Origin of the sequence: Hahella sp. HN01 (assembly GCF_018986435.1) — a bacterium.
In the GTDB taxonomy this organism is placed as follows: Bacteria; Pseudomonadota; Gammaproteobacteria; order Pseudomonadales; family Oleiphilaceae; genus Hahella.
Window position 1 is genome coordinate 1 of the sequence record NZ_JAHMIN010000020.1, and the last position, 57,671, is coordinate 57,671.

At 55.2% G+C, this 57,671-nt stretch carries 47 protein-coding genes; 32 read left to right on the forward strand and 15 right to left on the reverse strand.

Features of this window, described 5'->3' with window-relative positions; translation table 11 throughout:
• The coding region (locus KP814_RS32890; protein WP_253938481.1) for a hypothetical protein at window positions 1-1,156 on the forward strand (1,156 nt) is incomplete at its 5' end.
• A 335-nt stretch (window positions 1,157-1,491) separates the two neighbouring features.
• Here KP814_RS32890 and KP814_RS19045 read toward each other — a convergent pair.
• The 6 genes from KP814_RS19045 to KP814_RS19070 form a co-directional block, all read right to left on the reverse strand.
• Window positions 1,492-2,049, reverse strand: a complete 558-nt coding sequence (locus KP814_RS19045; RefSeq protein ID WP_216738250.1) for a cob(I)yrinic acid a,c-diamide adenosyltransferase — start codon at window positions 2,047-2,049, stop codon at window positions 1,492-1,494.
• A gap of 29 nt (window positions 2,050-2,078) precedes the next feature.
• Window positions 2,079-3,017: a 2-dehydropantoate 2-reductase gene (locus KP814_RS19050; protein ID WP_216738251.1), complete on the reverse strand. Its 939-nt coding sequence runs from the start codon at window positions 3,015-3,017 to the stop codon at window positions 2,079-2,081.
• Between the two features lie 48 nt (window positions 3,018-3,065).
• Entirely contained in the window at window positions 3,066-5,921 is a 2,856-nt protein-coding gene (locus KP814_RS19055; RefSeq protein WP_216738340.1) for a valine--tRNA ligase, read from the reverse strand.
• Between the two features lie 253 nt (window positions 5,922-6,174).
• Complete coding sequence (locus KP814_RS19060; RefSeq protein WP_127972603.1) at window positions 6,175-6,642, reverse strand: hypothetical protein; 468 nt, start codon at window positions 6,640-6,642, stop codon at window positions 6,175-6,177.
• A 148-nt stretch (window positions 6,643-6,790) separates the two neighbouring features.
• Entirely contained in the window at window positions 6,791-7,216 is a 426-nt protein-coding gene (locus KP814_RS19065) for a DNA polymerase III subunit chi (protein WP_216738252.1), read from the reverse strand.
• Window positions 7,217-7,310: 94 nt separating this feature from the next.
• Window positions 7,311-8,795, reverse strand: coding sequence for a leucyl aminopeptidase (locus KP814_RS19070; RefSeq protein WP_216738253.1), 1,485 nt, complete (start codon window positions 8,793-8,795; stop codon window positions 7,311-7,313).
• Window positions 8,796-9,130: 335 nt separating this feature from the next.
• On the opposite strand from KP814_RS19070, the gene lptF reads away from it, so the two are divergent.
• From lptF to KP814_RS19085, 3 genes are all read left to right on the forward strand, one after another.
• Window positions 9,131-10,228: an LPS export ABC transporter permease LptF gene (gene lptF / locus KP814_RS19075; RefSeq protein WP_216738254.1), complete on the forward strand. Its 1,098-nt coding sequence runs from the start codon at window positions 9,131-9,133 to the stop codon at window positions 10,226-10,228.
• Window positions 10,215-11,276, forward strand: coding sequence for an LPS export ABC transporter permease LptG (gene lptG / locus KP814_RS19080; RefSeq protein WP_216738255.1), 1,062 nt, complete (start codon window positions 10,215-10,217; stop codon window positions 11,274-11,276). Before lptF ends, lptG begins: the two co-directional genes overlap by 14 nt.
• Window positions 11,277-11,480: 204 nt before the next feature.
• Window positions 11,481-13,370 (forward strand): methyl-accepting chemotaxis protein, encoded by a 1,890-nt coding sequence (locus tag KP814_RS19085; RefSeq protein WP_216738256.1) that lies wholly within the window; start codon window positions 11,481-11,483, stop codon window positions 13,368-13,370.
• An 81-nt stretch (window positions 13,371-13,451) separates the two neighbouring features.
• Here KP814_RS19085 and KP814_RS19090 read toward each other — a convergent pair whose 3' ends face one another.
• The gene (locus KP814_RS19090; RefSeq protein WP_216738257.1) at window positions 13,452-14,927 is read right to left on the reverse strand and encodes an ABC transporter substrate-binding protein; all 1,476 of its coding nucleotides are present in this window, start codon (window positions 14,925-14,927) and stop codon (window positions 13,452-13,454) included.
• Window positions 14,928-15,300: 373 nt separating this feature from the next.
• Between KP814_RS19090 and KP814_RS19095 the strand changes: the two genes are divergently transcribed.
• Both KP814_RS19095 and KP814_RS19100 read left to right on the forward strand, forming a co-directional pair.
• A complete protein-coding gene (locus KP814_RS19095; protein ID WP_216738258.1) occupies window positions 15,301-16,554 on the forward strand; it encodes an ABC transporter substrate-binding protein in 1,254 nt (417 codons plus the stop codon).
• Window positions 16,555-16,796: 242 nt separating this feature from the next.
• On the forward strand, window positions 16,797-17,357 hold the full coding sequence (locus KP814_RS19100; RefSeq protein ID WP_216738259.1) for a DJ-1/PfpI family protein: 561 nt from the start codon (window positions 16,797-16,799) through the stop codon (window positions 17,355-17,357).
• On the opposite strand, the gene KP814_RS19105 is transcribed toward KP814_RS19100, so the two are convergent.
• Window positions 17,344-17,628, reverse strand: coding sequence for a ribbon-helix-helix domain-containing protein (locus tag KP814_RS19105; protein WP_216738260.1), 285 nt, complete (start codon window positions 17,626-17,628; stop codon window positions 17,344-17,346). The two genes, KP814_RS19100 and KP814_RS19105, sit on opposite strands and share 14 nt — an antisense overlap.
• Window positions 17,629-17,814: 186 nt before the next feature.
• On the opposite strand from KP814_RS19105, the gene KP814_RS19110 reads away from it, so the two are divergent.
• Both KP814_RS19110 and KP814_RS19115 read left to right on the forward strand, forming a co-directional pair.
• Window positions 17,815-19,458 carry an NAD(P)/FAD-dependent oxidoreductase gene (locus KP814_RS19110; RefSeq protein WP_216738261.1) on the forward strand — a complete coding sequence of 548 codons (1,644 nt, stop codon included), beginning with the start codon at window positions 17,815-17,817 and terminating at the stop codon, window positions 19,456-19,458.
• 77 nt (window positions 19,459-19,535) lie between these two features.
• Complete coding sequence (locus KP814_RS19115) at window positions 19,536-20,177, forward strand: DUF2238 domain-containing protein (RefSeq protein WP_127972581.1); 642 nt, start codon at window positions 19,536-19,538, stop codon at window positions 20,175-20,177.
• A gap of 11 nt (window positions 20,178-20,188) precedes the next feature.
• On the opposite strand, the gene KP814_RS19120 is transcribed toward KP814_RS19115, so the two are convergent.
• A complete protein-coding gene (locus KP814_RS19120; RefSeq protein WP_216738262.1) occupies window positions 20,189-21,358 on the reverse strand; it encodes a dipeptidase in 1,170 nt (389 codons plus the stop codon).
• Window positions 21,359-21,573: 215 nt separating this feature from the next.
• Here KP814_RS19120 and KP814_RS33160 point away from each other — a divergent pair, with 215 nt between their 5' ends.
• Window positions 21,574-21,708, forward strand: coding sequence for a hypothetical protein (locus KP814_RS33160; protein WP_255509291.1), 135 nt, complete (start codon window positions 21,574-21,576; stop codon window positions 21,706-21,708).
• A gap of 90 nt (window positions 21,709-21,798) precedes the next feature.
• On the opposite strand, the gene KP814_RS19125 is transcribed toward KP814_RS33160, so the two are convergent.
• Entirely contained in the window at window positions 21,799-23,550 is a 1,752-nt protein-coding gene (locus KP814_RS19125; RefSeq protein ID WP_216738263.1) for a methyl-accepting chemotaxis protein, read from the reverse strand.
• Between the two features lie 223 nt (window positions 23,551-23,773).
• Between KP814_RS19125 and KP814_RS19130 the strand changes: the two genes are divergently transcribed.
• Window positions 23,774-24,706 (forward strand): GlxA family transcriptional regulator, encoded by a 933-nt coding sequence (locus tag KP814_RS19130; RefSeq protein ID WP_253938482.1) that lies wholly within the window; start codon window positions 23,774-23,776, stop codon window positions 24,704-24,706.
• A 23-nt stretch (window positions 24,707-24,729) separates the two neighbouring features.
• Here KP814_RS19130 and KP814_RS19135 read toward each other — a convergent pair whose 3' ends face one another.
• Window positions 24,730-25,941: a GNAT family N-acetyltransferase gene (locus KP814_RS19135; RefSeq protein ID WP_216738265.1), complete on the reverse strand. Its 1,212-nt coding sequence runs from the start codon at window positions 25,939-25,941 to the stop codon at window positions 24,730-24,732.
• 293 nt (window positions 25,942-26,234) lie between these two features.
• Here KP814_RS19135 and KP814_RS19140 point away from each other — a divergent pair, with 293 nt between their 5' ends.
• The 10 genes from KP814_RS19140 to pbpC all read left to right on the forward strand — a co-directional run bounded on the left by KP814_RS19140 (window position 26,235) and on the right by pbpC (window position 43,309).
• On the forward strand, window positions 26,235-27,452 hold the full coding sequence (locus tag KP814_RS19140; RefSeq protein ID WP_216738266.1) for an aspartate aminotransferase family protein: 1,218 nt from the start codon (window positions 26,235-26,237) through the stop codon (window positions 27,450-27,452).
• A 62-nt stretch (window positions 27,453-27,514) separates the two neighbouring features.
• Window positions 27,515-28,528 carry an arginine/ornithine succinyltransferase subunit alpha gene (aruF, locus tag KP814_RS19145; protein ID WP_216738267.1) on the forward strand — a complete coding sequence of 338 codons (1,014 nt, stop codon included), beginning with the start codon at window positions 27,515-27,517 and terminating at the stop codon, window positions 28,526-28,528.
• 63 nt (window positions 28,529-28,591) lie between these two features.
• Window positions 28,592-29,635 (forward strand): arginine N-succinyltransferase, encoded by a 1,044-nt coding sequence (astA, locus tag KP814_RS19150; protein WP_216738268.1) that lies wholly within the window; start codon window positions 28,592-28,594, stop codon window positions 29,633-29,635.
• The gene (gene astD, locus KP814_RS19155; RefSeq protein ID WP_216738269.1) at window positions 29,632-31,104 is read left to right on the forward strand and encodes a succinylglutamate-semialdehyde dehydrogenase; all 1,473 of its coding nucleotides are present in this window, start codon (window positions 29,632-29,634) and stop codon (window positions 31,102-31,104) included. Before astA ends, astD begins: the two co-directional genes overlap by 4 nt.
• A gap of 57 nt (window positions 31,105-31,161) precedes the next feature.
• Complete coding sequence (astB, locus tag KP814_RS19160) at window positions 31,162-32,502, forward strand: N-succinylarginine dihydrolase (RefSeq protein ID WP_216738270.1); 1,341 nt, start codon at window positions 31,162-31,164, stop codon at window positions 32,500-32,502.
• Window positions 32,503-32,684: 182 nt separating this feature from the next.
• Window positions 32,685-34,454 (forward strand): serine/threonine-protein kinase, encoded by a 1,770-nt coding sequence (locus tag KP814_RS19165; RefSeq protein WP_216738271.1) that lies wholly within the window; start codon window positions 32,685-32,687, stop codon window positions 34,452-34,454.
• Complete coding sequence (locus KP814_RS19170) at window positions 34,448-35,221, forward strand: PP2C family serine/threonine-protein phosphatase (protein WP_216738272.1); 774 nt, start codon at window positions 34,448-34,450, stop codon at window positions 35,219-35,221. The genes KP814_RS19165 and KP814_RS19170 overlap by 7 nt, the downstream gene beginning before the upstream one ends.
• A gap of 87 nt (window positions 35,222-35,308) precedes the next feature.
• Window positions 35,309-35,656 carry an FHA domain-containing protein gene (locus tag KP814_RS19175; RefSeq protein ID WP_253938483.1) on the forward strand — a complete coding sequence of 116 codons (348 nt, stop codon included), beginning with the start codon at window positions 35,309-35,311 and terminating at the stop codon, window positions 35,654-35,656.
• A gap of 298 nt (window positions 35,657-35,954) precedes the next feature.
• The gene (locus tag KP814_RS19180; RefSeq protein WP_216738274.1) at window positions 35,955-40,913 is read left to right on the forward strand and encodes an alpha-2-macroglobulin; all 4,959 of its coding nucleotides are present in this window, start codon (window positions 35,955-35,957) and stop codon (window positions 40,911-40,913) included.
• Complete coding sequence (gene pbpC / locus KP814_RS19185) at window positions 40,910-43,309, forward strand: penicillin-binding protein 1C (RefSeq protein ID WP_216738275.1); 2,400 nt, start codon at window positions 40,910-40,912, stop codon at window positions 43,307-43,309. The genes KP814_RS19180 and pbpC overlap by 4 nt, the downstream gene beginning before the upstream one ends.
• A 49-nt stretch (window positions 43,310-43,358) precedes the next feature.
• Here pbpC and KP814_RS19190 read toward each other — a convergent pair whose 3' ends face one another.
• Window positions 43,359-44,141 (reverse strand): hypothetical protein, encoded by a 783-nt coding sequence (locus tag KP814_RS19190; protein ID WP_216738276.1) that lies wholly within the window; start codon window positions 44,139-44,141, stop codon window positions 43,359-43,361.
• 353 nt (window positions 44,142-44,494) lie between these two features.
• Between KP814_RS19190 and KP814_RS19195 the strand changes: the two genes are divergently transcribed.
• Together KP814_RS19195 and KP814_RS19200 are read left to right on the forward strand one after the other, a co-directional pair.
• Entirely contained in the window at window positions 44,495-45,178 is a 684-nt protein-coding gene (locus KP814_RS19195; protein WP_216738277.1) for a hypothetical protein, read from the forward strand.
• A 103-nt stretch (window positions 45,179-45,281) separates the two neighbouring features.
• Window positions 45,282-45,869, forward strand: a complete 588-nt coding sequence (locus tag KP814_RS19200) for an HD domain-containing protein (protein WP_216738278.1) — start codon at window positions 45,282-45,284, stop codon at window positions 45,867-45,869.
• A gap of 71 nt (window positions 45,870-45,940) precedes the next feature.
• Here KP814_RS19200 and KP814_RS19205 read toward each other — a convergent pair whose 3' ends face one another.
• On the reverse strand, window positions 45,941-46,243 hold the full coding sequence (locus KP814_RS19205) for a Dabb family protein (protein WP_216738279.1): 303 nt from the start codon (window positions 46,241-46,243) through the stop codon (window positions 45,941-45,943).
• Window positions 46,244-46,400: 157 nt separating this feature from the next.
• Between KP814_RS19205 and KP814_RS19210 the strand changes: the two genes are divergently transcribed.
• The 4 genes from KP814_RS19210 to ybaK are packed head-to-tail and all read left to right on the forward strand — an operon-like array spanning window position 46,401 to window position 51,788.
• Window positions 46,401-47,399, forward strand: coding sequence for an HlyD family secretion protein (locus tag KP814_RS19210; RefSeq protein WP_253938484.1), 999 nt, complete (start codon window positions 46,401-46,403; stop codon window positions 47,397-47,399).
• On the forward strand, window positions 47,366-50,146 hold the full coding sequence (rbbA, locus tag KP814_RS19215; protein WP_216738280.1) for a ribosome-associated ATPase/putative transporter RbbA: 2,781 nt from the start codon (window positions 47,366-47,368) through the stop codon (window positions 50,144-50,146). The genes KP814_RS19210 and rbbA overlap by 34 nt, the downstream gene beginning before the upstream one ends.
• A gap of 1 nt (window position 50,147) precedes the next feature.
• Window positions 50,148-51,278, forward strand: coding sequence for an ABC transporter permease (locus KP814_RS19220; protein WP_216738281.1), 1,131 nt, complete (start codon window positions 50,148-50,150; stop codon window positions 51,276-51,278).
• A 30-nt stretch (window positions 51,279-51,308) separates the two neighbouring features.
• Window positions 51,309-51,788: a Cys-tRNA(Pro) deacylase gene (gene ybaK / locus KP814_RS19225; protein WP_216738282.1), complete on the forward strand. Its 480-nt coding sequence runs from the start codon at window positions 51,309-51,311 to the stop codon at window positions 51,786-51,788.
• Window positions 51,789-51,934: 146 nt separating this feature from the next.
• Here the strand turns inward: ybaK and KP814_RS19230 are convergent, their stop codons facing one another.
• Window positions 51,935-52,678: a hypothetical protein gene (locus KP814_RS19230; protein ID WP_216738283.1), complete on the reverse strand. Its 744-nt coding sequence runs from the start codon at window positions 52,676-52,678 to the stop codon at window positions 51,935-51,937.
• Between the two features lie 80 nt (window positions 52,679-52,758).
• Between KP814_RS19230 and KP814_RS32895 the strand changes: the two genes are divergently transcribed.
• From KP814_RS32895 to KP814_RS19260, 6 genes are all read left to right on the forward strand, one after another.
• A complete protein-coding gene (locus tag KP814_RS32895; protein WP_253938485.1) occupies window positions 52,759-53,424 on the forward strand; it encodes a macro domain-containing protein in 666 nt (221 codons plus the stop codon).
• Window positions 53,425-53,483: 59 nt separating this feature from the next.
• Complete coding sequence (locus KP814_RS19240; RefSeq protein ID WP_216738284.1) at window positions 53,484-54,158, forward strand: hypothetical protein; 675 nt, start codon at window positions 53,484-53,486, stop codon at window positions 54,156-54,158.
• 418 nt (window positions 54,159-54,576) lie between these two features.
• Complete coding sequence (locus KP814_RS33445) at window positions 54,577-54,831, forward strand: zinc-ribbon domain containing protein (RefSeq protein WP_371824070.1); 255 nt, start codon at window positions 54,577-54,579, stop codon at window positions 54,829-54,831.
• Between the two features lie 200 nt (window positions 54,832-55,031).
• A complete protein-coding gene (locus tag KP814_RS19250; RefSeq protein ID WP_127972527.1) occupies window positions 55,032-55,364 on the forward strand; it encodes a GRAM domain-containing protein in 333 nt (110 codons plus the stop codon).
• Window positions 55,361-55,987 (forward strand): hypothetical protein, encoded by a 627-nt coding sequence (locus KP814_RS19255; RefSeq protein WP_216738286.1) that lies wholly within the window; start codon window positions 55,361-55,363, stop codon window positions 55,985-55,987. Before KP814_RS19250 ends, KP814_RS19255 begins: the two co-directional genes overlap by 4 nt.
• Window positions 55,988-55,991: 4 nt before the next feature.
• Window positions 55,992-56,744 carry an alpha/beta fold hydrolase gene (locus KP814_RS19260; RefSeq protein WP_253938486.1) on the forward strand — a complete coding sequence of 251 codons (753 nt, stop codon included), beginning with the start codon at window positions 55,992-55,994 and terminating at the stop codon, window positions 56,742-56,744.
• Window positions 56,745-56,786: 42 nt separating this feature from the next.
• Here KP814_RS19260 and KP814_RS19265 read toward each other — a convergent pair whose 3' ends face one another.
• The gene (locus KP814_RS19265; RefSeq protein WP_216738287.1) at window positions 56,787-57,572 is read right to left on the reverse strand and encodes an SDR family NAD(P)-dependent oxidoreductase; all 786 of its coding nucleotides are present in this window, start codon (window positions 57,570-57,572) and stop codon (window positions 56,787-56,789) included.
• Between the last annotated feature and the right edge of the window lie 99 nt (window positions 57,573-57,671).

Consider the following 57,671-nt stretch of genomic DNA (forward strand, 5'->3'; position numbering starts at 1 on the left):
TCATAACGGCAGCCGCTTCACCACCTACATGGACCGAAACGGCCACTTCGCCCTGAACGCCGGCGCGGCGAATAACTGCCTAAGCTGGAACGGCTCTGTGCTGTCCGTGCGCGGGGATGTGTTGGCCACCAGCGTGGCGGCGAGCGTCAGCCTGAGCGCGCCCACGATCAGCGGAGGAACGATCCAAGGGACGAACATCACGGGAACCACCATTAATGGCGGCGCGATCAACGGAACCAGTATCACCGGCGCTACAGTGACGGGGTCCACCATGCAGACCGCCGGCAACGGTAAGCGGATTGTTCTATCTTCAGCCACCAATGAAGCCCACTTCTACGGCGATCAGGGAGACGGGTCGATTCAGGAGCTGGCGAGCATCGGCATACGACCGGTCGGAGGCGACAAGTATGTGATGCAGGTGGGGAACCTAAACCCGGGCAACCGTCGGGCGGGCATACTGGCGCACTCCAATGATACGGTCGCGATCATGGCGCAATCGAATACGGGGATGCCGCTGTTTGCGGTGCATGAGTCCCAGACCGCACGGACCAGCCCGGCGATATACGCGCTTAACATGTCGCACGATCCGATATCTATGGGCATAAAGGCGAGCAGCGCAGGCGGGGTAGGGGTGAATGCGCAGGGGAACAAGTACGCGGTTTACGCCAACTTTGGAGGTTATGGACCCTTCACCGGCGCGCACGATTGCTTATTGCGTTCTGGCAGCGATCCCAAGCCAGGACAAATCCTGGTCTATGGCGAGGTTATCAACCGTCGGGATTTATCCAACGTGCTGCATGAAGTGAGCCTGTCATCGAAGCCGCGCCAGCGTGGTAAAGCGGGCGTTTATGTTTCCGCGACAGTCATTAACCCGGAACACTTCGACATGACGGACGAGGCGTGTGCAGAGCTGGAAGACACGTATACCGCCGGCATTATGAACGCTTTGGGTGAAGGTCAGATCCTGGTTTGTGGCGAAAGCGGCGACATCGAAATAGGCGATTACATTGTCACCTCAAGCCGACCCGGCATTGGCATGCGCCAGGAGGATGACGTGCTACGAAGCTACACCATCGCGGAGGCCCGCGAGGCGGTTAACTGGAGAGAGGAGGGAAGCGACGAGAGATTGATCTCGTGTAAGTATCTTTGTGGCTAGAATGGTCGTTACGATTTACTTGTATGGCACAGATCTGAGCCCCACTTTCCAGCTTAAGGCTATTCTTGTGAGTGGTTTCAACCTAGGCTGGGTGACAACTGGCTTAATGAGGCCTATCTTTATGAATATAAAGGATATTCTATGCTGCAACAGCCGCTAGGCGGCGGAGGAGCAGTCCGCCGTCGCTAAAACCATCGATGAAAATGTCGGCCATATCAGCGGACTGGGACGTGAGACGGCGGAGAACGCCAAGGAAACCCTGGCGTCCAGTCGTGAATTGTCTGCGCTAACCGGAGCCCTTCACGATCTGCTGGGGGGATTCAAAATATAACGCGTTAGGCTTCCCACTTGGTCTGGGTCCACAATATTTCTTCGCCGCCTTTGCGTCGCGCCAGTGTTCGCGCGGCGACGAAGAGGTAGTCGGAGAGTCGGTTCAGATAGCCCTGCAGGCAAGGATTTAATTGTTCCTGCTGCGCCAGGCTGACCACTGTGCGCTCTGCGCGACGGCAGATGCTGCGCGCCATATGGCAATGGCTGGCGGCGCGGTCGCCTCCCGGCAGGATAAAATTCTTCAGAGGCGGGAGTTCTTCGTTTAGCTGGTCCAGCCACTCTTCCAGTCGAGTAATGTGCTTATCGATAATGATGAGGTGGCCGGGAATGGACAGTTCGCCACCGAGATCAAACAAATCATTCTGAATGCTTTGCAATTGGGCGTGAAGCAGGTCGTCTTGCGTCAGCTCGCAGATGACCACGCCCAGGACGCTGTTGGTTTCGTCGACGGCGCCCATCGCCTCCACCCGCAGCGCATTCTTGGCGATACGTTCGCCGTTGCCCAGTCCGGTTGTTCCTTTGTCCCCTGTGCGGGTGTAAATCTTGGAAAGCCTGTGGCCCATATATCCCCCTTGGGTAAAATTGCTGTGGTCTACGCGCTCTGGTCCGAATGGGCGCTCAGAGCAAGAACGCCTGCGGTCAGCTCTCTATTGATAGGGTGAGGCTGGCCGTGCGCGTCCGCATAATCGCAAATGAATCCGTTGATGGCGCTGATCTCCGTTTGCCTGCCAGCGCGAATATCCTGCAGCATGGATGAAATATTGTTCGCGGTGCCTTGAGCAACTGCGACAATTCGCGATCTGATGCTGGCGGCGGGTTCGCCATATCCTGCTGCAAATAACACCACCGACAACTCCTCACAAAGCGCATCAATACGCTCCTTGAAGTAGCTATGTTCGAGAATGTCCCCGTTGCGGCAGTTCAACAGGGCGGTAAAGGGGTTTACGCCGCAATTCACGCTGAGTTTACGCCAGAGCTGCTCGCCGATATCTGCCGTTGCGTCGCTGCGGAAACCCGCCTGCTGCAGCTGGGAGACCAAATGCTGCGCTTCCTGAAATGTGGCGTTAGCGGTGAGTGGTCCCAGCCAGGTCTGGCCATGGCCGGCGTGAATGATATGTCCTGGCCTTGGTTGWTTTGCGCCTTCTGTTGTGGAGGCGGCGTAAACCGCCATATCGGCGTATTCCTGTGCGATCTGCGTTTGGCTGCCCATGCCGTTTTGCCATAGCAGAATGCGGCATGCGGGAGCGAGTCGGTGTTTGACTGAGTTCAGGGCGGCTGCGGCAGAGTAGCTTTTGGTGGTGATAAAAAGGGTGGAAATCGGTTCCGCCGCGTTTGCGGTTTCCCAGTTTAGTAACCTTGTCTTGCTTTCGCCTGCTTGATCAAGCGTTAACGCAATGTGCTCATCTCTGGGCTGGGAGTGAAGGGAAGGGGGACTGCGTAGAATCAGGCGCACATCGGCGAAAGGGAAGAGCCGGCAGGCCAGCAGGCCTCCCAGCGATCCATTTCCCAGAATATGTATCCGGTGTCGCATACCGGTGTGTCCTTAGTGCGTCAGTCGCAGCCCCTTTAGTCTGTAGAGTTAGATTGACTCGATGCGGGACACTTGCTCACGCAGCTGAGCCAGCGCGGCTTCCGCATCCGCCAGTTTTTCTTTCTCTTTTGCGACAACGGCTTCCGGCGCCTTACTGATAAAGCTTTCGTTGCCCAGTTTGCCTTGCAGGCGCTGCTGTTCTTTCAAAAGCTTGTCAATTTCCTTGCCCAGGCGCGCCAGCTCGGCTTCTTTGTCGATCAAGCCCGCCATTGGCACCAGCACCTGCATGGCTCCCACCAACTGAGTGGCCGCCATAGGCGCTTCTTCGTCCGCCGCCAACCAGCGGATGGACTCCAGCTTGGCCAGTTTCATCAGGAACGACTGATTGGCTTGCAGGCGTGCTCTGTCGCTGTCATCGCCTTGCGCAAGAATGACGTTGATGGCTTTGGCGGGAGAGATATCCATTTCGCCGCGAATGTTACGCACAGCCAGGATGACGCCCTTCAGCCATTCAATAGAGGCGGCGGCTTCCGGGTCGATGCGAGAGGCGTCCGCCACCGGATACGGCTGCTGCATGATGGTGGGCCCGGATTTGCCAGCAAGCTCTTTCACCTTCTGCCAGATCTCTTCCGTGATGTAAGGCATGAACGGATGCGCCATACGCAGAGCGGTTTCCAGCACACGCACCAGGGTACGGCGCGTGCCGCGCTTCAGTTCGGCGGAAGCAGCGTCGTCCCACAGTACCGGCTTGGACAGCTCCAGGTACCAGTCGCAGTATTCGTTCCAGATAAACTCGTAAATGGCCTGAGAGGCCTGGTCAAAGCGGAAGGCTGCAACGGCTTTCTCCACTTGCTGCTCTGTTTCCTGCAGACGGGAGATAATCCAGCGCTCAGCCAGACCCAGCTCGTAGCTTTCGTTATTCTGGCCGCAATCCTGACCTTCGGTATTCATCAGCACGTAGCGCGCTGCGTTCCAGATCTTATTGCAGAAGTTGCGATAACCTTCGATACGGCCCACGTCAAACTTAATGTCGCGACCTGTGGAAGCCAGGGAGCAGAAGGTGAAGCGCAATGCGTCGGTGCCGTAAGAGGCGATGCCTTCCGCGAATTCGCTGCGGGTGGCTTTCTCGATTTTCTGCGCATCCTGAGGCCGCATCAGGCCGCTGGTGCGCTTGGTGACTAGCGGCTCAAGCTCGATGCCGTCAATCAGGTCGATGGGGTCGAGCACGTTGCCCTTGGATTTGGACATCTTGGCGCCTTGGGAGTCCCGCACCAAGCCGTGCACGTAAACAGTCTTGAAGGGAACCTGAGGTTTGCCGTCTTCGTCTTTGATGAAGTGCATGGTCATCATGATCATGCGCGCCACCCAGAAGAAAATGATGTCGAAACCGGTCACCAGCACTGAGGTGGGGTGGTAGGTTTGCAGCTCGCGAGTATTTTCCGGCCAGCCCAGCGTGCCGAACGTCCACAGCGCGGAGGAAAACCAGGTGTCCAGAACGTCTTCGTCCTGATGCAGCGCGACGCTGGCGTCGATGCTGTACTTGCTGCGCACTTCTTCTTCGTTGCGGGCGACGTAAACATTGCCCTGGTCGTTATACCAGGCGGGAATACGGTGGCCCCACCACAACTGACGGGAAATACACCAGTCCTGCAGGTCGCGCATCCAGGCGAAGTACATGTTTTCGTATTGCTTGGGCACGAACTGGATATCGCCATCTTCAACGGCTTTGATAGCGGGCTCCGCCAGAGCTTTCACCGCTACGAACCATTGGTCGGTCAGGTAAGGCTCGATCACGACGCCGGAACGGTCGCCGCGAGGCGCTTTCAATGCGTGATCTTTGATTTCTTCCAGATAGCCCAACGCCTCAAAGTCGGCGACGATTTTCTTGCGCGCTTCGTAGCGGTCCAGACCGGGATAGCCGGCGGGAATCGCCGCTTGCATGTCCAGGTTGGGCGTGCCGTCGCTGTTCACCACTTCGCCTTCGTCGCGGATGCTGGCGTCAATGGTGAAGATGTTGATCATCGGCAACTGGTTGCGCTTGCCTACTTCGTAGTCGTTGAAGTCGTGAGCCGGTGTGATTTTTACGCAGCCGGTGCCGAATTCCATGTCTACGTAGCTGTCGGCGATAATCGGAATTTCACGATTAACCACAGGTAGAACTACGGTCTTACCGACCAAGTCGCGGTAGCGGTCGTCTTCCGGGTTAACGGCTACGGCGGTGTCGCCCAGCATGGTTTCTGGACGCGTCGTCGCGACAACCAGATAATCTTTGCCGTCTGCGGTTTTTACGCCGTTGGCCAGAGGATAGCGAAAGTGCCACAGCTTGCCTTTCTCGTCTTCGGAGATAACTTCCAGGTCGGAAATGGCTGTGTGCAGTTTCGGGTCCCAATTAACCAGACGCTTGCCGCGGTAAATGAGTTTGTCGTCATACAAGCGAACGAATACTTCCTGCACCGCTTTGTAGAAGCCCTCGTCCATGGTGAAGCGCTCGCGGGACCAGTCTACGGATGCGCCCATACGACGCAACTGACGGGTAATAGTGCCGCCGGATTCCGCTTTCCACTCCCAGACTTTATTAAGAAACGCTTCGCGACCCAGGTCGTGGCGGGTTTTGTCTTCTTCCGCCGCCAGTTTGCGTTCGACCACCATTTGAGTGGCGATGCCAGCATGGTCCGTTCCAACCTGCCACAATGTGTCGCGGCCCTGCATGCGATAGTAGCGGGTCAGGGCGTCCATGATCGTGTCTTGGAAAGCATGCCCCATGTGCAGGCTGCCGGTGACGTTGGGCGGTGGGATCATGATGCTGAAGGGCTCGCCCTGCTGGCTGGGTTTGAAGAAGCCTTGTTCTTCCCAAAAGGCGTACCACTGACTTTCAATCTGGCCGGGTTGGTAGGTTTTTTCCATCATGACGTATATGTATTCGTTTCGCTCAGGTGCTTGATTCTAGGATCTAAGAATAATAGCCGAAAGAGGCCGCTAAATGGGCGTCTGCAACGGGTGAACGCACGGGTGCGGAATAGTGGGTGCTAGCGCTGATCAGACGGCCCTGGAAAAGGCCGCATTATACACACCCATGGGATCTTCTGATAGCCGCATGGGCGCATATCGGGCCGCGCCGCATCCCGCAGCGTGGCCGTTATCGGAGGGGATGCTCAGCTTATTTGGATAAGTTGAGGCTGTTCATATGACGGATGACCTCGGCGCGGACCCTTTGCTCGATCTGCGGCATGTACTCCGCCACCACTTTCTGCGTAGTGAGGTGGACGATCCGCTCCAGATCTTTGGTTTCTTTCAAAACCGAGCTGGCTGCGGCGTGCGTGCTTTGTTTCTTGAAAAAGGCCTCAAACTCCTTCTGAAACTCCATGCGCTCCAGCGCCAGCTTTTCCAAGTGCTCATAGGGCAAGAATGGATTATTGCCCCGCAGACTGGTCGGTTTTACGTCAACCTGTCCGTTCGCGGGTGTCATCTCCATACTTTCACACTCCTTGCTAAGTTGCGTTTGGGGTTGATTGTTCTGAATTTCGGTAAGGCCGGGATGGGAAGAAGCCAGCTCCGAGTCATCAATCACTATTTCATCCAACAAGGGAATGAGATCACTTTCACTGTCAGCTACAGGAGAACTCATCGGTTATATTCCTCGTAAATCCCAAGTTTCAATTGTAGTTATTAATCAGGCTCCGATTAATTTAATTATTATTTAGACCTCTTTGGGTCTTTATGGAAACGATGACTTGCTCGTCGCCGAGAAATGACTCCCGTTTCCTACTCAATATTTAAGCAGATTCGATGTTATAAGTCTGCAACTCGAAGCCTAATTGTTTATACAGTTTATACACTTTTCTGGATTTCGCACGGGCGTCAGGATCGCCGGTTACGAGTTCTACCACCCTGTCCGCCTTGTCTGGTGGGGCTTCGGTGAGATTTATAACAACTTCGGTGGAAATTGTTTCCGGCAGGCGGGTGCATAAAAAAACTGGAGTGTCGGAAGAGGGGGATTCAGGTTCAATACTATGTGGAATAAAGCTTTCCGGCCGAAAGTAATATAATAAATCGTCCAAATGTTCTAGTTCTTTTGAGTCTTTGCATAGGATATATATCCGATGTCCTAATCGATATATCTTTTCGCAAAGTCTACAAAGATAAAAATCCCTTTGTGCAATGTCGCCGGAAGAAAGCAGATGGAAGTCGGCTTTTGGCATGTAATGTATATAATTAATCGGAATAATTAAATAACCATGGTATCCGAATCGAATACCATGGTCTGTGACAGGGATCGCTTTATATGTGTCGCAATCAGCCTTTAACTTGACCCAGCAGATACTCGGTCAGCAATGGTACTGGACGGCCGGAAGCGCCTTTGTCTTTACCTGATGTCCAGGCGACGCCGGCGATGTCCAGGTGAGCCCAACGATACTTCTTGGTGAAGCGGGACAGGAAGCAGGCGGCGGTGATGGTGCCAGCGGGGCGGCCGCCAATGTTCTGCATATCTGCGAAGTTGCTGTCCAGCTGAGTCTGGTACTCGTCCCACAGTGGCAGACGCCAGGCTCTATCGCCTGTGCTTTCGCCAGCGGCTAGCAGTGCGTCAGCCAGTTTGTCGTCGTTGGCCAGCAGACCGGTGGCGTGGTTGCCCAGCGCGATAATGCAGGCGCCGGTCAGAGTGGCGATGTCCACCACGGTTTCAGGCTTGAAGCGTTCGCAATAAGTGAGGGCGTCGCACAACACCAGACGGCCTTCAGCGTCCGTGTTGAGAATTTCCACTGTCTGGCCGGACATGGTAGTGACGATATCGCCGGGTTTGGTGGCTTTACCGCTGGGCATGTTTTCCGCCGCCGCGATAACGCCGACGACATTGACCGGGGCTTTCATCTCCGCCAGCGCGAGTAGCGTGCCAAATACGCTGGCGGCGCCGCACATGTCGTATTTCATTTCATCCATGCCTTCGCCGGGCTTCAGGCTGATGCCGCCGCTGTCGAAGGTGATGCCTTTGCCCACCAGGACATGGGGTTTCTGTTTGTCGTCGCCGCCTTTATATTCGATGACGATCAGGCGGGCGGGTTCATCACTTCCCGCGGAGACAGAAAGGAAGGAGCCCATGCCCAGTTCTTTCAGCTCTTTTTCGCCCAGGGCTTCCGCCTTCAGAGATTTGTACTCTTTGGCGAGCGCTTTGGCTTGTTTGGCCAGGTAATCCGGGGTGCAGACATTGCCGGGCAGGTTGCCCAGGTCTTTGGTCAGATTCATGCCTTTGGCGACTGCGCCGGCTTTGGCGATAGCCGCCTCGATGGCGCTTTTGTCACGCTTGTCGCCAGCGACTTTAACCTGGCTGACTTTGGTTGGCGTGGCCTTCTCGCTTTTCATGTTGTCGAAGATGTAGCAGGCGGATTCCAGTGCGATCACCAGTTGCTCCGTCGCCCAGCCGGCTTTCAACGCATTCAGGGTCAAGCTGGACAGCGCGACCACTGCGTTGCCTGCGCCGCTTTTGCTCAAGCTTTGCATGGCGGATTTTGCGGCTTTGCGGAAGCCCGCTTCGCTTAATTCTTTCTCTTTACCCAGGCCGACGAACAAAAGACGTTTGACGCCGCCTTCCTGCGGATAAAACCAGCTGGTGGCCGCTAACTTGGAAGAGATGTCGCCAGAAGAGAGCAATTTGCCCAGAACGCCTTTGCACTGTTGGTCGAGTTCTGTCCAAACTGCTGACTGGGATTTGCCTTCGACAACGCCGACCACAAGGCAGTCGCTTTTTTGTTTTATCGGGTCGGTGGAAAGAGCGGAATAATTCATAGTGGTTGCGAATCCTCTTAACCTAAATACATTTGGCTTTGTTCTCCATGCCGGACCAACGTCCGCTTGATGGAAGGCGCCGGAGGCGTTCCCTGGGGCGCCGCAGAAGTCTCATTCGATGCGGGAGCGTCGCCCGCCGTTGCAAGAGGCAATCTATATGAGACGTATCCTATACGCAATCAAGTCTACGTTAAGGCTATGAAATTTGCATGTGAGTCTGGTATCTTGCGTCACTTTGACGCGCGCTCAAAAACGCTGGGCCGCTTAACCTGTCCTGACGCGCCGTTCCGCGCGCTTCGGTTGATATTGCGGTAGAACGTAAATAGGTAATTTCGTTGTTTATTATCCTTCGTTATCTGTCCAGGCAGTTGCTGGTCAGCATGGTCGCTGTCGCGGGCGTGCTGCTGCTTATTTTTATGAGCGGACGGTTTATCAAGTATCTGGCTGACGCCGCCCAGGGCAAGCTGTCGGCGGATGTGTTGTTCGCCATCATGGGATATCGCCTGCCGGGCTTTCTTGAATTGATTCTGCCCCTGGGTTTATTTATAGGCATTCTGCTCGCCTACGGTCGCATGTACCTGGAAAGTGAAATGACGGTGCTGTTCGCCTGCGGCATGAACCGTTTTCAGCTTATCAAGCTGACGATGGTTTCCGCGCTGCTGGTAATGCTGGTGGTCGGCTCTATGAGTCTTTACGTCAGTCCTTGGGGGCTACGTCAGGTGGATGAAATTTTCTCGGATCAATCCAAAGTCACGGAATTCGAATTGCTGGCGCCGGGGCGCTTCCAAAGCCTGCGTTCCGGTGAACGGGTGACATACACCGAGGGACTGAGCAGCGACAAGCGGGAAATGCAGAACGTATTTATCGCGGAGCGGGACTCAGAAAACGGCAGCATCTCTGTCTTGGCGGCCAAACGGGGCACCCAGCTGGTTGACCCCAATACCGGCAGTCGCTTTGTGGTCCTGCACGAAGGCGCCCGTTATCAAGGGCGGCCGGGAGAAATGGATTACCGCGTTATTGAATATGACGCTTATGGCATCAAGATCGCGGAGCCTGACGCAGAGGCGGAGAAAACCCGGGATGAAGCCAAGCCGACCAGTGAGCTGTGGCGTTCCGAAAATCCTAAGGACAGAGCCTTGCTGCAATGGCGTATCTCCATTCCTTTATTGGTTCCCATCGTTGCGCTGTTGGCGATTCCCCTCAGTCGGGTGAATCCCAGACAGGGGCGCTTCTTCCACTTGCTGCCCGCCATGCTGATTTACATTACGTATCTGGGGCTGCTGATCGCCAGCCGTAAGAGTCTGGAGAAAGGACGCATCAGCGAGTGGATAGGCATGTGGTGGGTGCACGGAACATTTCTGGCGATCGCGCTGATATTGATGTTCGGTCCTGACTGGCGACAGAAGAGGAGAGCGGCCCGTGCGCAGAATTGATCGTTACATCGTCGCAACCGTCGCCTCCGCCATGCTGCTGGTGCTGCTGGTGGTGCTGTCGCTGGACTTGGTGTTCGCGTTCATCGCTGAAATGGATGAACTGAAGAACGACTACCAAACCTTCCAGGCGATGAAATACATCGTCTTCACCGTACCCAGGCGCATCTATGATTACTTGCCCCTGGCTGCGTTTATTGGTTGTCTGGTAGGGCTTGGCGTGTTGGCCAACAACAGCGAGTTGACGGTGATTCGCGCCGCTGGCGTCTCCGTGGTGCGGGTGGTCTGGTCCACCATGAAGCCGGCTTTGGCGGTGGTGGTGGTGGGTATCCTGGTGGGCGAGTTTGTGGCGCCGCAAACGGAGCGTATTGCGCAGACGCAAAAGGCCTTGGAGCAGGGCGCGGCTGAGAACGTGGCTTCTTCCGCCGGTATGTGGCGGCGTGAAGGCAATGTGTTTATGCACTTCAATGCGGTGGAGCCGAAAGGCGTGCTCCATGGCGTGAGCCTTTTTGAATTCAATGATGAACGTCGCATGGTGCGATCGACTTTCGCCAAGCGGGCAATTTATCAGGGCGATCACTGGTTATTGCAGGACATTGAACGCACCGAGATCAAAGATGACGGCAGCAATGTGCAGACGTTCGACTCTCTGCGCTGGAATGTCAGCTTGTCCCCCAGCATTCTGGAAGTGTTGATCATCAAGCCTGAATACTTGTCTATCAAAGGCCTTTATACCTACGCCAACTATCAGGAAGAGCAAGGGCTGGACGCTAACTCTTATCTGATGGCGTTTTGGAAGAAAGTGCTGCAGCCAGTGGCGACCTCTGTCTTAGTGCTGGTGGCGATCTCCTTTATCTTTGGGCCGCTGCGTTCGGTCACCATGGGGTTCCGCGTATTCTGCGGCATTATTATTGGTCTGCTGTTCAAGTACATGCAGGATTTGTTGGGGCCGGCAAGTCTCGTATTCGGCTTCAACCCTGTGATTGCAACGCTGGCCCCGATTTGCATTTGCGCGTTGCTGGGCGTGGTGTTGTTACGTCGAGTACGTTAGCGCTTACTCTCTCTTGCTTGTCATCTCTCCTCAACAGGCGCCGGATATATCCGGCGCAGTGCACTATTTCAAAATCCGTCTAAGCTAAAGAATAAAGCCTGCTCCGATTACGCTTACGTCATTGTTCACAAAGCGCTTTATCGGCTCCGGCCGAGCATGGCTCAGGGGGCTTCTTCCACGGGATTTATTTTGGAGTTCTGACGCATGAATTTAGCTATGCAGTTCCGGCATAAGATTATCATTTTGAGCGGCGGGATCCTGCTGCTCTCAATTGTCGCATTTGCGGCCAACAACTATTACTTTTTGGCCGACCAAACCAAGAAAGACCTGGAAGGAGGCATGCAGGAATTGTCCGGAGCCGTATCCGGCAGCATTGCAAGCTGGCTGAATGGGAAGTTGGATCTGGTGCGCGGCGTGGCCTTGAAGGCGGCGCAAACCACGGATGTGGAGACCATCAGGGCATACGCCCAGGTCGGGGCGGTCTCCGAAGAAGTCGCGGGCATGTATGCAGGTTTGTCGAATGGGACATTTATATACAACGACGCCAACGAATCTTTCCCCTCAGATTACGATCCTCGTAAACGTCCCTGGTACACCACCGCGCAGCAAAAGGGTTCGCCGACTTTTTCAGAGCCTTACCGGGATGTGCTAACGAAAGAACTATTGATCACTGCTGCGGCGCCGTTTTCAGGCTCCAGCTCAGGCGTTGCGGGGGCTGACCTTAATCTGGACGTGGTCACGAAGATGGTCAACTCCGTGGACTTCTTTGGCTTGGGATACGCCTTTTTAGTGACGGATAAAGGGAAAGTTCTGGTGCATCCAGATGTGAAGATGGTCGACAAAAATGTCACCGACTTGTTCCCCAAGGAAACACCCAAGCTGAACGCCAGTGACTTGCAAGAGACTACGAGTGATAAGCAGTCCGTACTGGTTAGCTTCTTCCCCATTTCCGGCATCGCCTCGGTGTCCTGGCGGCTGGGTGTAGTGATAGACAAAGAAAAAGCGTTCGCCTCACTGGCGGATTTCCGTAACTCCGCCATTGTTTATGCGGTTATTGGGGTGCTGGTGGTCTGTGTTCTCATGACATTGTTGCTGAACACATTGATGCGCCCGGTGATTCGGCTGGGCGACGCCATGGAGAATATAGCGGAAGGCGAGGGCGATCTGACGCAGCGTCTGGATGTGTCCGGCAAAGACGAATTTACTCGCCTGGCTACCAACTTCAACGCTTTCGTAGCCAAAGTGCAGAATCTGGTTGGCGATATCAAAAACTCTATTGAGAGCATGTCCGCCGCTGTCCGGGAGATGAAAGGCTTTGCGGCGGAAACCAGTGAAGCAGTGGCCTCACAGCAGCAGGAAACCGAAATGGTGGCGACGGCGGTGAATGAAATGTCCGCCGCTGCGCGGGAAATCGCTCAGAATGCACAGCAGGCGGCGGAGGCGGCGCAAGAGGCGGACGACGAAAGCGCCAATGTTAAGCGCATTGTGGACGACGCTATCAAGTCTATCGAACAACTCTCCACTCAAATCGGCAGCGCGTCGGAAGTCATCAACGCTCTCGAAGGGGATGTGAATTCGATTGTGTCAGTGCTTTCCGTTATTCGCGGCATCGCCGAGCAAACCAACTTGCTGGCGTTGAACGCAGCCATTGAAGCGGCGCGGGCAGGGGAAGCGGGACGTGGATTCGCCGTCGTGGCGGATGAAGTACGGGCGCTGGCCAGCAAAACCCAGGAAAGCACGGAAGAGATTCAGGCCATGATCAGTCGCTTGCAGGATGGTTCCAATAAAGCCGTGGGCAGCATGGAGCAAAGCCGCAACAACGGGCAGGCGGCGGTGGATAAGGCGCAGTCGGCGGGCTCGTCGCTGAATGCGATTGTTTCCGCCATCACCACCATCAGCAGCATGAACACCCAGATCGCCGCCGCTTCCGAGGAACAGACTGCGGTGACCGAAGATATCAGCCGCAGCATCACCTCCATCGCCGACGCGGCAGAGCAGACTGCGCGAGGAACTCAGGAAACCGCCAATACAAGCACGCAGCTGGCGGAGTTGGGCGAGCATCTGCGTCAGCAGGTGGCGCGCTTCAAAGTGTAAGTCGGGAACTTGTTTTCTTCCTCGAATGGGCGGTAGACCCGACTGCCGTCCGTTCGCTTTTTCATCCGCTATGTGCGGCGTTTAATTGGGAACATAGCGCTGCAGAATGTCATGCATCTGACCGCTGAGCTTCAGGTAATCCAACGCTTTCTGAAATGATTCAATGATGTGGTCGTCCACGCCCAGGTTGAAAGCGAAATATTCAGAAGACTCGGTGACCGTCATCACCTCTTGATAGTCGCGGGCGTCCAGTCCTAACTGTTGCAGATACCAATTGGCGGTCTGCGAGCCGTACGCCCAATAATCGACTTCGCCGTTGTTCAGCATTTGCCCGCAGGTGAGCGGGTGCGTGGTGGCGGTCAGGTTTCGCTCTTTGACGCCGGCGCTGACCATCAGTTGATGGCCAACGTCATCCTGAATGACGCAGATGCGCTTATGGCCGAGTTCTTTCAGGTGGATCGGCTCTGATTCTTCGTCCTCAATGTCATGGCGTTTCCCCATCAATACCACTTTGGAGCGGTAGATGGGGCCGACCCATTTAAACTTGTCCTCTCTCTGCGGCGTGCGCGTCATGGTGAACAGCGCGCTGCGGTTCTGACTGGTCGCGGCTTTGTAGGCTTCCGGCCAGTTCATGAAATGCACGTCGCTGCGGCTTTTGTCTGCGCCAATGGTTTCCATGATCGCATCGAAAAGGTCCAGGGCGATGCCTTTGGCCACGCCGTTTTCGCGGTAATTGAAAGGAGCGTAGTCCTCGCTGTAAAAACTGAGCTGCGAGATGCCGTTGATGACGTCAATGTTGTTAAGAATGCGCGAGTAATCGCCATTGCGTTTGAGGCGTTTCAGACCCTGATTGAAGATCGCGACGTAGCTGCGACTGTTAGGGCCATTTTTGGGGAACATTACCGATAAACCGTCCTGAATCAGGGGCTTCTCGTCATAGGTGAACAGGCGCTGATATTCCGGCAGTTCATGTTGCAGCAGATATTCCCCCACTTTGGCGTCCAGGGGAAACAAGTCGATTTCACGTCGCAGCAGTTTGACCAGATTTTGCCGGTCATTCACGGCGGGGATGACCTGCAGGTTCTGGTTGGCGATGGCGTTATCGAACGCTTCGCCGTAACTGTAGCCGACGCTGACTCCAACCCGGTAGGGCGCAAGGTCTTTCAGCTCGTTCCAGGTGAAATCCTGATCTTTCAGGTGAAATAACGCGCTGCTGCTGTAAATGATGCGATCGCTGAACCAGAAATTGCGCCGTCGTTGCGCATTATCGACCCAGCCGACGGCGCCGTCCCAGCCGGGCTTGCGTGCGAACTCGTAGGCCCGGGCCCAGGGCATGAAGTCATATTCGACTTCAATGCCTTCAAGAGCGAAGGCTTCGGTCACCAGTTTGGGCAGCAACCCTTTGTAGGGCAGGCTTTCCGACGCGTAGGGCGGCCACTCTCCGACGGTCAGTCTAATCGCGGCGGTAGAAGTTGAAAATGTGGCGCACATCACAAGTCCGAGAAAAAAGCGCCATCTTGTCGTATTCATCGGCATCCAGGGTTCCGACTTGTCCATGGTTTGTTGCTTGTTTAGCCCGTTAAACATGGCGCTGATAACGGGCGTTATTGCGTCCGTCGTCAGGCCGCGAGTTTAAAAGCCTAATGGAAATTGCGTAAAAATCCGTCAACCGACGTGTGTCGGCGTCCATCCGAGGCGACCCGGCGCGAGTATAGCGCTATCGGGCGATGGAGGTGTGTTTTGATTTGTTTCTGCATTTTCATATTAGACTAAAGGCTAATAAGGTCGTCATTTTTATTACGCTACTTTACCCCGCTCCTGGTTACAACTACTGTAGTCAGCACGCCGGTTTCAGGGAATGTTTGAAGCCGGTAATCACAAAACCTCTATCAACCCGATTTGCTTACAAAAAAAATTGAGGGTTCTCTGTATGCGCTATATCTGGAAGAGCATTGCGCTGCTTTGCCTGTTAGTTAGTGGTGAATTACTCGCTGCTCCATCCGTTAAAATTGGTCTCAACTATCCCCAGACTGGACGATACCAGGAACAAGGTCTGGCCCAACGCAGGGCGGCTTTTATGGCTGTGGATGAGATAAACGCCGCCGGCGGCATTCTTGGTCGGCCGGTGGAACTGGTGATTAAAAATACCGGCTCCAAACCTGATCGCTCTGTACGAAACGTTGAGCAACTGGTGGATGAAGATGGCGTTGTCGCCATATTCGGCGGATCATCCAGCGCGGTGGCGATCTCTGGCGGTAAGGCCGCCAAATCAAGGGACCGCATCTATTTCGGTACGCTCACCTACTCCAATGAAACCACCGGCACAGAAGGGCACACCCACATGTTCCGGGAGAGCTATAACGCCTGGATGGGGGCGAAGGTGCTGTCCAAGTACCTGAAAACCAATTACGCCGGTCAGAAATACTTCTTTATCACCGCCGACTACACCTGGGGGTGGAGCACAGAGCGGTTGATTCGTATCTTCAGCAACACTCAGGATAAAGAGAGTCATCCTGGCGTGCTGACGCCATTCCCCACCGCTTTGCAGAAAGATTTCGTCGACGCTTTGAATCAGGCGCAGGCCAGCGACGCCAAGATACTGGTGCTGGTATTGTTCGGCGACGATATGGTGCGCGCTCTGGAGCTGGCCACGTCTATGGGCATGAAAGACAAGATGAAAATCGTCGTGCCGAACCTGACGCTGGGCATGGCGAAGTCGGCGGGGCCAGCGATTATGGAAGGCGTCGTCGGCGCGGCGCCCTGGACCTGGGAGGTTCCCTACATTTTCAACCATCCCAAGGGGAAAGAGTTCGTCGAGAGATTCTCTGAGCTGTACGGCTTGCGGCCTTCCTCATCCGCCGCCTCCGCCTACAGCATTCTGTGGCAATACAAAGAAGCGGTGGAGCGCGCCGGCACATTCAGAACCGCGTCCGTCATCAAAGAGTTGGAAGGGCATCGCTACACGCTGTTGAAAGACGAACAGTACTGGCGCGAGTTCGACCATCAGAATGTACAGACGGTATACGCCGTGCGTTGCAAGCCTCGTTCGGAAGTTATGTTGGATGAATTTAACGAAGACTACTTCGAGATCATCGACAGCATGCCCGGAGAGGAAGCCGCGCAGACCTACCAAGAGTGGCTGGCGGAGCGTCGTTCCGCGAATAAGTCCGATCATCTCGAATAATTCTGTCAAAAGCGGCGTTCTTGCTTAGAGCGCCGCCTTCTCTCTCTGTCTTTCTCTATTTCCTTTTATTTGTTAACCCGAATGCTTTTTGGCGCCGATGGGTCTCTGTAGTAACCCACTACTACCCCATGCCGGAAAAAGGAGCCTAGACTGGTAGTCTGCTGAATGACTTCCGGCCTGGCGGCCGGGTGTTTTGACAGGCGAGCGATGTCCGCAACCTTAGACGACAAGGAGACAGAGGTATGACTAAAAAAATACTGATCATTACTGGCGACTTTGCTGAAGATTACGAGCTGATGGTGCCGTTCCAGGCGCTGCAGGCGATGGGCTACGAAGTGGCGGCGGTGTGTCCGGACAAGAAGCAGGGCGACAGCGTCGCCACGGCGATTCACGACTTTGAAGGGCATCAGACCTACACGGAGAAACCCGGACATAATTTTACTCTCAACGCCACTTTCGCCGACGTGCGCTCCGAGCAGTTTGATGCACTGTTGCTGCCGGGCGGGCGCGCTCCCGAGTACCTGCGCCTGAAAGAGAGAGTGATCAGTCTGGTGCAGGAATTCACCCAGCAAGGCAAGCCCATTGCGGCGATCTGCCATGGCGCGCAGATTCTGGCGGCGGCCAAGGTTATCGAAGGGAAAAAGATTTCCGCTTATCCGGCATGCGCGCCGGAAGTGCAACTGGCGGGGGCTCACTATGCCGACATCGCGGTGGATCAATCCGTGACGGACGGCCAGTTTGTTACAGCGCCAGCGTGGCCTGCTCATCCGGCATGGCTGGCGCAGTTCGTCAAACTGCTATAAGCCCCGCGCTGTACTTCCTTTCCAGATAGGTCGCGCAAACCACGCGCAATAAAGAGGCGAAGTTACCGACTTCGCCTCTCTTCTCTACGACTTCGTCATACAGCTTCGCCATGAACTGAGTGGTCGACATGCCCTCAGAACCCGCAATTTCCTCCAATAGCGTCCAAAAGCGCTGCTCCAGTCGCACGCTGGTGACAAACCCACGCAGGCGCACTGACTTCGAATGCGCTTCATATAACTGTGGATCGGTGTTGGCGTATATCTCGCACATAGGCGTCTCCGACATTGAAACGGGGTAAAATTACAACAGACCCTAGCAACAGGCGATTGGTTTTGTAAATGCGGCGTAGGCCTAAAAAAGAAATGTTGACAGTTCACACTTCCGGGTGGGAGCAGTATGATGCATTGGACTGGCGACGTCGCATTAAAACAATAATCAGGAAGGAGGCTGGAGAATATGGTCAGAACGGGAAAGCGTTACCGTAAGAATCGAGCGGACGATCACTATGACGTGATCATCATCGGATCGGGCGTTGGCGGATTATGCAACGCCGCGTTGTTGTCCCTGATCGGCAAGAAAGTCTGTGTGCTGGAACAGCACTACACCGCGGGCGGTTATACCCATAGCTACGAACGCAACGGCTATGAATGGGATGTCGGGGTGCACTATATTGGCGAAGTGCATAAGCCCTGGTCGATGATCCGCCGGGTGTTCGATCTGATCAGCGACGGTAAGATAGAGTGGGCGGAGATGGACCCCTGCTACGATCGTATTTTCATTGGCGAAGACAATTACGACTTCATCGCCGGCAAAGAACCTTTCATCAACGAAATGGCGCGACGCTTTCCCGGCGAGGAAGACGCCATTCGTCGCTATGTCGATTTGCTGTACTCGGTAAGTCGACGCATCCCCAAATTTTTCGCCGGACAGGCGTTACCCAAAATCGCTGCTTGGGCTTATCACAAGGCCCGCCGTTTTCTGCTGCCGGATTACTTTTTCAAGACCACCCGTGAAGTACTGGAAGGCCTGACGCAAAATCAGCGTCTGATCTCTGTGTTGACGGCGCAGTGGGGCGATTACGGCCTGCCGCCCACGACGTCGTCTTTTATGATGCACGCCATGGTTGCGAAGCACTACATCACGGGGGGCAATTATCCTGTGGGCGGTTCCTGGCGCATTGCTGAAGAAATTATTCCAGTTATTCGCCGCAGCGGTGGGGAAGTGTTTACCTACGCGCAAGTGGCGGAAGTCCTGGTGCGCTCTAATCGCGCTTACGGCGTGCGTTTGAGCAATGGCGATGAGCTGCAGGCGGACGCCGTGGTCAGCGACGCGGGCGTCATTCCCACGATCAAGCATCTGTTGCCAGAGTCCGCAGCGGCGAAAGGCGACTTGTTGAAAAAGTTGGAGGGACTGGCGCTATCAGCGTCTCACCTGTGTCTCTATGCAGGATTTCGCGGTTCCCCGGAAAGTTTAGGTATGCCGCGGAGCAACTTCTGGATTTATCCCTCTGATGACCATGACGGTAACGTCGCCCGCTTTATGGACGATCCATCCGCGCCTTTTCCTGTCACCTATGTGTCCTTTCCTTCAGCGAAAGACCCCACCTGGAATGCGCGCTATCCGGACCGTTCCACCGTGGAGATCATCGTACCCGTCAACAACCAATGGTTTGATAAATGGGCGGGATCGCAGTGGAACAAGCGTGGTGAAGACTATCTGGAGCTGAAGGAGCAGTTTTCTCATCGGATGCTCGATGAACTGTATAAGCGCCTGCCGCAGTTGGAGTCAGCGCTGGACTTTTACGAGCTATCCACGCCGCTGTCGACGCAGTGGTTCCAGATGAACATGGGGGGAGAAATTTACGGGGTGGATCATACCGTTGAACGCTTCCAGCAGGACTGGCTGCACCCGGTGACCCCCATCAAAAACTTCTATCTGACCGGTGCGGATATAGTCACCGCTGGAGTAGGCGGCGCATTGATGGGAGGCGTCATGACCAGCTTCGCCATGTTGGGCAAAGAAGGCTACAAGCTGGGGCGTCTGCTGAAGCAGGGGCCGCAACCTGCGCAGTCGGCGTCGGAAGTCAGGGAGGCGGGATAATCCCCCTGGGGATCGAATCCCGCCGCAGAATGCGTTATGTTGTTGATCCGCATTTATAACTGCTAAGGATCAATCATATGGGGCATGGCCGGGGCGGCGTTGGAGCCGGCGTAGTTTGGATTCTCATCTTCTTGGGCGTGCTGGTCTGGTCGGGACTATGGCCGAAAGATCGGTTTACCTGGATGCTGGAAGTGGCGCCGGCGGTGATCGCCGCCTTCATTCTGGCGTCCACCTACAAGCGATTTCCGCTGACGCCCCTGTTGTATTGGCTGATCTTGATCCACTCGGTCATTCTTATGGTGGGCGGGCACTATACCTACGCGGAAGTGCCTCTGTTCGACCGCATCGGAGAAATCATGGGGTGGGGGAGAAACAACTACGATAAGGTTGGCCATTTCGCCCAGGGCTTTATTCCTGCGATGGTGGCCCGGGAAATTCTGCTACGTCTGCGGGTTGTGAAAGGGCGTGGATGGATGAACTTCTTTATTGTCTGCATCGCCCTGGCGATCAGCGCCTTCTATGAGCTGATTGAATGGTGGGTGGCGGTGGCCAGTGGAGACTCCTCCGTCGCCTTCCTGGGCACCCAGGGCTACGAGTGGGATACCCAGTCAGACATGTGTTACGCCCTGGTGGGCGCTATCACTGCTTTAGTGACCCTTGGGCGGGTTCACGACCGGCAGTTGTATCGCCTTAAACGGGCGCCGGTGGCGGCGCCCTGAGGTTGGCAAGATCAGGCGGACGGCAGGTTCTTTAGCAGGAAGTCGCGGATATTCTCGCCCATGATTCTGCGAATCTGACGTTCGTTCAGCCCCGCTTTCATCAGTGCTTCAGTTAAGCCATCCAGTCGGGTGACGTCGAAAGGCGTCGCCACGGCGCCATCGAAATCTGACCCCATCGCCACGTGTTCCACGCCAATCAGATTGACCGTGTATTTGATCGCGCGGGCGATGGACGCCGCATCGCGTCCGCAGACCGCCGTCGACCAGAAGCCGATGCCGACGATACCACCGTTAGCGGCAATGGCTTTTAGCTGAGCGTCGGACAAGTTGCGGTTGTTGTTGCAGGTTCCTTTGACGCCCGTGTGCGACACGATAACGGGGCGCTTGGCCATGGCGAGCACGTCGGATATGGTTTTGGCGGAAGCGTGGGCCAGATCAATGATCATGGACTTGCTTTCCATGGCTTTGACCCATTGTTTTCCTAAGGTCGTCAGACCCCCTTTGTTGACCCCATGAGCGGAGCCGGACAGCTCTGTGTCGAAAAAATGGGTTGGGGCGATCATACGGAAACCCGCCGCATACAGGGCATCCAGATTGTTCAGGTCGCCTTCCACCGCTTGCGCGCCCTCTAAGGTGAGCCAGCCGGCGAGGGCGTCCTTGTCGGTTTTTCGCTGCGCAATGAAATCCTGTAGATTCTTGCGGTTCAGAATGAGTGTGAATTTGTTGGCGGGCGAGTCGGCGAGGTCGCGAAGCATCCCCGCCTGACGCTCGGCGCGACTCAAAAGGCTCTGTAATGCGCTGGGCGACCAGGCCTGCGACAGTCCCAGCCAGAATATCATGTCGCTATCGCCTGTATTTTTCTGGATGTTCAGGCCGAAGGGAACTTTGGTCACCACCGAAAACGCCTGCAACGCCATGCCTCCCTCCCGCAGCCGCGGCAGGTCCATGTGACCGCGCTGATAGCCTTTGGACAGGTTGCGCCCCCAAAGCAGTGAATCTGAGTGCAGGTCGGCGATGAACAGAGACTGGTGCAGGCTTTTGACTTTATCCGTCGCCGGCTGCGGCGGTGAACTCGTGAGCTGATTGCTGGCGTTATCCACTAGTGGCGGAACCAGGGCGAAAAACGAAAGAACTGCGATGATCAGGGTGATCAGCAGTCCAGTCAGTATTTTTTTCTTCATGATGTATTGAGACCTTATCCATCGGTAAGCCGGATTGCTCCGAGCGGGCGTCAGTACCTTACCCAAAGCGAAAGGGGATGCCAACAAGACATGGGTTGAACAAAGTGTAGACAGAATTAAAAATGCTGTATATAGTTACAGTACTGTATGTTTAAACACTTCCCGGCGTCGCCGCACATGCAGGAACGCTGGCACTGTTATATGAGGGCTTGATTATGCAGGTTTCGTCTGACGGAGATATCATTCGCATTCAAATGCCGGTTAGCACATACATGATGGCGTTCTACTACAAATGCGTGGATGGCGAGTGGGTGCGCTACAAAAGAGAGAGACTGGGGACGCTGCACTAGTCACTCGTCCCAGTCGACGCATTGACCGCTCTCGCTATGTGCGAACGCCATAAGGACATGGCTTTCTGCAAGCGTCGCCATACTTCTTGTTCAGTACCTGAACTGCACGACTAGCTGTCTAAGCCGGGTCACCATTTGCTTCAGGTTGTCGCTGGACTGGAAGTTTTCCTCCGCAGCGGTATGCAGAGTCTGCGACAGCTCACTGATGTTTACGATGCTGCGATCAATACTTTCCGCCGCTTCGCGCTGTTCATAAGTGGCCTGCGCCACATATTGATTGGCGTCATGCATGGAGGTGACCGCGGAGAGCGTCTTATCAATGGATTCGGCGGCCTGGCTCGCTTGAGAAACCGTGCCTTCCGCGCGCTTGCAGCTTTGCTCCATTCGGGTGACGGCTTTGTTCACCCCGGCGCGGAGCTGTTCGATCATTTTTTGTATCTCATCAGTGGAGTTGCCGGTGCGTTGCGCGAGCGTACGCACTTCATCGGCCACTACGGCGAAGCCGCGCCCCTGATCCCCGGCGCGGGCGGCCTCTATGGCGGCGTTTAACGCCAGCAGGTTGGTCTGTTCAGCGATGCCGCGAATCACGTCGAGGACGGCGCCAATGGACTCGCTTTCCTTGGCGAGCTGGCTGACCGAGTCTGACGTTTCATTGATCGCCTGGGTCAGCTCATTGATGCGTGTGGTGGCGCCGTCCACCGAGGTTTTACCGGATTCGCAGGCTTTGCGGGCTTCCAGGGCGATATTGGCGGCGTTATCCGTATTTTCATTGATGCCTTTGACGGTCGCTGTCATTTCGTTGGACGCCGTCGCCACCTGATCGGTTTCGTGACTCAGTTGCTCGGCGGACTCTTTGGTTTGCGCGCTAATGCGAGCGCTTTGTTCTGAGGAGGCGGAAAGTTCGTCCGTGGTCTTCGCCAAATCACCCACGATGACTGAGAATTTATCCATCATGGCGTTAAACGCCTGGGCGATAGCGCCAATTTCATCCTGACGGCTGTAATCCACTCGTTTGGTGAGATCGTTGGTGTCCTCAATCTCCGTAATTACCCGACGCAGACGGTGAATGGGCTGGGTGATGGAGCGGGATAACAAGAAGCCCACCAGCAGGGAAACCGTTACTGACACCACAAGGATAAACAGCACTTCCTGCTGCAGACTGCGGCCGCTGGCGGCGACAGAATCGTTCGCTTCCAAGACCTGATTGGCGGCGACGGACACTTCCTGCGCCGCTTGCCCAACTCCTTCATTGGCTGCCGCCGCGGCTTTGGCGGCTTCTTCCAGTATGATTTTGAAGGTGGAGCTCATGGCCATGCTGGCGGTGCGGGCTTCGCCGATCATCGCGCTGACGCGCTGGCGGGAGTCATTGTTACGGGTGCGATCGACAGCTTCTGCGATGGATTTGTTGAAGTCATCCAGATACATCAGTACGACATCCGCGACATCCGCCATTTCCTCATCGGTTCCAGCGATTTTATCTAAGGTGTCGCGCAGGTTTTTCTCCGCCTGGTCGCCCTGGCTGATTGAGCGCTCTTCAGCGGTGGTGGCGGAGTCCAGACGCCAATACAGGTACTCGGAATACTGGGCGAAGGCGGTTTGGCTCTCCGCCAGCAGCGCATTGAGGTGTTGTTGCTGACTGACCAGCTGATTCTGCTTGGCGACGGCGGTGTTCTGCTGCTCCACCATACTGCGCTGGCCTTCGATGGTGCTCAGCATGTCATGCACCGCCCCCAGCAAGTAAACCAGTGCGCAAGTAAGAATGATGGCGAACACGGCGCTCATCATTAATGCGCGATGGAAAATGGTAATGCGTCGGGTTACCCGGCTGAAGATATGAGCCATGTCGCTTCCGTATTTGAATTTAGTTCAACTGGCGGCGGGAGTTATACTTCGCGGACGAATAGGATAAGCTCCGCAACCGCTGGACGCGACCTTTCCATCCCGGCATCGCCGAGGCGGTCTTTAGATGGTTTTGTCGCAGCCGCTTAATCTATTATTACTCTTATTTATAGCAGAAATTCTCAGCTCCGCCCGGCGGCGGGCTGTCGGGTGTGAGGAATCGGTTTTGAGCTGCAAACTGGGCGTACTGTTACTGCCGGGATTTTCCATGCTGTCTTACGCCAGCCTGGTGGAGCCGTTGCGGGTATGTAATGAGCTTCTGGATGAGCGCAAGTATCGACTCGTGCGGCTGGGAGCGGAGCCGGTGGTGACGTCGGGAGACGGCGTGGCGGTGTCCGTGGACCGGTCTCTGGCTCATGCCGCCGGCCTGGACGCGCTGGTCGTCTGTGGTTCAGTAGGGCTTTATAAAACGCCGCTTCTGGAAAAAGAATGGCTCTCCACGCACGGCAAAGGCCTGTCCTGGCTGGGAGGGGTGGCTAACGGCGCGGCTTTGCTGCTGGAACTGGGGCTGTTGCGCGGAAAAAAAGCTTCTTTACAGATTCCAGACGCTTTTTCAGCGCAGGCGCAAGCCTGCTTTTTGTCCCAGGATGTGTTTTCCGTTGACGCCAATATCTGGACCTGTCGCGGCGGCACCGCTGCGCTGGACATGGCGCTGTTTATGATTGGGCGTCATCACGGGGTCGAGTTGGCGGAAATGGCTTCTCAAGCGATCATGCGGGAGCGTCTTGGCGGCGCCAAAACCACTGGGCGCAAACGTCCCGACCTCGTGGCGAAAAGAGAAGCGCCGGCGCTCTGCGATGCGGTGCAACTGATGGAGAACAATATCGAAGAGCCGTTAACCACGGACGATATCGCCAAACACCTGGAGATCTCCCGACGTCAGCTTGAGCGTCTGTTCAAGCGCTACCTGGACTCCGTGCCTTCCCGTTACTACTTGCAGATTCGTCTGGAAAAGGCGCGGGACATGCTTTGCTCTTCCGCCTTGAGCATTACCGAAATTGGCTTGAAAACAGGCTTTTCCTCCGGCGCGCATTTTTCTACTGCATATCGAAATCTGTATGGGCTGACGCCGAGTGAAGAGAGAGCCGGTCAGCCTTGATGGCCGCCGGCGAACAATAGACGTTACTGCTCGACGGTCTTCAATGCATTGCGAGTGGGAGCTTCTGCATGAGGGATGGCGCGAAACAGTTTGCGCACCACATAGTTGACCGCCGCGGCGCGATGCCGCATCCACAGATGGCAATCCACGGGTGTGGCGCCGAGATTGGCCTTGGGCTCCAGCGCGGTTCTGCCCAGGGACACTTTGCTGCAGCCAAACTGGCAGCCATGCTCGATAGAAAGCTGCAGTAGCCGGAAATACAGGGGCAGGTCGGCATTGATCTCGTAATCCATGCCCACGTAGTAGGCCATGGATGTATCGCGGTCTTTAACCGAAGTGACGAAGCCCACAATCCGACCATCCATTGACAACGTGGTGCAGGCGAAACGGTCTCCCAGCGAATCCGACAGCGCTTTGAAATACCCCTTGGGCAATGTCGCCAGACGGGCGGCGGCGCGGTTCTCCACCTGCAGGTAGAGGGCGTGCAGCGCGGCATCCTGTTCATCGCTGATGCTGTCCAGGGTCTGCGTTTCCACGCCAGCGTCCTGCAGTTTCTTGATGATGGCGGTAATGCGCTTGCGGTACTTGCCGGTCAGGCTTTGCAGGTAATCTTCGAAGGTCCGGGTTCCCGGCTCCAGCGTCAACACCATTTCCGGGTCAGTCTGAATGGATCGGTAACTGTACCGCTTAAGGATGTCAGACTGCGGCAGCATGTCGCTGTTGAAGTCCTTCAGCATGACAAAGTCGATAGAGCCGCCCAGTTTTTCTCCCCGACGGATGCGGTACAGCAGCTCAGCCAGGGCGCGCCACCCCAGCTCCGCATCGACGCCCTCGGCGAAGGCGACGCCATGGAGGCCGCAGGACACCAGATTGCCGCAGACCAAAATGCGCTCCTGGTATTTTTGACTCAGTTTGGCTTTGGCGTTGTCAGGCTTTTCGCTTTTCATCATTCGGTCGCCGGACACATCGGCGATCTGGCAGCTGACCACGCCGATTGGAGAGCGATCTTTGTATATCAGGCCGTAGCGGGGAGAGACGTTGTCCGGCGCGTTGAGTTCCAGCGCCTGTACATAATCCCGTTGCAGAAATACGGATGCGGAGGCGGCGACGCGGTCCCAGTCCGCCGCATTGAGAAAGTTGATGCTGTCGGCGATAGCGAACTCCAGTCCCAGAGGCGTGCGGCGTTCTTTATGTCGATTTTTTACGTCCTTGATCTTGGCGAGCGTATTTTTCATGGTTATTCACACCCTTTATAGAAAGCCTTTCTATACTAAGCGAGACGGGGACTGTCGCGCGACAGTATTATTCTCTGGCGAATCAATACGCTATAGCCCATTGAAATTGCCTTAATTACGTATGGCGGCCTGCGTCGGGGTGCGCAAATCTGTAAATTCATGTCGCCTTTGCGAAATCCTTCTATTTCTTTTGTTCCTAAACTAACTGACATTGGGCCTGACAGGCCCGTAAAAAATAACTTCGCCGGAGACGCTGTGGAGCGTTGGCCGGCTCACCCGAATGGAGAAGATGAATGACCTCTAGCCAAGTCACCAGAGAAATGTTTGATCAGGTAATGGTTCCCAACTATGCGCCGGGCCCGATTATTCCCACTCACGGCATCGGCTCCCGAGTCTGGGATCAGGCTGGCAAGGAATACATCGATCTGGCGGGCGGCATTGCAGTAACCGGTTTGGGCCATGCTCACCCGGAACTGGTGGCGGCGTTGACTGAACAGGCGCAAAAACTGTGGCACCTGAGCAACGTCCTGGCGAACGAGCCGGCGATTCTGCTGGCTAAAAAACTGACAGAGATGACTTTCGCCGATCGCGTATTTTTCTCCAACTCCGGCGGCGAAGCCAACGAAGCCGCGTTCAAACTGGCGCGTCGTTACAGCTGGGAAAAACACGGACCTCATAAACACGAAATCGTGGCCTGTAACAACAGCTTCCACGGTCGTACGCTGTTCACCGTCAGCGTGGGCGGTCAAGCCAAGTATCGCGAAGGCTTCGAGCCGGTTCCCGGCGGCATCAAACATGTGCCTTTCAATGATATCGCCGCTCTGGAAGCCGCCATTGATGAAAACACCTGCGCATTCGTGGTTGAGCCCGTACAAGGCGAGGGCGGTGTGACGCCAGCGGATGAAGCCTACCTGAAACGCGCCAGAGAGCTTTGCGACCAGCACAACGCATTGCTGATTTTTGATGAAGTTCAGACTGGCGTTGGCCGCACCGGAGCGCTGTATGCGTACATGAAGTACGGCGTGACGCCGGACATTCTGACCACCGCCAAAGCAATGGGCGGAGGCTTCCCTATCGGCGCCATGTTGACCACCACGGAAGTAGCGAAGAGTCTTGCAGTGGGCACTCACGGCAGCACCTACGGCGGCAACCCGCTTGGCTGCGCGGTAGCGAACAAGGTCATGGACATCGTTAACACACCGGAAGTATTGCAAGGCGTTGAGCGCAAGCATGAGCTGATGGTAGCTGGCCTGAAGGCGATTAATGAGAAATATGGCATATTCAGCGCTGTTCGCGGCATGGGCCTTTTGATTGGCGCGGCGCTCACTGACGAGTGGCAGGGCAAAGCCAAGCAGTTCATGACGGCGGCGCTAGAAGAGGGCGTACTGGCGTTGATCGCTGGACCGAATGTATTGAGACTGGCGCCTTCTCTGATCATCGGCGACGACGAGATCAAAGAAGGACTGGCGCGCTTTGAAAGAGCGGTAGCCCGCGTCGCGCAAGGGCAATAAGGAAAGTTAAAGGGAACTAACTTGTACAACCTGTCAGTCTGATTAATTTGGAGGGAATGAGAATGGTGATTTTTCGCCCCAGCCGCTTCGCCGACCTGCCCGGCATTGAGAAGTTAATAAACGAAAGCGCAGCGCAGGTGTCCACCCTGCCTGCGGACCGCGACAAACTGGGCGAGAAAATCGACCAGTCCTGTCGCTCCTTCGCCGGCGATGAGTCCATGGCGGGCAAGGAACGCTACCTGTTCGTGCTTGAGGATACCGAAAGCAAGGAGATCCTGGGGACATCAGGCATCGACGCCTGCGCCGGTAACGGCGCGCCGTTTTATAACTACCGGCTGGATGAACTCATTCACTCCTCGCAGCAACTGGGGGTGTTCAACAAGGTTCCCATCCTTTATATGACCCATGAGCTCACCGGCTCTCCGCTGCTGTGCTCGCTGACTATTTCTCCCCGTTATCGCAAAACGGAGTATTTCGATCTGCTGTCGCGCTCACGCTTCCTGTTTATGGGACAGCATCGTGAGCGCTTCCAGTCCCGTATTATTGTGGAGATTCAGGGCAAGCAGGGCGATAGCGGCGATTCTCCGTTTTGGGACAGTCTGGGCCGCCACTTCTTCGATATGGACTTTGCGACGGCGGATTACTACTCCGGCATCAAGAGCAAAACCTTTATCGCGGAAATGATGCCGCCCCATCCGATTTATGTGAACCTGCTGACCAAAGACGCTCAGGATGCGATCGCACAGCCGCATTCGGCGGCCAGGGACAATTGCCAGTTCCTGAATCGGGAAGGCTTCCGCATGGGCCGTTACATCGATATTTTCGACGGCGGCCCGACTCTGGAGGCGGATTTGGATAATCTGACCACCGTGAAATCCACTAAAACCAAACAGGTCAAGCTGTCGGACAACCAGACCGGCCTGCAATACCTGATGTGCAACACCCTGTTCGAAGATTTCCGCGCCACGCTGGCCAATGTGACGGACGGCATGGGCGATCTGCTGCGTCTGAAGCGCAGCACCGCCGAGGCGATATTGGTGTCGGAAGGCGACAACGTTCAGTTCGCGCCCCTGTGATCGGCGTCGGGACTAACACTTTAAGCGAAGCATAAGACAGGGCCGGAGCAAGAGGATTTCAACATGATGATTATTCGTCCCATTAGCAGCAAAGATTTGGATGCGGTATACGAACTGGCGAAAAGCGCAGGCATTGGCGTAACGACGCTGCCCGCCAACCGCGAACTGTTGTCACAGAGAATTGAAGAATCGGAGCGCTCTTTTTCTGAGCGCATCGAGCAGGAACATGCGTATTACATGTTCGGGCTGGAGGACACTGAGGCCGGAACCATTGTGGGCGTCAGCGCGATCAAGGCGCGGGTTGGCCTGGATGAAGTGTGGTACAACTATCGGGTCTCCACCACGGTGAACGCCTCCAAAGAACTGGGCATTCACAAACAGACGCCAACCCTGTATCTCACCAACGATATGACCAACTGCAGTGAAATCTGCACGTTGTTCCTGCATGAAAAATATCGCAACAGCTTTAACGGGCAGCTGTTGTCGAAGTGCCGCTTCCTGTTTCTGGCGGACTTCTCCGAGCGTTTCAGCAACAAAATTTTTGCGGAAATGCGCGGCTACACCAACACACAGGGCGAATCTCCGTTCTGGGAAGATCTGGGCCGCAAGTTTTTCAGTCTGGAATTTTCTCAGGCGGACTACTTGTCCGGCATCGGCAATAAGGCGTTTATCGCTGAACTGATGCCCAAGTATCCGATTTACGTCCCGTTTTTCAGCCAGGAAGCCCGCGATGTGATCGGTCAGGTGCATGAGCACACCAGACCGGCGCTGGCCATGCTGGAAAGCGAAGGCTTCAACTTCAACGGTCTGGTGGACATTTTTGACGCCGGCCCGCTGGTGGAGTCCTTTGTCCATGGCATTCGCAGCGTGCGCGACAGCGCCAAACGCTTCGTCATGCCGGTACAGAAAACCGGCATCGACGAGATTGCCGAACCCTATATGATTTCCAACCGGTCCTTCTCCAACTTCAGGGTGGGACTGCTCGACAGCGACCAGATCAAATCCGACACCGTCTCCCTCAATCATGATCTGATGGATCATTTGCAATTGGGCGCAGGCGACACTGTACGGGTGGTTGCGTTGAAAGCGAAGAGGAGCGATGCATGACTGTACGTGAAAGCGCATTTATAAACGGCAGCTGGTTAGCCGGCGGCGGCGTAGTGTTCGAGTCCCTGGACCCAGTGACCCAGGATTGTCTGTGGAAAGGCGCGGCGGCCTCCGATGAGGTGGTTGCGCAGGCGGTGCAGGCGGCGCGTCAGGCGTTTCGCAGCTGGGGACGTCTGGATGTCGCCAAGCGTATCGATATCGTCAAGCGCTTCGCAGCGTTGCTGGAAGAAGACAAAGAACGTCTTGCTGAAGTGATCGGCAAAGAGACCAGCAAACCTCTATGGGAGGCACGCACCGAAGTCGCCAGCATGATCGCCAAAGTGGGTATTTCCGTTCAGGCGTTTAATGAGCGCACCGGCGTCACCGAGCAGGACGTGGCGGCGGGACATGCGGTGTTGAAACATCGCCCCCACGGCGTGTTGGCGGTTTTTGGCCCCTATAACTTCCCCGGTCATTTGCCCAACGGTCACATCGTGCCCGCGTTGATTGCCGGCAATACGATCGTCTTCAAGCCAAGCGAGTTGACCCCGTGGTTCGCGGAAGAAACCGTGCGTATCTGGGCGAAAGCCGGCTTGCCGGAAGGCGTGTTGAACCTGGTGCAAGGCGCGCGGGAAACCGGCGTGGCCCTGGCCGCCAGCGAGGACATAGATGGTTTGCTGTTTACCGGCAGTTCTCCGACCGGACACAGCCTGCACCGCCAGTTCGGCGGTCGCCCCGAGAAAATCCTGGCGCTGGAAATGGGCGGCAATAACCCATTGATCATTGCTCCTCCTTATGACTTGAAAGGCGCTGTGCATCATACGCTGTTCTCGGCATTTGTTTCGGCGGGCCAGCGTTGTACCTGCGCGCGTCGTCTGCTGGTTCCGGATACGGCGGAAGGCAAGGCGTTTCTGGACGAGCTGGTCGCAGCGGCGGCCAATTTGCAGGTAGGACGCTATGACGCGGACCCTCAGCCTTTTATGGGCGGAGTGATTTCCCTGCGTGCGCGGGATCAGATGCTGGCCGCGCAGAGCAAGCTGGCTGCGGAGGGCGGACGCATGCTGCTGGAGATGCGCAGCTTGGAGGAAAACGCGAGCCTGTTGAGCCCAGGCGTTATCGACGTCACCGATGTACAGGAACTGCCGGACGAAGAACACTTCGGACCCATGCTGCAAGTATTGCGCTACCGCGATTTCGATCATGCCCTGGAATTGGCCAACAAGACTGGATTTGGTCTGGCGGCGGGTTTGATCAGCGACTCGCGCGAACTGTATGACCGCTTCTGGCTGGAAGTGCGCGCAGGCATCGTCAACTGGAACAAGCCTCTGACCGGCGCCAGCAGCGCCGCGCCGTTCGGCGGTGTGGGAGCTAGCGGCAATCACCGTCCCAGCGCCTACTATGCGGCGGACTACTGCGCGTATCCGGTGGCGTCTCTGGAAGCGGATCAGGCGCAGGCGCCTGGGCAGTTATCGCCGGGCATGTCCTTATAAATTTTATGGCATGCATAACAGCAACGAATTTAAACGAGTAGAAGAGGCGGATAGACGATGAAGGCATTTGAAGTCAATTTTGACGGGCTGGTAGGGCCGACTCACAACTATAGCGGGCTTTCCTACGGCAACGTGGCCTCAGAAACCAATATTCGCGATGTGTCCAATCCCAAGGAAGCTGCCAAGCAAGGGCTGCGCAAAATGAAGGCGCTGCACGACATGGGCTTCAAGCAGGGCGTGTTGCTGCCGCAGGAGCGTCCGGACATCGCGACGCTGCGTCGTCTGGGCTTTACCGGATCAGATCGGGAAGTGCTGCTGCAAGCGGCGCATCAGGCCCCGGTGTTTCTGGGCGCCGTCGCTTCCGCCTCCTGCATGTGGACGGCGAACGCGGCGACCGTTTCGCCCAGCGCCGACACCACCGACGGCCGGGTGCATTTCACCGCAGCGAACCTGAACGCGAAGTTCCACCGTTCGATCGAGCATCCGACGACGACCCGTATTCTGCAGGGCATTTTCAATAATGAGCAGCATTTCGCTCATCACAAGGCGCTGCCGCCTACCAGCCAGTTCGGTGACGAAGGCGCGGCTAACCACACCCGCTTCTGCAAAAATTATGAAGACAAGGGCGTGGAGCTCTTTGTATACGGACGCGTGGCTTTCGACGAGAACGCGCCGCGCCCGATGAAGTATCCTGCGCGGCAGACCCTGGAAGCCTGTCAGGCGGTGGCGCGTTTGCACGGTCTGGCCGATTCGTCGGTGGTGTACGCGCAACAAAACCCGGCGGTCATCGATCAGGGCGTGTTTCACAATGACGTTATTGCGGTAGGTAACCGCAATGTGCTGTTCTACCACGAGCAGGCGTTTTTGAATACGTCGCAAATGCTGACCGAGCTGGAAGCGAAACTGCAAGGCTGTCTGCTGAAGGCCGTCAAGGTTTCCGACAGCGAAGTGTCCGTGGCGGACGCGGTGTCCAGCTACCTGTTCAATAGCCAATTGTTGAGTCTGAATGACGACGACATGATGCTGGTGGTGCCTCATGAGTGCCGCGACAATCCCAACGTCAAAGCCTATCTGGATGATCTGGTTACTCGCGGCGGCCCCATCAAGCGCGTCGAAGTTTTCGATCTGAAGCAAAGCATGAAAAACGGCGGCGGCCCCGCATGTTTACGCTTGCGTGTGGCGTTGAATGAAGCGGAGCTGGCGGCGGTGCACCCCCAGGTGATGATGTCGGAGGAACTGTTCGACACTCTTAATGCCTGGGTAGACAAGCACTACCGTGACCGTATCTCCCAGCAGGACCTGGCTGATCCGCAGCTGCTGACTGAATGCCGCACGGCGTTGGATGAACTGACGCAACTGCTGCAATTAGGCTCGCTGTATCCTTTCCAGCTGGCTTAACTCCTTCCTTGAGCGACAAGAGCTGCTTCTAACCGGAGCAGCTCTTCGTTAGTCGTGTCGTAACACAACAATATGTAACGAAACTTAAACTAATTTATCTATAAGTTTCTCTAAGTGTCCGTTAATCTCTGCATGATCGGCTGATCGCCTTTTTCATCAGAATTAATGCAGGGATACTCAGCGTGGCGGCGAAGCGTCATTCGGTTTTCAACAATGTGCGCCGATTGCTGGCGCGCGCATACAGCTTACGTACAGTGGTCATTGCGGCTGCTTGTCTTATTGTGGTCGCGCCACAACTGGCCCGTCATCTTCCTTCTCTGGATACCTGGTTATATAACGCCGCCTGGAGCGTCAACAAGAACACTCCCATCAAGCCGGCAGATGATGTGCCTCTGGCGCAAAGGCTGATGCCGGGACTGGCGCCGTCTCCCGTATTCTTTTTAGACCCCTATCTGGCCCCGGCGAAATGGGACGCCGCCAGCCAGATTGAGACCAATGCTTTCCGCGTTGCGCCCGGACTGGAGACGCCGCCCTGGTTTTTCCTGGCCGAGAAAGCGCTCATTTTGATCTGCATGTTGTTGTTGGTGGCCGCATTGCCTCGAATGACGTGGCCGGCGGGTTTTTTTACCGTTGCTGTGTTTGTGGTTTCCCTCGCTGTCATACAGATCGGTATGCAGGTAGCGCAATCAAGATGGCTACCGCTGGGAGTATCGATCCAGTTCCTGGTGGCGGGCTATCTGGTGATGGCGTTCTGGCTGAAACAGCAAAAGCAAATCGAAGCGTTGCGTGAAGCGCGCCAGGATGTCAGTTTACGTCTGGGTAAAATGCAGCTGAAACAAGGGATGCTGGAAGAAACACTCACGACGCTGCGTCCGTGTCTGTCCAGAGAAGACGCCTGCGCCATTGTGTACGACGTGGCTGTCCAGCAGGAAAAAAAGCGTCAGTATGACGCCGCCGCCAATACCTACTTGTCCATTGCCGCCGCCAATCCCAAATTCCGCGATGCGGCGGAACGGGCGAAGAAACTGGCGAAATTCGAAACCATGCAGCAGGCGGGAGACACCGAATGGGCGGCGACACAAACGCTGGCTACGCCGGCGGACATATCCCGTCCGGTGTTGGGGCGCTATGAAATCGTGCGGGAACTGGGACGCGGCGCCATGGGCGTGGTGTATCTGGGGCGCGATCCTAAAATCTCCCGTCAGGTTGCGGTTAAAACACTGAATTACAGGCAATTCGATTCCCATCGCCTGGCTGATCTCAAAGCGCGTTTCTTCCGTGAGGCGGAAGCGGCGGGCAGATTGGACCATCCCAACATCGTGACGGTTTATGATGTCGGCGAAGAAGCCGATCTCGCCTTTATCGCCATGGACTATATCCAGGGCAAGAGTCTCAACGCCTACGCCAAACCGGGTCGGCTGCTGCCTGTGGAAGTGGTATACATGCTGATGGCGAAAGTGGCGGAGGCTCTGGAATACGCCCATCAGAAAAATATCGTGCACCGTGACATCAAACCCGCAAATATCATCTTCAACCCGGATAACCAACAGGTTAAAGTAACTGATTTCGGCATTGCGCGGATCTCCGACAAGTCGAAAACCCGCACAGGGCAGATGCTGGGCAGTCCGTTGTATATGTCGCCGGAGCAGTTGAAAGGCGGCAAAGTGAACGGGGTCTCGGACATATTCAGCCTGGGTGTGACATTTTATCAGTTGCTGACGGGGGAGCCGCCGTTCAACGCGGATTCTCTACCTGAACTGACTCAGCAGATTCTGAACAAAAAGCACCGCAGCGTCAGAGAACTGAGGCCGGAGCTTCCCGCAAGCGCTGTTCGAATTACCAATAAGGCGTTGCAAAAGGACCCTGCCAAGCGATATGCCAATGCAGGCGAGATGGCGGAACAACTAAGGAGATGTTGCATGAACGAGTTTGGAAAAACCGCCTTATGCTGACATATAAAGTAAGTGGACAGAGCCATGTGGGCTGTGTCCGTCGGGCGAATGAAGATTATATTGGGTGGCGCGTTTCCACCGATGGGAGAAGAGCGCTGGCGGTGTTGGCGGACGGTATGGGCGGTCATGCGGGGGGCGCCGAAGCCAGTCGCATTGCAGTCGAAGCCTTTATTGAATGCGCCATCGATCTGATGTGGCGCAATGTCGAACTATCCGAATACCTGATCCGTGAACGATTACTGGATGCGGCGGAAGCCGCCAACGAGGCGGTGTGTGTCGAACGCAGGCTGAACGAGGCCCTGTCCGGCATGGGAACCACGCTGGTGGCGGCGTTTTCTTATGATGGCGAGGCTTGTGTGGTTCACGCTGGAGACTCGCGCTGCTACTTAGTGTCGCAATCAGGGGAGCTGAGACAGCTCACCCGGGACGACAGTGTGGTGCAGCAAATGCTGGATGACGGCTCCATTACGGAACAGGACGCCCCGCATGTGCCGTACCGCAATATGCTGACCAAAGCTCTGGGGTGCCAGGAAGACCTGCTGTTCAGTTGCATCAATGTCAGTCTCAAAGAGGGAGAGCGCCTCCTGCTCTGTTCCGACGGTTTGTTCAACATGCTGCCTCAGGGCGTGATCGGCGAGCTGGCCAGCGGCGTGCGTCCGCAGGAAGAGCGCGTCGACAGTCTGATCGCAGCCACCTTGAACAAGGGCGCCGAAGATAACGTCTCCGTATTAATGGTCGAAGTGAGCGGTGTAGCCATCGACGCTTGATGTGATGCGCCGCAGAGAAAAGAAGTGATAAACAGGATTATGTTCAGCGGAAGGACCGCAAGAAGTGAGGTAAATGTGAGTATGCCCATGCTAGCGCAACTGATTGATGATGTGGTGGCGAATAAGTTTCTTCTGGAGAAGCCGGAAATTGTGATCGGCAGGCATCCCAACTGCGATATCCAGATCAATGACATCGCCGTCAGCGGTAAACATGCGTTGATTGAAGTGGAGCAAAATCAATATATGGAAGGCGTGCTGGATGTCTTTATATCCGATAAAGGCAGCACGAACGGCACTTTCGTTAATGACGAAAAAGTCAGCGGCAGACGCCGCCTGAACAACAACGATGTGGTCAGAGTAGCCTGGAACGCCTTTACCTATATCGAAGGCGCGGAAAACACCTTAGAGAAAACCGCTTATACATTGGACGACTGATCGTTCAGACTCCGCTTGGCTGCAGGGAAGCGGCCGCTCAATTTCATAGACAGGTGGAACTACGTATCCTGGCGCTGAGCGGCGTGGCGCAAGCCCGGCAGGCTAAGCGTGTTGGCCTGTCGCAACAATGCGCTTCCCTTATTGCCATTTTTCGCCATAATTCGCCCGCATAATTCCCTAAACCTTTGTTACGCTGATACTGATCGTCTGGTATCAGGCGGTGGCAGAGTGCGGCGATATCCTTCAAAAAAACGCTTATCAAAAATCGCTACGACTAACCTCTTCTAAAGGACAGTGTATGAGAGAAGTTCTAACCCGCTGGGCATGGGGCTTACTATTGGTGTTGATGGTCGGCTGCTCCGGCGAGTCCGGTAATGACGAGGGCGGTAAGACCGCACAGTCGCAGCCGGCCGCTGCTGAGAAAAGACCCGTCATTCCAGCTCCGCAACCCGAAGCTAAAAAACCGCCGGTTAAAGTGGACCGCGAAACGCTGAAGAAAGAATACGCGCAAACGCCGTTCAAAATTCTACGTATCGGCGAGCAGCCCTGGGACGATGGTCCCGCACTCTCTGTCACCTTCTCTGCGCCTTTGGATCAGGACACGATGCTGGGTCGTTATCTGACCGTAGCGGATGAGCAGAATCAGCCTGTCGCCGGAGACTGGATTCTCAACCCCGTCGGCACAACGGCCTTCTTTCCTTTTGTTGAGCCGGAAAAGCGTTATAAGGTCACCGTATCGCAAGGCCTGTCAGCCATCACCGGACGTATGCTGGAAGAGGGCACGAGTCAGGAGATCACCACGCGTCGTCTAGACCCTAGCGTGCGTTTTATCAGTCGCGGCGCGCAATTGTCGCCGGAACTGACCGACGGCCTGGAAATCGAAGCACTGAATATCGACGCCGTCGATATGGATATCTGGCGCATCAGCGACGATAAAATGACTGACTTCGTCGGCGGCTACCTGGGTCGCAGCTACTACGAGCTGGAGCAACTGCGCTCCTGGGGCGAACTGGTGTACGGCGGCCGCTTCGACCTCAATATCGATGTGAACAAACGCAAACGCCGCTTGATCGATCTTTCCTCCGTCGAACCTCTCAAGCAACCGGGCATCTTTGTCGCCATTATGAAAGGCGCGGGGCATTACCCTTATGAATACGTCACGACCTGGTTCACTGTCAGCGACATCGGCTTGCAGGTGCGCACCTATCAAAATCAGATGCTGGCGTGGGTGAACGGACTGGCTGACGCCAAGCCTCGCAGCGGCGTCAGCATTGAGTTGATCAATCAGCAAGGCAAAATGCTGAGAAACGCCAAGACCGACTCCGATGGCGTGGCTACTTTCGAAGGTGCGGAAACCTCCGCGGTGCTGGCGATTGCGCGCACGGACAAGCAACTGGCGCTGGTGCGGTTGAATCAGCCAGCGATGGATCTGACTGAGTTCAAACTGCCGAGTCGCAAGCAAAACCCGCTGGAACTATTTTTGTATAGTCCACGCGATCTCTATCGTCCTGGCGAGACCGTGCATATCAACGCTTTACTGCGCGATCATGATGGCCGCAAGGTTACCGCCATGCCGATTCAGGCGGAGTTGACCCGTCCCGACGGACGCGTGCATACCTCGTTCACCTGGCAGGGGGATGAGCAAAGCTTCTATACCACTACGTTCTCTTTGCCCGAAAACACTCTGACAGGCGATTGGTTCTTCAAGGCCACTCTGGGCAATGGCGACTACTTCCTGTATCGCCTGCAGGTGGAGGACTTCCTGCCTGAACGCATGCGTTTGGAAATCAAACCGGATGCGGAAAACTACAGCACGACCGATACCATCAATCTGCAGTTGCAGGCGGAATACCTTTGGGGAGCGCCTGCCTCCGGCAACCGTGCGGAAACCACCTTGCAGATTGCGCCGGCGCGTACTGTCTCTGAAACCTTTTCCGACTTTATCTTCGGCGAAGATAACGATGCGCTGAAAGAAACGCTGTCTTTACCGCCTGTAGACTTGGACGAAGAAGGTCATTACTCCCTGGAGCTCCCCAACCATTGGTCTGATGCGACTATGCCTGTGCGGGTGCGCGCTAATGTCAGCGTGTTTGAGTCCGGCGGTCGCCCCGTCGCCAGACAATGGCAACAGTCTTTGTGGCCCAGCGAGAGCCTGGTCGGCGTGCGGCCTTTGTGGGATGGCGACATCGCCGACCCTGAAACCAGTGCGGCATTTGAGCTGATTCATATTAATCAGGCGGATGAATTACTGGGCATGGAATACCTGGACGCCACCCTGGTTCGGGAAGATTCCGCCTATTACTGGCGCTGGAGTGAAGACGGGTGGGACTACGAGACCACGGAGCGTAACCAGCCGGTCTACAATCGCGTATTGAAAATCGAGCCGGGACAGCGTTTGACGATGTCCGTGCCGGTGGAGTACGGCAACTATCGTCTGGAGCTGCGCGACAAACAGCAGAATCTGCTTAATGCCTATAAGTTCTTTGCAGGCTGGACCTGGGATGGCGAGAGAGGCGGCAAAGGCCCGCGCCCTGAGCAAGTGGAGCTGCGCTGGGATAAAAACGCCTATCTGGGAGGCGATACCGCCAAGCTGACGTTGCAGGCGCCGTTTGACGGGCGCGCTATCGTCACGGTTGAAGCGAACGAGTTGCTGTGGCGTGGCGCTGTGGACGTCAAAGACGGCAAAGCGGAAATTAATGTGCCAGTTAAGGATGTCTGGACGCGTCACGATATGTTCGCCACGGCGCTGGTGTTGCGTCCCGGTAAACAATCCGCCATGGAAATGCCGCGTCGCGCCTGGGGTATGCGTCATCTGCCTTTGGACCGCGAAGCCAGAAAAATGCAGATCGAACTGAAAGCGCCGGAGCGTGTTGAACCTGAGAGCAAAGTGGCGGTGCAGATTCAGGTGCAGCCTGGCGCAACCCCCTCTAATACTGTAGCTGTAACCCTCGCCGCGGTGGATACCGGCGTCCTCAGCCTGACCCGCTTCAAAACGCCTGACCCATTCGCCTGGTTCTTCAGTCCGCGTAGTTACTCTGCGGAAATTCGCGACACCTATTCCAGTCTGATCGAAATGAGCAGCGCGGACCGCGCCAGACAACGTTTCGGCGGCGATGCGGATGAAATGTCCCGTGGCGGCGATGCGCCCGTCAGCGATGTGCAGATTGTCTCTCTCTACTCAGGCAAAGTGGCGCTGGATGCGGAAGGGAAGGGAACCATCGAACTGCAACTGCCTTACTTCAATGGCGAAGTGCGTTTGATGGCGGTGGCGTTTGACGACGCGCGCAGCGGTTCTGCGGAAAAACCGATGACCATCGCCGCGCCGGTCGTGGCGGAAGTCAACTTGCCGCGTTTCCTGGCGTTTGGCGACAAAACCGAAGCGCTCTGGGATCTGCAAAGCCTGTTGCCGGAACAACGTAAACTGAGCGTCAAAGTCAGCGCTGACAACCCTCTGGGGAGTGGCGAATTCGCCACGGAAATAACCCTGGCGGGCAAAGGCCGCGAATGGGTGCGCTTGCCTCTGGAGGCGATAGATGCGGAAGGCGTGGGCAAACTGTCGTTGAGCGTCACGTCGACGGATGGCCTGGAGCCGGCGATCAATATTCAGCGTGAATGGAAGCTCGGCCTGCGTCCGCCTTATCCGGCGCAATTGAACGTGCAAAGCCATGTATTGGAGTCCGGCGCAGCTATGTCGCTGACCGACCCGTTGATTGATATGGCCCTGAGTTCGTCGCTGGAAACGCAGCTGTCAGTCGGCCCTGTGCCGCCGCTGGATTCCAACGAATACATGAAGTATCTGATTCAATACCCCTATGGGTGTCTGGAACAGACTTCCAGCCGGGTATGGCCGTTGCTGCTGGCGACGGAGCAGGACTTGTTCAAGTACGACCGCAGCAGCGGCAAGCAGCTCGCCCAAGAGCGCGATCAGTGGGTTGAGAAAGGCCTGGGACGCATCTCCGGTATGCAGCGTTACGATGGCAGCTTCGGGCTATGGGGCAACGACAGCGATGAATATCACTGGCTGAGCGTTTACGCCACGGATCTGCTGCTGACGGCGAAACAGCGCGGCTATAACGTGGATCAGGGGCTGCTCGATAACGCGTTGGGACGTCTGCGCACCTATCTGACCACGCAAGGTCGCCTGAGCACTGAGAACAGCTACTACAGCGAAGCCCGCGATCATTACCACCTGGCTTATCGCGCCTACGCCGCATTGGTTTTGGCGTCGGTGCAGCAAGCCAAGCTGGCGGACGTTCGCACCCTGTACGATAACTACAGCAAGTGGGCCAAATCGCCCTTGCCGCTGGCGCAACTGGCGCTGGCGCTGGAGAAACTGGGCGACGCCCGACGCGCGCAGGAAGCCTGGTACAAGGCGCTGCATTGGGGCGAAATCGGACGTTACTATGCCGGCGATTACGGTTCACCGGTGCGCGATCTCGCCTGGACGCTGTTGTTATCTCTGGACAGCGCCGTCGCCAAGCAGCCCTGGGATCTGATCTATCCGTTGCGGGATGAACTGCGTGATCGCCGCTGGTTGTCCACCCAGGAGCAAATGGCCCTGTATCGCCTGTCCCTGGCTTTGAACAGTAAAGCTGGCGCTGAATGGAAAGCCTCTCTGGCGTTAAATGGCGAAAGCGAGGTGCTGGAGCAGACGCAACAATGGATCAACACCTGGAGTAAAGGTTCCTGGCCCGGCGATGCGCAACTGAGCAACATGAACGACTTCCCGCTGTTCGTCACCTTCAAGGCGCAAGGCTATCCGACGCAGGCGCCGAAACAGACCTTCGACGGAATCGAAGTCGAACGGGAGTTCTTCGACCTGAACGGTCAGCCCCTCAACGTGAAGAAGCTGGAAAGCGGCGACTTCGTGTTGGTGATGCTGCAAGTGCGTACGCAAGGCCATCGTTACCTGCCGGACGCATTGCTGGTGGATCTGCTGCCGGCGGGTCTGGAGCTGGAAAACCAGAATCTGGCTAACGCCACGCGCTTCGATGAAGTCGTGGTGCGCAATAAGATGGTCAGAGACTGGGTGGCGGATACCAGAGTGTTGCATCAGGAATACCGCGATGACCGTTATGTCGCCGCAGTCCCTCTGGACGCCTACAGCACCTCCGTGATCTTTTATTTGGCGAGGGCGGTGTCGCCGGGCGAGTACGTGATTCCTCCCACGGTTGTGGAGGATATGTATCGCCCGTACTATCGGGCGATCAGCAACACGCCAGGAAAAGTGACCATCAAGGAGCGCTCAGCGCAATGATGAGTAGGGCGCAACCTGTGCGGAAAAGTGGAAGAGGGCGGCGCAAGAGCGCTCTTCAGCTGCTGATGGCGTTGGGTTGCGCCCTAGTGTTCTGGATTGTCGTGTTTGTCGCCGCCGACGCCTTGTTTCCCTTGCAGGACCCTCAGGAACAGGGGCGTCGCTTCGCCCAGGTGGTGGTGGACGCCAGGGGGCAGCCGCTAAGGGCGTTTCCGGATCAGGACGGCGTGTGGCGTTATCCGGTGACGCTGGAGCAGGTGTCGCCGCGCTACCTGCAGGCCTTAATGTCATACGAAGACCGCTGGTTTTACTATCACCCTGGCGTTAATCCGCTGGCGTTGATTCGCGCCTTTGGACAGTGGATCTATCATCGTGAAACGGTGTCTGGCGGCTCCACGTTGACCATGCAGGTTGCGCGAGTCCTGCATCCGCATTCACGGACATTGCCGGGCAAGTTATATCAGATGTTTCGGGCGCTGCAGTTGGAGGCGCATTTCAGCAAAGAGGAAATCCTCACGCTGTATCTTAACTACGCGCCATTTGGCGGCGCTGTGGAAGGGGTTCAGGCGGCGAGTTATACCTATCTGGGCAAACCCGCTGCGCAACTGACCCATGCCGAAGCGGCGTTATTGGCGGTGTTGCCGCAGCGGCCTTCCGCATTGCGGCCGGACCGCTTTCCAGAGCGCGCGCGTCAGGCTCGCGACAAGGTTATCCAGCGCATGCGTACATTTGAGTTATGGGCGCAGCAGGAAACCCGCGAGGCGTTGCAGGAGCCGGTGAGCGCGTTTTTTAATCCCCATCCCATGCTGGCGCCATTATTGGCGCGGCGACTTAGTCAGGCGTTTCCAGAACAAGCGCTGATTCAAACCAATATCGACAGCGCGCAACAGACTGCTGCGCAAGGACTGGTGGCGGATTATATCCGCCAGTTCCCGGAGCAGACTTCCGCCGCGGTGTTGGTGGTGGATAACGCGACGCTGGCGGTGCGCGCGTATGTGGGAACCGCGGAGTTCGGCTCGGAGGAAAGAGCGGGGCACGTGGACATGGTTCAGGCGGTGCGCTCCCCTGGAAGCACGCTGAAACCGTTTTTATATGGCATGGCCATTGATGAAGGGCTGATTCACTCGGAGTCTTTGCTGACGGACGCGCCTCTTGCGTTTGCAGGCTATCGTCCTTTGAACTTCGATACCGGATTTTCCGGCCCTGTCGGCGTCAGTGAAGCGCTACGTCGCTCGCTGAATGTTCCGGCAGTTCAGGTGTTGGACGCCCTGGGGCCGGAGTTGTTTTACGCAAGGCTCGCCAACGCGGGAACGCCTTTGCGTTTGCCGGCGGGGGCGCGCCCTAATTTGTCACTGGCGTTAGGCGGCTCGGGAACGACCTTGGAAGAGCTTGCTGGCGCTTATGCTGCATTGGGGCGACAAGGAATGGCCGGGCGTCTGCGGCTGCAGCCTGATGATCCTATAACGGAGCGTCGACTGCTCTCCACTGGCGCAGCCTGGATTATTCAAAACGCATTGCGCATGCCGTTGGAACGCAGCAACAATCTGTACCGGCAAAGCCGGGCCTGGATGCCGAAGATCGCCTATAAAACCGGCACCAGCTTTGGATTTCGCGACGCCTGGGCGCTGGCTTCCACTGAAGCGGTGACCGTCGCCGTGTGGGTCGGCAGGCCCGATGGCACTGCATTGCCCCATAATACGGGCCGCTTTTCGGCGGTGCCTCTGCTTGATCGATTGCTGCATCTGATGCCTGTGGAGTCATTGCAGCCCTCTCCACAGCCAGCGAATGTGCGACAGGCGCCGATATGCTGGCCGCTGGGAACGCAACAACAATTGCAGTCAAGCGACGCCTGTCAGCAAATACACCATGCCTGGTTGTTGGATGAGGCTGCCCCGCCAACGCTGCGTGACCCATTTCAATCCCTCGGGGAATCTCTGTCTGTCGCAGTGAGCCTGGATGCTTCCGGGCAATATCGAATAACGCCCCATTGTACTGAAGCGAAAGTGACCCAAACGCAAGTGACTCTCTGGCCTGCGTCCCTGGAGCCATGGCTGCCCAGGCGTCGGCAAAGGGATAAGCTCCTGCCGCCAATACACCCAGCCTGTGGCGCGGAAGCAGACCAGGCGATCGGCGTCCTGGCGATGGAGGGCATTCGCCCAGGCTCCACATTAACCCCGCTTCCCGGCGAAGGCGAACTGCCGGAAGTTAAGCTAAAAGCGGACGGCGCCCAAGGAGAAAACCACTGGTTTCTGGACGGCGTATGGCTCGGTTCAGTAGAACCCGGTCAGGAATGGTCGTTGGCTTCGTTGACTAACGGCCCGCATGTTGTGTCCGTTATGGATCAGGCGGGTAAGACGGCGCGGGTGGCGTTCCGAGTGGCAGGGGTTTTCAGGAAATAAAAAGCCGTCAGGCGAACCCCTGACGGCGAACCCCTGACGGCGAACCCAGTTAATTGATTGATGTCAGGCTTACACTATTAAGCTGGCTCCACGTCAAAAAATCCGTGGGGCCTCCATTGACGCTGATATAGACTCCCTTTTCCGAAGAGTCATACTCTACAACCACCACGCTATTTTTATCTCCTGTAATCCGTATCACGCCAACGCTTGGATTCTCAGACTTGTTACCGGTTTCAATATTGGTGCTGGTTTGCACTTTAACGTAAGAGCTCTTCATCATTGATCCGCTTAATGTCAGGCTGAAATTAGATGAGGTTTTCAATTTATCGTCATTGACGAGTAGCTTTATGTCAGAAGCGCTCAATGTTTTCGTAACGCCAGAGAATTCCATATTGAGTTGGCCGGTAAGAAGCACATCCACGGCATTTTGATATGAAGAGCCCGTTATATTGAGAGTGCCGTTAATACCGACTTTGCTGTCTAAGTGGCAGCTGGTGGCTGTTATCTTCCCAGCTATATCCGTCTTGCCGGTCGCAGTGTTGTAAGTCTTTTGCGTTTCAGCTTTAAGTTGGCCGGAGGTTGGACACTTATCGACTCCGGAATTATAGGTGCTGGAATCTGGTATCAGCGCTTCCAACCTGACTGCAACGCTAGCCAGTTTCTGTGCGTTGGATTCTGTAATCGCCAGCGCTTTTGGTGAATCAGAGTTACCGCCACCACCGTTTGACGCGACTCCGCTAACACCGCCGCCACCACAGGCTGTTACCAACAAAGCACTAGAGGCTATTAAAACGGCTGAGCTGACTTTGATAATTGAGAATCTATTCTGCATCAATGTAATACTCCTGTGTAAAACTATCCCTCGAGGAAACTGACCTCTGAATACGTACAATGGCGATGAGTGCACGAAAGAAGGCGCCTGATATCCGAGCGGGCGTGAGAGTTGAGGTTAACGGCGTTAATTGAGCCGGGAGCGGGATTTTAGTTAGTTTTTAATCAACAGGAAATATTTTTTAATTCCTCGCTTCACGGGAGGAGGCTTTTGCTGTGCCTTTTTCTGTATGATGTGGCCAATCATTCAGTATCAATAAAGCTCAGCGTGGAACGGGCTTGAATACTATTTCGTTCTACGCTCAAGATTTTAAGGCGTTTATGAAAACTGCAAAAACGATTCGGAGCGCCGCTATGGCGCTCGCCTTAATTTCCTCCCTGGCGGCGGCGGAAGACAATACGGTCTCTTGCGATAGCGACGTCATTAAGTGGTTTTCCAGCAAGAACTACGAAGCTGGCGACCTGACTTTCTATGATGGCGTCTGGTATCGATCTCGTATGCGCCATTCAGGAATGCAGCCAGGTATCGGGTTTACCTGGGAGAAGCTGGATCTGCCGCCTTGTGAAGCCATCCTGGAAGCCAGTGATGGTGCGTCCGCCAAGAAGCTGGAGCCAGGTCATCCGACGACCCCTTCTGAAAATACACGTCCTATCGATGCGCAAGCGGCTGTTGCGGACGTCGATGAGCGCGTCGAAGCCGATGGCGGGATTGAGGGCGGCGCATCGACAGTGACGGAAGCGTCGGTGGTCGAGCAGCCTGTTGAAGCGCAAGTGGAAGATGTCGGCTCAGACGACTGGCGGGAGAAAGAGAGTCTGATTTCGCAGATAAAAAATCTGTTGAGCCCTGAGCCTGAGTCCGATGGACCGAAATGCGCTGACATCAAACCCTGGAACTTTGCGCAGTCCTACTATGTCTCCGATTTGGTGAGCTATAAGGGACAATATTACTCGGCGATTCGTAATTCCAACGGCGGCTATCCGGATACCATGCAGACACCGCCATCCTGGAAACCGGTCGAGCTGGACTGCGACAACTAAGCCATTCATTTAGCAGACAAACCGCGTCTTTCTGGTTGTCTGCTACATCTTGACCGCCGCAGCCGCTGACATTTGAAGTACTTACAGCAAAAGGAGAAGACGAATGCTGCAATCCGACATTCATGGAATATTGGAATTTTTAAGAGGGGCGGAGCAGCTTAAGAACGTCATCCGCTCCGCCTGGACTTCTGCGGGCCGTAAAGAGAGCACTGCGGAACATACCTGGCGCCTCTGCCTGATGGCGATGGTGTTTGAAAAGGCGCTGCCGGAGCTGAATTTCGCCAAGCTGCTAAAAATATGCCTTATTCACGATCTTGGAGAGGCCATCAGCGGAGACATTCCTGCGACGGAACAGTCTCCGGATGTCGATAAGTCCATTCAGGAACGCAAAGATCTGCAGCAGTTACTGACGCCGCTGCCCGAGGCGCAGCAGCAGGAAATTCTGGCGCTGTGGGATGATTATGACCAGATGCAGTCCATTGAGGCTAAAGTCGCCAAAGCCCTGGATAAGATGGAAACCATCCTGCAGCACAACCAGGGGAAAAATCCTCAGGATTTCGATTACGCGTTCAACCTGGAATACGGCAAAAAGTACGCGAATATAGACCCATTTATTCAGCAATTACGGGAAATTGTCGATCAGGAGACGCTGGAGAAAGCGCAAGGCTCAGGGAAAGGGCAGGCTAAGTAATGGGTTAACCATATTCCCGAGACGAACCACCCTGGGGAAATTTCCTGGCTGGTCTCGGGATTTTTAAGGCTTTATTCCGCTGCTTCGTAATCGAACACCATAACATCGGCAATGGTCGGAACGAAAACTTCTTTGAACGCTTCATGCTTGGGGTGAGGAAGATAAGCGTCGCGGTCCGCAATAGTGGCGAAGGACAGATTGAAGCAATGCTCCAGGCCTTTGGTCAGTCCCTCTGGACTATTGTTGGGGCCGTATTCGAACGCGGCGACTTCGTCCATTTCCTCCGCCATTCTGGCGAAACGCTCGACCATTTCCGCCACATCCGCCTTGGATAGGCTGTCTTTAAACTTCACGAATACAAAATGTCTGATCATGTCCAAGTCTCCGGGATGGCGGACAGGCGCCGCCGTTCGTTAAGTTTCTGATAACTAAGCGCCTTTGCGAATCGGATTTGACGCTCGTCAGCGTTGTCGCGATCATTTTTCTTTATTGTTCCTTTCGTTTTCGAATTTGTACGAGGGAGGAGGAGAAATGAACAGCGAATTGCAGCGCGAATCGCAAAAAAAGTGGATCAGGTTTCTGGCTCCGGCGCTATTGCTGGCGGCGGCCGGATTCGCCTACATGGCCTACCAGCCGGACAGTCTACCGGACTCCATCGCCCGGGGAAATGGGCGTCTGGAAGCGCAGGAAATTGATGTCGCCACCAAGTTGCCGGGACGGGTGGAGGAAGTTCTGGTGGAAGAGGGAGAAATGGTGAAAGCCGGTCAGGTGCTGGCGCGCATCAATGTGGATGATCTGCAGGCGGAGTTGCGTCAGGCCCAGGCTACGCTGCGTCAGGTGCAGGAATCCGCCAAATACGCGGAAGCGGTGGTGGATCAGTATGAAAGTGAGTTGAGCTTTGCGGAAAAGGAGCTGACTCGCTCTACTCAGTTGAGTCAGAAAGGCCACGTCTCCGCAGAGAAGCTGGACCTGGACAAGACCTCCAAGCTACGTGCTGAAGCCGCACTCAAAGCCGCCCGCATCAAGGTGGTGGAAGCTCAGGCGGCTATTGAAGCCGCGCAAGCGGCCATTGAGCGCCTGCACGCCAATATCGCCGAATCCGAGTTGAAAGCCCCCATCGACGCCCGGGTGCTCTATCGACTGGCGGAGCCGGGAGAGGTGCTGGGCTCCGGTGGCAAGGTGGTGGCCTTGTTGGACCTGACCGACGTCTACATGACGATTTTTCTCCCTACCTATCAGGCTGGCGTGTTGTCAGTAGGCGCGGACGCACGAGTAGTGGTCGACGCCTTGCCGGACTTGCGTATTCCCGCCAGGGTTTCTTATGTGGCGCCCCGGGCGCAATTCACGCCCAAGCAGGTGGAGACGCAGACCGAGCGTGAGAAACTGATGTTCCGGGTGAAAGTGAAAATTGATCCTGACTTGCTGAAAGCGCATCAGGAAAAAGTCAAAACCGGGGTCACCGGCGTGGCTTTTGTGAAACTGGAAGACGCTGCTGAATGGCCGGAAGATCTGCAAGTGAGGCTGCAGTGAACCCGGCGGCGCCGGTCATCGAAATCAATGGGCTCGAACATCGATACGGCGACCTTCTCGCGCTTCAAACGCTGAGCCTGAGTATTCCCGCTGGCGTCATCGCCGGGATCATTGGTCCCGACGGCGTCGGCAAGTCCAGTCTGTTGAACCTGATATCCGGGGCCGCGCGTATTCAACGCGGTTCGGTGAGCGTATTGGGCGGCGACATCGGCGACGATAATGTGCGCGATGAACTGTCGCCCCGCATCGCTTATATGCCGCAAGGGCTGGGGAAAAACCTGTACTTCTCGCTCTCTGTTTTTGAGAACGTGGACTTCTTTGGCCGCCTGTTTGGTCTGGATAGGAGGGAGCGTCATCAGCGTATCAATACCTTGTTGCGCCGCACTGGTTTGAGCCGGTTTCGCGAGCGGCCGGCGGGTAAGCTTTCCGGCGGCATGAAGCAGAAGCTGGGTTTGTGCTGCGCCCTGATTCATGACCCGGACCTGCTGATTCTGGATGAGCCGACCACCGGTGTCGATCCATTGTCCCGTCGCCAGTTCTGGCGGTTGATTGATGAGCTGCGGGGCGATGCTGGTCGCATGAGCGTGCTGGTATCCACGGCCTACATGGATGAAGCGGAACGCTTTGACTGGCTGGTGGCGATGGATAAGGGCCGAATTCTGGCGACGGGAACGCCAAAGGAGTTGAAGACGCGAACCGGGGCGGGAAATCTTGATGAGGCGTTTATTCGCTTGTTGCCGGAAGAAAGCCGCAAAGGGCATCGTGAGCTGACGATTTCCCCTTGGCGAGAGCGTTCGTCAACCCCCGCCATTGAAGCGGAAGGGCTGGTTAAACGCTTTGGCGATTTCACTGCGGTAGATCATGTGAGCTTCAGTATTCGTCAGGGAGAAATCTTCGGTTTTATCGGCTCTAACGGCTGCGGTAAAACCACCACGATGAAGATGCTGACCGGGTTGTCTCCACCGACCACTGGCGCCGTGCGACTGTTTGGCGCCGAAATGGCGTCGAACGACCTGTCTGCGAAGAGAAACGTGGGGTACATGTCGCAGTCGTTTTCGCTCTACGCTGAGTTGACCGTGCGCCAAAACCTTATGCTGCACGCGCGCATATTTGGACTGGACGCCCACCAGTCGGAAACGCGAACTCAGGAGCTGTTGAGCGGGTTTGATCTACAGGCCTATGAAAATGAATTTGCGGAATCCCTGCCTCTGGGGATTCGGCAGCGTCTTTCGCTGGCGGTGGCGGTCGTCCACAAGCCAAAAATTCTTATTCTGGATGAGCCCACCTCCGGCGTGGACCCGGTGGCGAGGGATCGGTTCTGGGAGCATCTTATTCAGCTTTCCCGCCAGGATGGGGTGACCATATTTATTTCCACCCACTTCATGAATGAAGGCGAGCGCTGTGACCGTGTGTCGTTGATGCACGCGGGTAAAGTATTGGCCTGCGACACGCCTCAGAATATTGTGGCGCAACGGCAAGCGGAGAATTTTGAAGAGGCGTTCGTCAGTTGTTTGACTGAAGCCGCCAGTGAGGGGCAGGACGCTGAAAGCAACGCTGGCGATGAACTTCCTACGGATGTAAATCCATCGCCTGAGCGCTCCAAACCGCCCATGGCGCGAGGTTTCAATATGCGTCGAATGCTGGCCTATGCGCACCGGGAGTCGCTGGAGTTTTTGCGCGATCCGATTCGCCTGACGTTTGCGTTGTTGGGCTCGGTTATCTTGATGTTCGTGTTGGGATACGGCGTCAGTCTGGATGTAGAGGATCTGGCGTTCGCCGTCTACGATCAAGATCAAACGCCGGAAAGCCGTGACTACATTCAGTATCTGGCTGGATCGCGCTATTTCATTCAGCAGCCGCTGGCGTCTACCTATGAGGATGTGGATCGTCGCATGCGCAGCGGCGAACTCAGCTTTGTGGTAGAGATCCCGTCAGGATATGGGCGTGATATGCGTCGCGGACGACCGACTGGCGTGGCGGTATGGCTGGATGGAGCCATGCCGTTCCGGGGCGAGACGATCAAAGGATATTTGTCCGCCGCCCACTACGCTTATCTTGGAGATCTCGCCATACGCTCATTGGGTTCGGCGCCCGCGTTGTCTCCAGTCAATTTGGAAATGCGTTATCGATACAACCAGGATTTCCGCAGCATCTACGCCATGGTTCCTGCGGTGATACCCATGCTGCTGATTTTCATCCCCGCCATCTTGATGGCGCTGGCGGTGGTGCGGGAGAAGGAGCTGGGCTCCATCGTCAATCTGTATGTCACGCCGGTGACGCGGTTGGAGTTTCTGCTGGGCAAGCAGGCGCCATACATCCTTGTCAGTATGATCAGCTTTTTGTTGCTGGTGGCGCAGTCGGTTTTTTTCTTCGATGTGCCCATCAAAGGCAGCTTCGCCGCGTTAAGCGTTGCGGCGCTGTTGTATGTCACCGCAACGACAGGACTGGGATTGCTGGTGTCTTCGTTTACCCGGACCCAGATTGCCGCGTTGGCGGGGACGGCTTTGGCCACACTGGTTCCCGCGGTGCAGTTTTCCGGTATGACGGACCCGGTGTCCTCCCTGGAAGGGGCTGGAGCCTGGATCGGCAGTCTGTATCCAACTACTTACTTTCTGATTATCAGTCGGGGAACCTTCACCAAGGCGCTGGAGTTTGCGGATCTGTACCGTTACTTCCTGATTCTCGCAGCCTTTATTCCGGTGGTTACTGTGCTGTCGGTATTAACTCTGAAAAAGCAGGGGCGTTGATATGAGCACCAGATTAGCCAACATACGTCGCCTGGGAGTGAAAGAGATTCGCAGCTTTCTGCATGATCGGGCGTTGCTGATATTTGTCCTGGCGGCGTTCACGATCATTGTGTACAGCGCCGCGACGGCTGCCTCACGGGAACTGCGCAACGCGCCGCTCGCAATCGTGGATGAAGACCAGAGCCAACTGTCTTTACGCATCGCCAATGCGTTTTACCCCCCGCATTTCAAAGAGCCGGAGTTGATCTCTTATGCGGAAGTGGACGCAGGAATGGATGAAGGGCGCTACACCTTTGTGGTGGTTATTCCATCCGGTTTTCAGAAGGACGTGATGGCGGGAGGCAGTGCGGATGTACAGGTGAATATCGACGCCACCGCCATGACGCAGGCGTTCATTGGCGCTACCTATATTCGCAGTATCGTGACGGCGGAGGTGAATGAGTTCGTCAGCGGACGCCGTGACGATGCGGCGCTGCCGATAGAGCAGAATGTGCGCGTCATGTTTAACCCCAATCTGACGGGATACTGGTTCGGTGGCGTGATGGAGATTATTTCTCAGATCACACTGCTGTCGATTATTCTCACCGGTGCTGCGTTGATCCGAGAGAAAGAGCACGGCACTCTGGAGCATCTGTTAGTGATGCCGTTGTCGCCCCTGGAAATCATGGCGGCGAAGGTGTGGTCCAATGGTCTGGTCGTTCTGCTGGGGGCGGCCATGTCGCTGTATGTGGTGATCCAGGGCGTGTTGGATGTGCCGATCGCAGGATCGATTCCGTTATTTCTGGTCGGAGTAGCGCTGCATCTGTTCTCCACGACCTCCATGGGGATATTCCTCGGCACGGTCGCACGCTCCATGCCGCAACTGGGACTGCTGATTATCCTGGTGATACTGCCCATGCAGTTGTTGTCCGGCGGCATCACGCCGAGGGAAAGCATGCCGGATATCGTGCAGTACATCATGCTGGCGGCGCCGACCACGCACTTCGTCAGTTTTGCGCAGGCGATTATCTATCGCGGCGCTGGGTTCTCCGCGGTTTGGCCTCAATTTCTCGCCATCACTGCGATTGGTTTGGCCTTGTTTCTGGCGGCGCTTGGACGATTCCGGAAAATGGTGGAAACTACCCAGTCATAAACCGCTTACTATGCAGTAGAAGGAAGTCCGATGACGCCGGCGATCAATCAGGCCAAGAAGGCCAAGGTAACCTATCAAGTTCATGAATACGCGCACGATCCGCGTTCTGAATCCTACGGAGAGGAGGCCGCACAGGCGATGGGAGCGCCTGCTGAGCGCGTATTCAAGACGCTGCTGGTGTCATTGACCGGCGGCGCGCAAAAGCTCGCCGTGGGAATAGTGCCGGTCTCCGGAAAGCTGGACCTGAAAGCCGTTGCGAAGGCGCTAGGCGCCAAAAAAGCAGAGATGGCGGACCCAAAAGAAGCGGAGCGCGCCACCGGATACATTGTCGGCGGCATCAGCCCTCTGGGACAGAAAAAGCGCCTTCCTACCGTCCTTGACGATACCTCTCTCAACTACGCCACCATCTTCGTCAGCGCAGGAAAGCGAGGCCTGGAAATAGAACTTGCACCTCAAGACTTGCTATCGCTCACTGGCGGCGTCGCCGCGGCGATTGGCGTTTCAGATTGATTGGAATACGAAATAGAAGTTGACGCCTTGGCGTGAGGCATGATCGCGCCGATGGGGGCCGGATTAGTTTCTGAGGGAGAGTACATGTATCGAAAGTCGATGCCAAAATGCGAGGTAAAAGGGTCTCTAGATCCAGTGCTATTTAGTCATATGGGCATAGAGGATCTTATGCCGACCTGCGTTGTATGATGGAGAAGTTTGGCTAAGAAGCTACTGTTTTTATGCTGATGCTCTTCTCGCAAAGCCTGTAGTCGCAACCACTCTTTATAGTTCATATCTTCTTCCTGCACAGGAAGGCTTTTTATATACGCTATTGCGGCGTCAGTCCCTTTGTTTTTATAAATATTGTTGATGGTCTCCGCTCTATATTTACGTTGTTTGAAGTAGTGTTCAGTCGGGGTGGCGCGTAAAGGGATTTTTATTCTTGGAAGCAAGGATAGGAAACTACCATACTCGCTAAACATATCGGCTGTTTCCTGGCATTCCAGCTCCTCTTCCTTCAACCTTCGAATCGCCATAGTTAAGATGTAAAACTCAGAATAGTCAGCGTTTTTTTCGATAAGCTGCTCCAGTTGCTGAAGCATATAGCTCTCGGGGTATGGCGTGGCGAGGGCAAGCCAGGAGGCCCACGCCAGACTGCGGCTGCCCCTAGTTGTTATATCTTCGAAAAGTTTGGCGTCCATGGCGCAGATACAGTGATAGCAGGTATAGAAGAACTCCAGAGGCAAACATCTCACTTGTGGATATTCAGGTATAAACTTTTGATAGCCTCTGGCTCTTACAAGCTGTTTGTTTAATAAACTCTTTATGCTTGGAAGTTGACCGCCTCGGAAATGTGATGCGCCATATGTAAAATGATGAGAGTCAATATAGTGCTCGGAGTAGGGCATGGGCTTCAGGCTTGATCATAGTAGCAATGCATTGAGTGCAGCATTTTAAAGATCTTTCGTTAAGGGAGACAATCAAAAATATGTTCAAGTCGATGATCGCCTCCATCACCGGGAAACGACCGCAAGTGGTGAAACCCTTTGGTGATAATAAGGATCAGAAAGCGGTGGCGTTTCATCTGTGTGGATACGATGAAATGACGGCGAAGGCGTTGGCTGTTGCGTTTTCTGAGGTTGATCAAGTTGAGGTGGCGCAGGGCGACATCTTACATTTGAAGTGCGACGCGCTGGTCAGTCCCAGCAACAGTTTTGGTGAAATGGGCGGCGGTCTAGATAAAGCGATAGACGACTTTTATGACGGCCAGGCGCAAACAAAAGCCTGTGCGGCGATTCGTCAGGAATACCTCGGTGAGCTGCCCGTCGGCGCTGGGTTGGCGTTGGATATGCGCACGCAGCAATTTCCGGTGCTGATCCTGGCCCCAACAATGAGAATTCCCGGCAACGTCAGCGCTACACTCAACGCCTATCTGGCCATGCGCGGCTTGTTACTGACGCTTGCCCGATACAATGCGAAGTCGGATAACAAAATCAGGCATATCGCCATACCCAGCCTTTGCACTGGCGTGGGAGGCATGGACGCAGTCGAGTCAGCGACGCAAATGCGAGCAGCGTTCGACAATGTGGTTTTGAGAGGTTGGGAGAACGTCAGGCATCCGGCTATGGCGCCTTTTGCAAATCGTTTAGAGTAGTTTGAAGCAATTCAATGGATTCGAGGTGAAATTACTGATTTTGATAACAAGGATTAGGCATGTTTTTACGCTTTTTTGCCAAGTGCACATTGCCTCCTGTGAATCGCTTTTTCATGGCCCCTGTGCATTGGAACCAGCGGGCTGGAGGAAGTATCTTTAAGGGCTTTAAATTGAAAAACGCGCATGCGCGATATACAAATGCTAAACCTAAAGGAGATATCGTGCGTAGTTTGCTATTGTTGTTTATTTGTCTAAGTGGTTGCAGTAAGAATATTGATAATGCAATGACAGACAAAGACCTCATCGCAGAGTTCTCTGGGCACGAGCAGAGTTTTAAGCTTTTGATTGACATGATTACAGCAGATGCAAGTTCGTTGCAAAAGTTTGAAATCGGTAATGATCGTGTAGGGGAGTACCGTCTATACGATGAGGGATGGGAAAAGCAATATGGAAATTATGTCCCGCTGGAAGTTGTTTTGGCTGAGTATTCTTTGACCAAAGCGCGACACCAAGAATATTTAAAACTTCTATCTAACACCAATGCGTCAAAGATAGAGAGATACAACGGTAGTGTGTCAGTAGTCATATCGACGTCAGGCTTTTTATTTGGAGGCTGTATTAGCCTGATTCGTTATGATCCTAAAAAACTAGAACTTACGAAGCCGTCATGGGCGCAGGTCTATTATCAAGCTAAATTTAATGACAACTGGGGCGGAGAAACCAAGTGCAATTAAGTAAAAAAACGTCCGCTATCAATAGTTTGTTCCGTGAGCAAGGCGCTCTCACTAGACGAGTTTAAAAGGCTTACTACATAGCGCTTTTTAGCATATCCTCGAAAATTGTACGAGTGTGAAGAGCCATTTGAGCTTTCCGATAGGTCTCCAGAGGAGATTGAAAAAGTTGTGGATATTCTTTTTAAAGCGTCTTAGCAAGGAAGCCTAATGTTTCTTAACTGGATTATGATTTCTGAAACCTATAACCAGTTCCAATTCGAGGACGCACGGACATGGCTCCCGTGTTTAAATCGGTATGTTTAGAAAAAGCGGATTGCAGAGAAGAAAAGAGATAAAGGCGGCGCGCCTGGATAAGGCTAAGCGATCAGATGTGGACGTATACTCGGATGTGGTCCCGGAAGGTGCGTTGCTTGCAAATATGGAAGTTCTGAGGGAGATAAATCCTTTAGAGCGTTTGCCAAATTTTTATGTAGATCGTCAATTCATATGTAAGGACTGTGAAAGTCACGAGATATGGACTGCCAAGCAACAGAAGTGGTGGTATGAAATCGCAAGAGGAAGTATCGCTTCGAAAGCTGTACGGTGCCGGTCGTGTCGTTATAAGGAAAAGCACAGGAAAGAGGAGGCCAGGAGAGTCCACCTTGAAGTCTTGGCAAGAAAAAATGATAAGTAGCGACAGTTAGCCTCGCGGGCTGAGAATGAGCTAAGGAATACAAAATATCTGTTGCGCAAATTTCTGTCATGGAAAGTGTTGAGCTTTTCATCTCGTACAGTCTCTAACGTATCTGGCCAAAGCAAAGCCATTGCTCAGACTTGCGCGGTGACGCTATGATTCGGGCGATTTTTTAAAGCCATCTACTTGGAAGTTTCTCCATGATACATCTCGCGCCCGGTGAAGATATCCTGAAGGAAGGCGCCGCCAATTTACAGAAAAACGTTGAGACGGTGGGCGGTAAGCTTTATTTGACTAATCAGCGTCTGGTTTTTCGGGCGCATGCTCTGAATGTGCAGGGCGGTGTGACGGAGATTCCTTTGGCGCAGGTTTGTAAGTTAACCAAATGCTGGACCAAGCTGTTTGGCGTGGTTCCTCTTTATCCTAATTCCCTGGCTATCAGCACCCATGACAATACGGTCTTTCGCTTTGTGTTGTTTGGGCGGGATAGTTGGCGTGCGGCCATCGCGGAGCAAGTTGGAGCGCCAGCATGAAGTGGATGTTTAGGATATTGAGTGCAGTATGGGCTTTGTTTGTCCTGTTAGTGATCCTCGCTGTCGTGTACCCATCCATGTTTCCTCAAGAGCTGCCGTTACCTCTGGCTTTTATCAAAAGCACGTTGTCGAGTGCAGTAAGCTCCCCGGTATATTTTGCACTGCCGGTATTTATATTTGCTATTTTTACGTGGCCGCTGATGCTTTTATTTATGGGGGCGAGGAGCGGTTGGAAGGCTTTGGCCGAGCGTTATCAATATTCGGCTAATAATGTCGCGACCCGTTTTATTGGTCCCAATAGCGGCATGATAGGGAAGATGTCGTACAAGAATATCTTGTTTGTAGGGGCTGATGAGCAGTACTTATATTTAAAAACGTTGTTTCTATTTCGTCTGGGTAACCCAACGCTGGCGATTCCCTGGAGCGATATCAGCGCAATCAAATCCACTACAAGTCTGTTGCCTGCTGGCGCGCCTCAGTTTTTGCGGGCTATCAGCCCTTCTGGTCGTTTCGCGAGTGTTACGCTTTCCACTATGCCTGAGCAGCGGTTGACTCTGCCTTGGGATGATAGCTTTACCCGCTTCGCGTCGAATTTAAATGTTTCCCACTCAGAGCAGGCATAACGCGATGGCGCATACGACGAATGTGGTGATGATCCACGGATTAATGGGTTCCCTGAGCTACTTTGAGCCGCAAAAACGTGTGCCTGACATTCGCTGGTTAACGCCGGATTTGCCAGGATACGCCGCGACCCCAATGCAGCATGGAGAGGATGTTTTTTCTTTACGCGGTCAGGCCGAATATGTCCGCGACCTGATACTGGAGCTGGATGAGGGCCCCTGTTGGGTCGTGGGGCACAGTGTGGGCGGCTCCATTGCGATGTTGTTGGCTGAGGCGTATCCGCAGCTGGTGCGCGGCCTTATTAGCGTGGAAGGCAACTTCACTCTCAATGATGCGTTCTGGTGCAGGAAAGTCGCCGCGATGTCCATGTCGGAGTGGCGAGAAAATTATGCGGAAATGCAGCGCGATCCAGAGAGTTGGCTAGCTTGCGCGGAGATTGAGGCAACCCCTGAGCGGCTTGAATGGGCGCGCAAAGTATTGCTTAACCAATCGGCGGAAACAGTCCATGCGGTGGCTACTGCCGTCGTGAAGGAAACCGCTGGAGAGGAATATCAGGGTACTGTTCGCCGCGTCGTGGAGAGCGGCCTGCCGTTATTCCTGCTCTCAGGCGAGCGCTCCGACGCCGGGTGGGATACGCCTGCTTATGCGCGGGCAGCGGCGCGGCAAAGCGTGCAGCAGAAAAATACCGGGCATATGATGATGTTGGAAGCGCCGGATGAGTTCTGCGACATTGTCGCCAACTTCATCCGGTCCAATTAGCGCCTTGCGTTGGCGCAGTAGATTATCTATGCGAACGTTAGGCTAGCCTTCGGATTTATTCCGGTGAATCGCCAGTCGCTCGGGAGCCTGGCACACCGGCATCACTTCGATGCGGTTGATGTTCACATTGGCGGGACGGGTCGCCGCCCAGGCCACGCAATCCGCGATATGCTCCGGCGTCAACGCATCGGCGTTCTCATATGTCGCCTTCGCTTTATCTTCATCGCCTTTGAAACGAACCAGCGAGAACTCGCTGCCGCCTACCATGCCGGGTTCAATGTTTGTGACTCTCAGCGCCGTGCCCAACAGGTCGGCTTTCAGATTGCGGGAGAACTGCTCGACAAAGGCTTTGGTGGCGCCGTAGACATTACCGCCAAAGTAAGCGTATGAACCAGCGATGGAACCGATATTTATGATATGTCCGGCATTGCGCTCCACCATGCCCGGCAACAGCAAATGAGTCATGAACGCCAGTCCGGTGCAGTTCACTTCAATCATACGGCTCCAGTCTTCCCAGGAGACGCTTTGCGCCGGACCTAATCCCAAAGCCAGCCCGGCGTTATTGATAAGCAGATCTATGGCGGCGAATGCGGGCGGCAGGTTTTCGATCGCCGCCGTCACCGCTGGTTGATCGCAGATATCGCAGGCGATGATATGGCAGTTGGTCGGCAAGCGGGCCGCCAGCGCTTCCAGTTTATCTTGACGGCGCGCCAGCAGGATCAAGTCGTAGCCCTCATGCGCCAGTCGCTCCGCAATCGCTTCGCCCAAGCCGACGGATGCGCCTGTGACCAGCGCAACTTTTCCGTTGTGGTTTCCCGGCTTACTCATAGCATTCTCCTCACTCAGTCGTGGTCATATACAAATGCGCCTAAGTACTTGGCGATAAGGGAATAAAGTATTCAGATTTTCTCGCGGGATGAAAGCCCT

Excerpts from the sequence above, each read along its gene's own strand:
- KP814_RS19045 (WP_216738250.1), bottom strand. The coding sequence starts at position 2,049 with ATGGGCCACAGGCTTTCCAAGATTTACACCCGCACAGGGGACAAAGGA.
- KP814_RS19055 (WP_216738340.1), bottom strand. The coding sequence starts at position 5,921 with ATGGAAAAAACCTACCAACCCGGCCAGATTGAAAGTCAGTGGTACGCC.
- KP814_RS19060 (WP_127972603.1), bottom strand. The coding sequence starts at position 6,642 with ATGAGTTCTCCTGTAGCTGACAGTGAAAGTGATCTCATTCCCTTGTTG.
- KP814_RS19065 (WP_216738252.1), bottom strand. The coding sequence starts at position 7,216 with ATGCCAAAAGCCGACTTCCATCTGCTTTCTTCCGGCGACATTGCACAA.
- KP814_RS19070 (WP_216738253.1), bottom strand. The coding sequence starts at position 8,795 with ATGAATTATTCCGCTCTTTCCACCGACCCGATAAAACAAAAAAGCGAC.
- KP814_RS19085 (WP_216738256.1), top strand. The coding sequence starts at position 11,481 with ATGAATTTAGCTATGCAGTTCCGGCATAAGATTATCATTTTGAGCGGC.
- KP814_RS19090 (WP_216738257.1), bottom strand. The coding sequence starts at position 14,927 with ATGGACAAGTCGGAACCCTGGATGCCGATGAATACGACAAGATGGCGC.
- KP814_RS19095 (WP_216738258.1), top strand. The coding sequence starts at position 15,301 with ATGCGCTATATCTGGAAGAGCATTGCGCTGCTTTGCCTGTTAGTTAGT.
- KP814_RS19100 (WP_216738259.1), top strand. The coding sequence starts at position 16,797 with ATGACTAAAAAAATACTGATCATTACTGGCGACTTTGCTGAAGATTAC.
- KP814_RS19105 (WP_216738260.1), bottom strand. The coding sequence starts at position 17,628 with ATGTGCGAGATATACGCCAACACCGATCCACAGTTATATGAAGCGCAT.
- KP814_RS19110 (WP_216738261.1), top strand. The coding sequence starts at position 17,815 with ATGGTCAGAACGGGAAAGCGTTACCGTAAGAATCGAGCGGACGATCAC.
- KP814_RS19115 (WP_127972581.1), top strand. The coding sequence starts at position 19,536 with ATGGGGCATGGCCGGGGCGGCGTTGGAGCCGGCGTAGTTTGGATTCTC.
- KP814_RS19120 (WP_216738262.1), bottom strand. The coding sequence starts at position 21,358 with ATGAAGAAAAAAATACTGACTGGACTGCTGATCACCCTGATCATCGCA.
- KP814_RS33160 (WP_255509291.1), top strand. The coding sequence starts at position 21,574 with ATGCAGGTTTCGTCTGACGGAGATATCATTCGCATTCAAATGCCGGTT.
- KP814_RS19125 (WP_216738263.1), bottom strand. The coding sequence starts at position 23,550 with ATGGCTCATATCTTCAGCCGGGTAACCCGACGCATTACCATTTTCCAT.
- KP814_RS19135 (WP_216738265.1), bottom strand. The coding sequence starts at position 25,941 with ATGAAAAATACGCTCGCCAAGATCAAGGACGTAAAAAATCGACATAAA.
- KP814_RS19140 (WP_216738266.1), top strand. The coding sequence starts at position 26,235 with ATGACCTCTAGCCAAGTCACCAGAGAAATGTTTGATCAGGTAATGGTT.
- aruF (WP_216738267.1), top strand. The coding sequence starts at position 27,515 with ATGGTGATTTTTCGCCCCAGCCGCTTCGCCGACCTGCCCGGCATTGAG.
- astA (WP_216738268.1), top strand. The coding sequence starts at position 28,592 with ATGATGATTATTCGTCCCATTAGCAGCAAAGATTTGGATGCGGTATAC.
- astD (WP_216738269.1), top strand. The coding sequence starts at position 29,632 with ATGACTGTACGTGAAAGCGCATTTATAAACGGCAGCTGGTTAGCCGGC.
- astB (WP_216738270.1), top strand. The coding sequence starts at position 31,162 with ATGAAGGCATTTGAAGTCAATTTTGACGGGCTGGTAGGGCCGACTCAC.
- KP814_RS19170 (WP_216738272.1), top strand. The coding sequence starts at position 34,448 with ATGCTGACATATAAAGTAAGTGGACAGAGCCATGTGGGCTGTGTCCGT.
- KP814_RS19175 (WP_253938483.1), top strand. The coding sequence starts at position 35,309 with ATGCTAGCGCAACTGATTGATGATGTGGTGGCGAATAAGTTTCTTCTG.
- KP814_RS19180 (WP_216738274.1), top strand. The coding sequence starts at position 35,955 with ATGAGAGAAGTTCTAACCCGCTGGGCATGGGGCTTACTATTGGTGTTG.
- pbpC (WP_216738275.1), top strand. The coding sequence starts at position 40,910 with ATGATGAGTAGGGCGCAACCTGTGCGGAAAAGTGGAAGAGGGCGGCGC.
- KP814_RS19190 (WP_216738276.1), bottom strand. The coding sequence starts at position 44,141 with ATGCAGAATAGATTCTCAATTATCAAAGTCAGCTCAGCCGTTTTAATA.
- KP814_RS19195 (WP_216738277.1), top strand. The coding sequence starts at position 44,495 with ATGGCGCTCGCCTTAATTTCCTCCCTGGCGGCGGCGGAAGACAATACG.
- KP814_RS19200 (WP_216738278.1), top strand. The coding sequence starts at position 45,282 with ATGCTGCAATCCGACATTCATGGAATATTGGAATTTTTAAGAGGGGCG.
- KP814_RS19205 (WP_216738279.1), bottom strand. The coding sequence starts at position 46,243 with ATGATCAGACATTTTGTATTCGTGAAGTTTAAAGACAGCCTATCCAAG.
- KP814_RS19210 (WP_253938484.1), top strand. The coding sequence starts at position 46,401 with ATGAACAGCGAATTGCAGCGCGAATCGCAAAAAAAGTGGATCAGGTTT.
- rbbA (WP_216738280.1), top strand. The coding sequence starts at position 47,366 with ATGGCCGGAAGATCTGCAAGTGAGGCTGCAGTGAACCCGGCGGCGCCG.
- KP814_RS19220 (WP_216738281.1), top strand. The coding sequence starts at position 50,148 with ATGAGCACCAGATTAGCCAACATACGTCGCCTGGGAGTGAAAGAGATT.
- ybaK (WP_216738282.1), top strand. The coding sequence starts at position 51,309 with ATGACGCCGGCGATCAATCAGGCCAAGAAGGCCAAGGTAACCTATCAA.
- KP814_RS19230 (WP_216738283.1), bottom strand. The coding sequence starts at position 52,678 with ATGCCCTACTCCGAGCACTATATTGACTCTCATCATTTTACATATGGC.
- KP814_RS32895 (WP_253938485.1), top strand. The coding sequence starts at position 52,759 with ATGTTCAAGTCGATGATCGCCTCCATCACCGGGAAACGACCGCAAGTG.
- KP814_RS19240 (WP_216738284.1), top strand. The coding sequence starts at position 53,484 with ATGTTTTTACGCTTTTTTGCCAAGTGCACATTGCCTCCTGTGAATCGC.
- KP814_RS33445 (WP_371824070.1), top strand. The coding sequence starts at position 54,577 with ATGGAAGTTCTGAGGGAGATAAATCCTTTAGAGCGTTTGCCAAATTTT.
- KP814_RS19250 (WP_127972527.1), top strand. The coding sequence starts at position 55,032 with ATGATACATCTCGCGCCCGGTGAAGATATCCTGAAGGAAGGCGCCGCC.
- KP814_RS19255 (WP_216738286.1), top strand. The coding sequence starts at position 55,361 with ATGAAGTGGATGTTTAGGATATTGAGTGCAGTATGGGCTTTGTTTGTC.
- KP814_RS19260 (WP_253938486.1), top strand. The coding sequence starts at position 55,992 with ATGGCGCATACGACGAATGTGGTGATGATCCACGGATTAATGGGTTCC.
- KP814_RS19265 (WP_216738287.1), bottom strand. The coding sequence starts at position 57,572 with ATGAGTAAGCCGGGAAACCACAACGGAAAAGTTGCGCTGGTCACAGGC.